Annotated in this window: 49 protein-coding genes, 1 other RNA gene and 1 pseudogene (1 of these 51 only partly in view); 25 read left to right on the forward strand and 26 right to left on the reverse strand. The window is 65.6% G+C overall.

Annotated elements, in window-relative coordinates; all coding sequences use genetic code 11:
- Nucleotides 1–125 precede the first annotated feature (125 nt).
- The 5 genes and pseudogenes from HNS03_RS10780 (at nt 126) to HNS03_RS10800 (ending at nt 7,855) form a co-directional block, all read left to right on the forward strand.
- Nucleotides 126–1,805 carry a formate--tetrahydrofolate ligase gene (locus HNS03_RS10780; RefSeq protein ID WP_367195317.1) on the forward strand — a complete coding sequence of 560 codons (1,680 nt, stop codon included), beginning with the start codon at nt 126–128 and terminating at the stop codon, nt 1,803–1,805.
- A 419-nt stretch (nt 1,806–2,224) separates the two neighbouring features.
- Complete coding sequence (locus tag HNS03_RS10785) at nt 2,225–3,475, forward strand: sarcosine oxidase subunit beta family protein (protein WP_367195228.1); 1,251 nt, start codon at nt 2,225–2,227, stop codon at nt 3,473–3,475.
- A 258-nt stretch (nt 3,476–3,733) separates the two neighbouring features.
- Nucleotides 3,734–4,009 (forward strand): annotated as a pseudogene (locus tag HNS03_RS10790) (sarcosine oxidase subunit delta); the annotation flags it as partial.
- Between the two features lie 95 nt (nt 4,010–4,104).
- Complete coding sequence (locus tag HNS03_RS10795) at nt 4,105–7,221, forward strand: sarcosine oxidase subunit alpha family protein (protein WP_367195229.1); 3,117 nt, start codon at nt 4,105–4,107, stop codon at nt 7,219–7,221.
- Nucleotides 7,214–7,855, forward strand: a complete 642-nt coding sequence (locus tag HNS03_RS10800) for a sarcosine oxidase subunit gamma (protein ID WP_367195231.1) — start codon at nt 7,214–7,216, stop codon at nt 7,853–7,855. Before HNS03_RS10795 ends, HNS03_RS10800 begins: the two co-directional genes overlap by 8 nt.
- Before the next feature lie 81 nt (nt 7,856–7,936).
- On the opposite strand, the gene HNS03_RS10805 is transcribed toward HNS03_RS10800, so the two are convergent.
- The 3 genes from HNS03_RS10805 to HNS03_RS10815 form a co-directional block, all read right to left on the reverse strand.
- Nucleotides 7,937–8,836, reverse strand: coding sequence for a methylenetetrahydrofolate reductase (locus HNS03_RS10805; protein ID WP_367195233.1), 900 nt, complete (start codon nt 8,834–8,836; stop codon nt 7,937–7,939).
- A 250-nt stretch (nt 8,837–9,086) separates the two neighbouring features.
- Nucleotides 9,087–9,707, reverse strand: coding sequence for a DUF930 domain-containing protein (locus HNS03_RS10810; protein ID WP_367195234.1), 621 nt, complete (start codon nt 9,705–9,707; stop codon nt 9,087–9,089).
- A gap of 271 nt (nt 9,708–9,978) precedes the next feature.
- Nucleotides 9,979–11,031: a MaoC family dehydratase gene (locus HNS03_RS10815; protein WP_367195236.1), complete on the reverse strand. Its 1,053-nt coding sequence runs from the start codon at nt 11,029–11,031 to the stop codon at nt 9,979–9,981.
- 102 nt (nt 11,032–11,133) lie between these two features.
- Here HNS03_RS10815 and HNS03_RS10820 point away from each other — a divergent pair, with 102 nt between their 5' ends.
- The 3 genes from HNS03_RS10820 (at nt 11,134) to HNS03_RS10830 (ending at nt 12,925) form a co-directional block, all read left to right on the forward strand.
- Entirely contained in the window at nt 11,134–11,535 is a 402-nt protein-coding gene (locus HNS03_RS10820; protein WP_367195237.1) for a RidA family protein, read from the forward strand.
- 106 nt (nt 11,536–11,641) lie between these two features.
- Nucleotides 11,642–12,223, forward strand: a complete 582-nt coding sequence (locus HNS03_RS10825) for a YqaA family protein (RefSeq protein WP_367195238.1) — start codon at nt 11,642–11,644, stop codon at nt 12,221–12,223.
- Between the two features lie 222 nt (nt 12,224–12,445).
- The gene (locus tag HNS03_RS10830; RefSeq protein WP_367195319.1) at nt 12,446–12,925 is read left to right on the forward strand and encodes a disulfide bond formation protein B; all 480 of its coding nucleotides are present in this window, start codon (nt 12,446–12,448) and stop codon (nt 12,923–12,925) included.
- Nucleotides 12,926–13,168: 243 nt separating this feature from the next.
- Here HNS03_RS10830 and HNS03_RS10835 read toward each other — a convergent pair whose 3' ends face one another.
- The 5 genes from HNS03_RS10835 to HNS03_RS10855 all read right to left on the reverse strand — a co-directional run bounded on the left by HNS03_RS10835 (nt 13,169) and on the right by HNS03_RS10855 (nt 19,570).
- Nucleotides 13,169–13,894 (reverse strand): autoinducer binding domain-containing protein, encoded by a 726-nt coding sequence (locus tag HNS03_RS10835; protein ID WP_367195240.1) that lies wholly within the window; start codon nt 13,892–13,894, stop codon nt 13,169–13,171.
- 529 nt (nt 13,895–14,423) lie between these two features.
- Entirely contained in the window at nt 14,424–15,104 is a 681-nt protein-coding gene (locus HNS03_RS10840) for an outer membrane protein (protein WP_367195241.1), read from the reverse strand.
- 281 nt (nt 15,105–15,385) lie between these two features.
- Nucleotides 15,386–16,054: an outer membrane protein gene (locus HNS03_RS10845; protein ID WP_367195243.1), complete on the reverse strand. Its 669-nt coding sequence runs from the start codon at nt 16,052–16,054 to the stop codon at nt 15,386–15,388.
- Nucleotides 16,055–16,263: 209 nt separating this feature from the next.
- The gene (locus HNS03_RS10850; protein ID WP_367195245.1) at nt 16,264–18,588 is read right to left on the reverse strand and encodes a putative bifunctional diguanylate cyclase/phosphodiesterase; all 2,325 of its coding nucleotides are present in this window, start codon (nt 18,586–18,588) and stop codon (nt 16,264–16,266) included.
- 604 nt (nt 18,589–19,192) lie between these two features.
- Complete coding sequence (locus tag HNS03_RS10855; RefSeq protein ID WP_367195246.1) at nt 19,193–19,570, reverse strand: rhodanese-like domain-containing protein; 378 nt, start codon at nt 19,568–19,570, stop codon at nt 19,193–19,195.
- A gap of 564 nt (nt 19,571–20,134) precedes the next feature.
- Here HNS03_RS10855 and HNS03_RS10860 point away from each other — a divergent pair.
- From HNS03_RS10860 to HNS03_RS10880, 5 genes are all read left to right on the forward strand, one after another.
- Nucleotides 20,135–20,908, forward strand: coding sequence for an ABC transporter ATP-binding protein (locus tag HNS03_RS10860; RefSeq protein WP_367195248.1), 774 nt, complete (start codon nt 20,135–20,137; stop codon nt 20,906–20,908).
- 13 nt (nt 20,909–20,921) lie between these two features.
- Nucleotides 20,922–21,626 (forward strand): ABC transporter ATP-binding protein, encoded by a 705-nt coding sequence (locus HNS03_RS10865; protein WP_367195250.1) that lies wholly within the window; start codon nt 20,922–20,924, stop codon nt 21,624–21,626.
- Between the two features lie 57 nt (nt 21,627–21,683).
- A complete protein-coding gene (locus HNS03_RS10870; protein WP_367195251.1) occupies nt 21,684–22,550 on the forward strand; it encodes a branched-chain amino acid ABC transporter permease in 867 nt (288 codons plus the stop codon).
- A 55-nt stretch (nt 22,551–22,605) separates the two neighbouring features.
- On the forward strand, nt 22,606–23,550 hold the full coding sequence (locus tag HNS03_RS10875) for a branched-chain amino acid ABC transporter permease (RefSeq protein WP_367195252.1): 945 nt from the start codon (nt 22,606–22,608) through the stop codon (nt 23,548–23,550).
- A 102-nt stretch (nt 23,551–23,652) separates the two neighbouring features.
- Nucleotides 23,653–24,072 (forward strand): hypothetical protein, encoded by a 420-nt coding sequence (locus HNS03_RS10880; protein ID WP_367195253.1) that lies wholly within the window; start codon nt 23,653–23,655, stop codon nt 24,070–24,072.
- A 142-nt stretch (nt 24,073–24,214) separates the two neighbouring features.
- Here the strand turns inward: HNS03_RS10880 and HNS03_RS10885 are convergent, their stop codons facing one another.
- From HNS03_RS10885 to glpD, 4 genes are all read right to left on the reverse strand, one after another.
- Nucleotides 24,215–24,877 carry a DUF4136 domain-containing protein gene (locus HNS03_RS10885; protein ID WP_367195255.1) on the reverse strand — a complete coding sequence of 221 codons (663 nt, stop codon included), beginning with the start codon at nt 24,875–24,877 and terminating at the stop codon, nt 24,215–24,217.
- Between the two features lie 123 nt (nt 24,878–25,000).
- Nucleotides 25,001–26,206 (reverse strand): ABC transporter substrate-binding protein, encoded by a 1,206-nt coding sequence (locus tag HNS03_RS10890; RefSeq protein ID WP_367195256.1) that lies wholly within the window; start codon nt 26,204–26,206, stop codon nt 25,001–25,003.
- A 168-nt stretch (nt 26,207–26,374) separates the two neighbouring features.
- Nucleotides 26,375–27,865, reverse strand: coding sequence for a glycerol kinase GlpK (gene glpK / locus HNS03_RS10895; protein WP_367195257.1), 1,491 nt, complete (start codon nt 27,863–27,865; stop codon nt 26,375–26,377).
- A gap of 89 nt (nt 27,866–27,954) precedes the next feature.
- Nucleotides 27,955–29,466, reverse strand: coding sequence for a glycerol-3-phosphate dehydrogenase (gene glpD, locus HNS03_RS10900; RefSeq protein ID WP_367195258.1), 1,512 nt, complete (start codon nt 29,464–29,466; stop codon nt 27,955–27,957).
- Nucleotides 29,467–29,779: 313 nt separating this feature from the next.
- Here glpD and HNS03_RS10905 point away from each other — a divergent pair, with 313 nt between their 5' ends.
- The 4 genes from HNS03_RS10905 to HNS03_RS10920 all read left to right on the forward strand — a co-directional run bounded on the left by HNS03_RS10905 (nt 29,780) and on the right by HNS03_RS10920 (nt 35,686).
- A complete protein-coding gene (locus HNS03_RS10905; protein ID WP_367195260.1) occupies nt 29,780–31,984 on the forward strand; it encodes an anthranilate synthase component I in 2,205 nt (734 codons plus the stop codon).
- A gap of 148 nt (nt 31,985–32,132) precedes the next feature.
- On the forward strand, nt 32,133–33,107 hold the full coding sequence (locus HNS03_RS10910) for a hypothetical protein (RefSeq protein WP_367195261.1): 975 nt from the start codon (nt 32,133–32,135) through the stop codon (nt 33,105–33,107).
- A 312-nt stretch (nt 33,108–33,419) separates the two neighbouring features.
- A complete protein-coding gene (locus HNS03_RS10915; protein WP_367195262.1) occupies nt 33,420–34,511 on the forward strand; it encodes a tryptophan 2,3-dioxygenase family protein in 1,092 nt (363 codons plus the stop codon).
- On the forward strand, nt 34,508–35,686 hold the full coding sequence (locus HNS03_RS10920) for an aminotransferase class V-fold PLP-dependent enzyme (RefSeq protein WP_367195264.1): 1,179 nt from the start codon (nt 34,508–34,510) through the stop codon (nt 35,684–35,686). The genes HNS03_RS10915 and HNS03_RS10920 overlap by 4 nt, the downstream gene beginning before the upstream one ends.
- Nucleotides 35,687–36,229: 543 nt before the next feature.
- On the opposite strand, the gene rpmE is transcribed toward HNS03_RS10920, so the two are convergent.
- Entirely contained in the window at nt 36,230–36,454 is a 225-nt protein-coding gene (gene rpmE / locus HNS03_RS10925; RefSeq protein ID WP_367195266.1) for a 50S ribosomal protein L31, read from the reverse strand.
- A gap of 355 nt (nt 36,455–36,809) precedes the next feature.
- On the opposite strand from rpmE, the gene HNS03_RS10930 reads away from it, so the two are divergent.
- Nucleotides 36,810–38,663, forward strand: coding sequence for an ABC transporter transmembrane domain-containing protein (locus HNS03_RS10930; RefSeq protein WP_367195267.1), 1,854 nt, complete (start codon nt 36,810–36,812; stop codon nt 38,661–38,663).
- Nucleotides 38,664–38,846: 183 nt separating this feature from the next.
- Here HNS03_RS10930 and HNS03_RS10935 read toward each other — a convergent pair whose 3' ends face one another.
- The 10 genes from HNS03_RS10935 to tkt form a co-directional block, all read right to left on the reverse strand.
- A complete protein-coding gene (locus HNS03_RS10935; protein WP_367195269.1) occupies nt 38,847–39,869 on the reverse strand; it encodes a peptidoglycan -binding protein in 1,023 nt (340 codons plus the stop codon).
- A 132-nt stretch (nt 39,870–40,001) separates the two neighbouring features.
- Nucleotides 40,002–40,994 (reverse strand): flagellar motor protein MotA, encoded by a 993-nt coding sequence (locus HNS03_RS10940; protein WP_367195270.1) that lies wholly within the window; start codon nt 40,992–40,994, stop codon nt 40,002–40,004.
- A gap of 86 nt (nt 40,995–41,080) precedes the next feature.
- Nucleotides 41,081–41,887, reverse strand: coding sequence for an inositol monophosphatase family protein (locus HNS03_RS10945; protein ID WP_367195272.1), 807 nt, complete (start codon nt 41,885–41,887; stop codon nt 41,081–41,083).
- A gap of 175 nt (nt 41,888–42,062) precedes the next feature.
- On the reverse strand, nt 42,063–42,626 hold the full coding sequence (efp, locus tag HNS03_RS10950; protein WP_367195273.1) for an elongation factor P: 564 nt from the start codon (nt 42,624–42,626) through the stop codon (nt 42,063–42,065).
- Nucleotides 42,627–42,758: 132 nt separating this feature from the next.
- On the reverse strand, nt 42,759–44,069 hold the full coding sequence (locus HNS03_RS10955) for a tetratricopeptide repeat protein (protein WP_367195274.1): 1,311 nt from the start codon (nt 44,067–44,069) through the stop codon (nt 42,759–42,761).
- Nucleotides 44,066–44,701: a thiamine phosphate synthase gene (locus tag HNS03_RS10960; RefSeq protein ID WP_367195276.1), complete on the reverse strand. Its 636-nt coding sequence runs from the start codon at nt 44,699–44,701 to the stop codon at nt 44,066–44,068. Before HNS03_RS10960 ends, HNS03_RS10955 begins: the two co-directional genes overlap by 4 nt.
- Nucleotides 44,702–44,841: 140 nt before the next feature.
- Nucleotides 44,842–45,873, reverse strand: a complete 1,032-nt coding sequence (locus HNS03_RS10965; RefSeq protein ID WP_367195278.1) for a class I fructose-bisphosphate aldolase — start codon at nt 45,871–45,873, stop codon at nt 44,842–44,844.
- Nucleotides 45,874–46,053: 180 nt separating this feature from the next.
- The gene (gene pgk / locus HNS03_RS10970; RefSeq protein ID WP_367195279.1) at nt 46,054–47,250 is read right to left on the reverse strand and encodes a phosphoglycerate kinase; all 1,197 of its coding nucleotides are present in this window, start codon (nt 47,248–47,250) and stop codon (nt 46,054–46,056) included.
- 229 nt (nt 47,251–47,479) lie between these two features.
- A complete protein-coding gene (gap, locus tag HNS03_RS10975) occupies nt 47,480–48,487 on the reverse strand; it encodes a type I glyceraldehyde-3-phosphate dehydrogenase (protein WP_367195281.1) in 1,008 nt (335 codons plus the stop codon).
- 105 nt (nt 48,488–48,592) lie between these two features.
- Nucleotides 48,593–50,587, reverse strand: a complete 1,995-nt coding sequence (tkt, locus tag HNS03_RS10980; RefSeq protein ID WP_367195283.1) for a transketolase — start codon at nt 50,585–50,587, stop codon at nt 48,593–48,595.
- A gap of 487 nt (nt 50,588–51,074) precedes the next feature.
- Here tkt and HNS03_RS10985 point away from each other — a divergent pair, with 487 nt between their 5' ends.
- The 6 genes from HNS03_RS10985 (at nt 51,075) to HNS03_RS11010 (ending at nt 55,033) form a co-directional block, all read left to right on the forward strand.
- The gene (locus HNS03_RS10985; RefSeq protein WP_367195285.1) at nt 51,075–51,356 is read left to right on the forward strand and encodes a DUF4164 domain-containing protein; all 282 of its coding nucleotides are present in this window, start codon (nt 51,075–51,077) and stop codon (nt 51,354–51,356) included.
- A gap of 335 nt (nt 51,357–51,691) precedes the next feature.
- Nucleotides 51,692–52,072 carry a cell division protein ZapA gene (locus HNS03_RS10990; protein ID WP_367195287.1) on the forward strand — a complete coding sequence of 127 codons (381 nt, stop codon included), beginning with the start codon at nt 51,692–51,694 and terminating at the stop codon, nt 52,070–52,072.
- A gap of 123 nt (nt 52,073–52,195) precedes the next feature.
- The gene (locus tag HNS03_RS10995; RefSeq protein WP_367195288.1) at nt 52,196–53,128 is read left to right on the forward strand and encodes an HD domain-containing protein; all 933 of its coding nucleotides are present in this window, start codon (nt 52,196–52,198) and stop codon (nt 53,126–53,128) included.
- 107 nt (nt 53,129–53,235) lie between these two features.
- Nucleotides 53,236–53,394, forward strand: a non-coding RNA gene (gene ssrS / locus HNS03_RS11000) — 6S RNA.
- A 222-nt stretch (nt 53,395–53,616) separates the two neighbouring features.
- Entirely contained in the window at nt 53,617–54,204 is a 588-nt protein-coding gene (locus tag HNS03_RS11005) for a 5-formyltetrahydrofolate cyclo-ligase (RefSeq protein ID WP_367195290.1), read from the forward strand.
- Nucleotides 54,182–55,033 carry a TIGR00282 family metallophosphoesterase gene (locus HNS03_RS11010; RefSeq protein WP_367195292.1) on the forward strand — a complete coding sequence of 284 codons (852 nt, stop codon included), beginning with the start codon at nt 54,182–54,184 and terminating at the stop codon, nt 55,031–55,033. Before HNS03_RS11005 ends, HNS03_RS11010 begins: the two co-directional genes overlap by 23 nt.
- On the opposite strand, the gene HNS03_RS11015 is transcribed toward HNS03_RS11010, so the two are convergent.
- Nucleotides 55,030–55,695 carry a uracil-DNA glycosylase family protein gene (locus HNS03_RS11015; protein ID WP_367195293.1) on the reverse strand — a complete coding sequence of 222 codons (666 nt, stop codon included), beginning with the start codon at nt 55,693–55,695 and terminating at the stop codon, nt 55,030–55,032. The genes HNS03_RS11010 and HNS03_RS11015 overlap by 4 nt on opposite strands.
- Before the next feature lie 38 nt (nt 55,696–55,733).
- On the reverse strand, nt 55,734–56,345 hold the full coding sequence (locus tag HNS03_RS11020; RefSeq protein ID WP_367195295.1) for a glutathione S-transferase family protein: 612 nt from the start codon (nt 56,343–56,345) through the stop codon (nt 55,734–55,736).
- Nucleotides 56,346–56,518: 173 nt separating this feature from the next.
- On the opposite strand from HNS03_RS11020, the gene HNS03_RS11025 reads away from it, so the two are divergent.
- Nucleotides 56,519–56,650, forward strand: a complete 132-nt coding sequence (locus tag HNS03_RS11025) for a hypothetical protein (protein ID WP_367195296.1) — start codon at nt 56,519–56,521, stop codon at nt 56,648–56,650.
- A 297-nt stretch (nt 56,651–56,947) separates the two neighbouring features.
- Here the strand turns inward: HNS03_RS11025 and cobT are convergent, their stop codons facing one another.
- Nucleotides 56,948–57,671, reverse strand: partial view of a nicotinate-nucleotide--dimethylbenzimidazole phosphoribosyltransferase gene (cobT, locus tag HNS03_RS11030; RefSeq protein WP_367195298.1) — the 3' portion only. It continues 305 nt past the right edge of the window; 724 of the gene's 1,029 nt are visible here — the last part of the coding sequence; the start codon falls outside the window, past its right edge; it ends in the stop codon at nt 56,948–56,950.

Here is a 57,671-nt window from a genome sequence, read left to right on the forward strand (position 1 = left end):
CGCTCCACCCACCGTTCGTTGCAAAGACGCCCGCGTGACCGCCACCCGCGATGGCGGGACTTGAGACCCCACGCCTGCTCGTTCACAACTGACAAATGAAAGACGGCACCAAAAAGGCTGGGGGAATCATGACGCCGAAATCCGACCTCGAGATCGCGCGCGCCGCTGTCCGCCGCCCGATCGCGGAGATCGCGGCCAAGCTGGACGTGCCGTTCGACAGCCTGGTGCCCTTCGGACACGACAAGGCCAAGATCGATCTCGACTACGCCGCGTCCCTTGGCGAGCGGCCAAGCGGCAAGCTTATCCTGGTCACCGCGATCAACCCGACGCCGGCCGGGGAAGGCAAGACCACGACGACGGTGGGGCTCGGCGACGGGCTGAATCGGATCGGCAAGCGCGCGGCAATTTGTCTGCGTGAACCCTCGCTGGGTCCCTGCTTCGGCATGAAGGGAGGCGCCGCCGGCGGCGGCTATGCCCAGGTGGTCCCGATGGAGGACATCAATCTCCATTTCACCGGCGACTTTCACGCCATCACCACCGCCCACAACCTGCTGGCGGCGATGGTCGACAACCATCTGCACTGGGGCAACGCACTCGGGATCGATCCCCGGCGGGTGACTTGGCGCCGCGTCATGGACATGAACGACCGGGCGCTGCGCGACATCGCCGTCGGTCTCGGCGGGCCGGCGAACGGCGTCGTGCGGGAGACCGGCTTCGACATCACCGTTGCCTCCGAGATCATGGCGATCTTCTGCCTGGCGGAGGATCTCGCCGACCTGGAACGTCGGCTCGCGGAAATCGTCGTCGGCTACCGCTTCGACGGGCGACCGGTCACCGCCGGCGATCTCAAGGCCGACGGCGCCATGACGGTGCTCCTGCGCCAGGCGTTCGCGCCGAACCTGGTGCAAACGGTGGAGAACAACCCGGCCTTCGTGCATGGCGGCCCGTTCGCCAACATCGCCCATGGCTGCAATTCCATGATCGCCACCAAGACGGCGCTGAAGCTGGCCGACTATGTGGTGACCGAGGCCGGCTTCGGTGCGGATCTGGGCGCGGAGAAATTCTTCGACATCAAGTGCCGCAAGGGCGGGCTGAAGCCCGATGCCGCCGTGGTGGTCGCGACCATCCGCGCCTTGAAGATGCACGGCGGCGCCGACAAGGCCGAGCTTGGCAAAGAGAATGTCGAGGCGGTCGCCCGCGGGGCGGCCAATCTTCAGCGCCACGTGGAAAACGTCCAGTCCTACGGCGTGCCCGTGGTGGTGGCGATCAACCGTTTCCTCGCCGACAGTGCGGAAGAGATCGAGGCCGTGAAGGCCGCATGCGCCGCCTTCGGCGCCGAAGCTGTCCTGTGCGAGCATTGGGCCAAGGGTTCGGCCGGCACCGAAGACCTCGCCAACGCCGTGGTCGGCCTGGTGGAAGGCGGCACGGCGGACTTTCACCCGATCTATCCAGACGACATGCCGCTTTTCGACAAGATCCGCATCGTCGCCCAGCGGATCTACCGCGCCGACGACGCGATCGCCGACAAGCATGTCCACGATCAGCTCGCCGCCTTCGAGGCTGCCGGCTACGGCAATCTGCCGGTCTGCATGGCCAAGACCCAATATTCCTTCTCCACCGATCCGAGCGCCCGCGGCGCGCCGACCGGCTTCACCATCCCCGTGCGCGAGGTCCGGCTGTCGGCGGGGGCCGGCTTCGTGGTCGCGCTCACCGGCGAGATCATGACGATGCCGGGCCTCCCGCGCCATCCGGCGGCGGAGGTCATCGGCATCGGCGAGGAAGGCTGGATCGAGGGGCTGTTTTAGAGCCGATTAGCTTTTCCCGGACGGCCAACCGATTTCCACTTGGCCTTAGGTCATGAACTCATAAATCCGGACGGTCCGGGCGGAGGCGATTTGGTCGAATGCCAGGAGCAAGAGCGCAGGAAACCCGGCCGGTTTTCAAGATTTTGCGACGCAGCAGTCGGGCAAATCGACTCGCTCCTTCGGACGCCGAAACATTCGCATTTATGAGTCCATGACCTAGCGCCGCGGACTTCGCTCCGACCGCCGGCTTTCTTCGCGACCGATACAGCTTCTCGAAACGACCCTTTGCGACATTGCGCGACGCGGATGGAAGGCCGCAGGGATCGTGACTTGTCGATAGTGGCGCTTCATGTTGCTGTAGTGGGCGCGCCGAGCAATGCCGACGCGTCCGATCATCCAATTCGAAGGATAGGCGGGCGATGCAGCGCTACTCCCTTCTCCGTCTGGTCCGCGAAGGCTTGAGAGGCCACACCGGCTGGGAGCCGGCCTGGCGCAAGGCCACGCTCAAGGATGCCTACGACGTCGTCATCATCGGCGGTGGCGGACATGGGCTCGCAACCGCCTATTATCTCGCCAAGGTCCACGGCATCACCAACGTCGCGGTGATCGAAAAGGGCTGGATCGGCGGCGGCAACTCCGGCCGCAACACCACGATCATCCGCTCCAACTATCTCTACGACGAATCCGCGGCGATCTACGATCACGCGCTCACGCTGTGGAAGACACTCGGCCGCGAGCTCAACTTCAACATCATGATGAGCCATCGCGGCGTGCTCAATCTCGCCCACGACGAGAACGAGGCGCGCCAGATCAAACGCCGCGTGGAGGCCAACCGGCTGAACGGCGTGGAAGGCGAATGGCTCGACGCCAAGGGCGTCCAGGAGTTCTGCCCAATCCTGAACATGGCGCCCTCCGCGCGCTACCCGATCGTGGGCGGCAGTTTGCAGCGCACCGGTGGCACCAACCGTCACGACGCGGTCGTCTGGGGTCTGGCCCGTGCCGCGAGCGCGCTCGGCGTCGACATCGTGGAGAAGACCGAAGTCACCGACATTCGCGTCGAAGCCGGCCGGATCACCGCCGTGGAGACCAACCGCGGCACCGTGAAGACGCCCAAGGTCGCCTCCGTGGTCGCCGGTCACACCAGCGTGATGGCCGACCTGATCGGCATCCGCCTGCCGATCCAGAGCCATCCGCTGCAGGCGCTGGTCTCCGAGCCGATCAAGCCGGTGATCGACTGCGTGGTCATGTCCAACGCCGTGCACGCCTATTGCAGCCAGTCCGACAAGGGCGAGCTGGTCATCGGCGCCGGCATCGACCACCACAACTCCTATACCCAACGTGGTCAGATCGCCCTGATCGAGCACCAGATCGCGGCGATCAAGGAGGTTTTTCCGATCTTCTCCCGGCTGCGGATGATGCGCCAATGGGGCGGCATCGTCGACGTCTGCCCGGATGCTAGCCCGATCCTGTCGAAGACGCCGGTGAAGGGCTTCTACATCAACGCCGGCTGGGGCACCGGCGGTTGGAAGGCAACGCCGGGTTCCGGCCACGTCTTCGCCGATCTGGTCGCCAACGACGAGCCAAACCGGATCGCCGCACCCTTCTCCATCGACCGGTTCGTGACCGGCGCGCTGGTCGCCGAACACGGCGCCGCCGCCGTCGCGCACTAAAATCGGGAGACGCGTTGCCGTGACACGGTCGATCCTCTCTCCGCTCATTCCCGCGAAAGCGGGAATCCATTCGGCCGAGCGTCGCGCCGAGACGATCGCAAGCCGTATCGTCGGTTCGAATCCGGGCCATGTTCCCCGACGACGGCGATGGCCCGAGATTGATTGCCGGCTCCCTATAGACTCCCGCTTTCGCGGGAGTGAGCGGAGCAAATGGCCATTGCTCAACGCTCCATTCGGCCTGCGCTAGGACCCGTCGCCATGTTCATCATCCCCTGCCCCTATTGCGGCGACCGCGACCAGTCTGAGTACGCCTATGGCGGACAAGCCCACGTGGCCCGGCCAGCCAATCCGGAAAATCTGAGCGATGCGGAATGGGCCGAGTTCGTGTTCTTCCGCGACAACCCGAAGGGCCCGTTTGCCGAACGCTGGAACCATGCGAGCGGATGCCGGCGCTGGTTCAACGTGATCCGCTCCACCGCGACCGACCGCATTCTCGCCGTCTACAAGATGGGGGCGCCGCGGCCCGAGTTGGATCTCGACCGGCCCGCCACCCCGTGCGGCGAAGTCGCCGGATCCGGTAACGACGCCGTGAAACTCGTTTCGGCAGACGCCGGCACAGGAGCCGCCCGATGAGCTCGTCCGAAGGCACCGCCCCCGGCACCTCGCTTGACTTCCGCACTGACGGAACTGCCGCCGCGCCGGCGGACCGCCAGCAGATGCGCGCCGCCGCCCGCCAGCCCTATCGTCGCGAAGCCGGCGGCCGGGTCGATCGCTCCAAGCCGGTCAACTTCACCTTCGACGGCAAGCCGGTTTCCGGCTACGCCGGCGACACGATCGCGTCCGCGCTGCTGGCCAACGGCATCCACATGATCGCTCGCGGCTTCAAATATCATCGTCCCCGCGGCGTGGCTTCGGCCGGCTCCGACGATCCGGCCGGCTTGGTCCAGATCGGCAGCGATGCCGCCGTCACCGACCCCAACACGCGGGCGAGCGAGCAGGAGATCTATGCCGGGCTGGAGGTGAAGAGCCAGAACGCCTGGCCGTCGCTCGGCTTCGACGTGGGCGCGATCAACGACGTGCTCCATCAGTTCCTGCCGTCCGGCTTCTACTACAAGACCTTCATGGGTCCGCCCGGCTCCTGGATGGGCTTTGAGAAGATCATCCGCGCCGCCGCAGGTCTCGGCGTTGCGCCGAAGGCGCCGGACCCGGATCACTACGACCACATCAACCATCACTGCGAAGTTCTGGTCGTCGGCGGTGGCCCGGCCGGCCTCTCCGCCGCGCGCGCGGCTGCCCGCTCCGGCGCCCGCGTCGTCCTGTGCGAGGAAACGGCGGAGCTTGGCGGCTGGCTGCTTTCCGCCGATCCCGACACCCGCATCGAGGGCCTGTCGCCTGTCGACTGGATCGCCTCGGTGGAGGCCGAGCTGCGCGATCACCCCGAGGTGCGCGTCCTCACGCGCACGTGCGCCTACGGCTACTACGCGGAAAACCAGGTCAATCTCTGGGAAAAGGTCGTCGACCATCAAATGCCGGCGGACCGGGATCCGCGGCTGCCGCGCCAGCGCAACTGGCGCATCCGCGCCCGCGAAGTCGTGCTCGCCACCGGCGCCACCGAGCGGCCACTGCTGTTTCCCGGCAACGACCGGCCGGGCATTCTGCTGGCCTCCGCCGCGCTGACCTTTGCAGAGCGCTATGGTGTCCTGATCGGCCGCAAGATTGCGGTCGTGACCAACAACGATACCGGCTACGACGCCGCTTGCCGGCTGAAGTCCGCCGGGGCCGGCGTGGTGGCCGTGATCGACCAGCGTGCCACCGCAGGGCCGGGCGTGGCCGAGCGGGCCAGCTCGCTCGGCATCCAGGTCCGCCGTGAGGCCGGCATCGTCGCCACCAAGGGCCGCAAGCGCATCTCCGCTCTCGAAGTGCGCCGCCTCGGCCTGGACGGTACCCCGAGCGGCCCGAGCGAAACCATCGCCTGCGATGCGCTCGCCGTTGCCGGAGGGTTCTCGCCAAACGTCGCCCTATTCTCTCAGTCTCGCGGCCAGCTCCGCTACGAGGAGGCGATCGGCGCCTTCGTTCCGGGCCGGTCGGTCCAGCGCGAACGCTCGGCCGGTGCGGCCAACGGTACCTTCGATCTTGCCGGCTGCCTTGCCGCCGGCGAAGTGGCGGGCGCGGAAGCCACCACCGCGGCCGGCTTTGCCGCAGCTGCCCAGGCCACTCCCGACGTAGTCGACCCGAGCGTGTCGCCCGGCGTTCTCGACCCGCGCACGGTGCTGCCAACGGCGCGGGCCGGCCGAACTTTCGTCGACACACAGAACGATGTGACCGTGAAGGATCTGCGGCTTGCCGTGCAGGAAGGCTACCACTCGGTGGAGCACGCCAAACGCTACACCACCACCGGCATGGGCACCGACCAGGGCAAGACCGTCAACGTCAACGCCTTCGCGGTGCTGGCCGACAAGCAGACCGCGTCGCTCCCGCAGATCGGCACCACCACGTTCCGCCAGCCCTACAAGCCCGTGACGTTCGGCGCCGTGGCAGGTGCCCACACGAAGGGCCATTTCCACCCTCGGCGCACCACGGCGATGCACGACTGGCACGTGCAGAACGGCGCCGTTTTCGAAACCGTGGGCGACTGGCTGCGCCCCTGGGTCTATCCCCAGGTCGGCGAAAGCCCGGAGGCCGCGCTGCAGCGGGAGGTTCGCGCCGCCCGCACCGAGATCGGCGTTCTCGACGCTTCCACGCTCGGTAAGATCGACATCCGCGGCAAGGATGCGCGCACCTTCTTGAACCGGGTCTATACCAACGCCTGGTCGAAGCTCGCCCCCGGCCGTTGCCGCTACGGTCTGATGCTGAACGAAGACGGCATGGTGTTCGACGACGGCGTCACCACCTGCCTGGCCGACGATCATTTCCACATGACGACGACCACCGGCGGGGCGGCGCGCGTGCTGGCTTGGCTGGAGGACTACCTGCAGACGGAGTGGCCGGATCTCGACGTTCGGCTGACCAGCGTCACCGAGCAGTGGGCCGTGGTTTCGCTCACCGGGCCGCGCACGCCCGAACTGATGGCGGATCTGGTGGAAGACATCGATCCGAGCCCGGACGCCTTCCCGTTCATGTCCTGGCAGACAGCCAGCATCGACGGGCTGCCAGCGCGGGTGTTCCGGATCTCCTTCACCGGCGGGCTCTCCTACGAAATCAACGTGCCGGCAAGCTACGGTCTTTGGCTGTGGCAAAAGGTGATGGACAAGGGCGCCGCCTACGGCATCACGCCCTATGGCACCGAGGCGATGCACCTCCTGCGCGCGGAGGCGGGCTTCATCATCGTCGGGCAGGACACCGACGGGACGATGACCCCGATCGACCTGCGCATGGACAAGCTGGTTTCGGAGACGAAGGGCGACTTCATCGGCAAGCGCTCGCTCAGCCGCTCCGACACCGTCCGGACCGATCGGCGCCAACTCGTCGGCCTTCTGACGGAGGATCCCTCGACGGTCCTGACGGAGGGCGCGCACGTGATCGAGACCGCTCACGAGCCGGCCCCGCCGGTCCCGATGCTCGGTCATGTCACCTCCAGCTACTATTCGCCGACCCTGGCGCGCTCGATCGCGTTCGCCGCCGTCAAAAGCGGCGGCGCGCGCCTCGGAGAAACGGTCTACGTCACCCGTCACGACGGCGGTGCGCCGATCAAGGCGACCATCACCGAGCTCGACTTTCTCGCCCAGAAGGAGGCTGGCCGTGTTTGATCCCCGCCGCCGTTCGCCGCTCGCCCACCGCGCCCCGATCCGCGCGGAAAACGGCGCCGTCAGCCTGGCCGAATGGCCGTTCCTGACCAAGGTCATCATTCGCTGCCTCGCCGAGCGCGACGTGGACGTGATCCTGCGCACCACGGGCATGACGCTGCCGACCGAGCCGTGCTCCAGCTTCACGCTGCAGAACCGCTCGCTTTTGTGGCTGGGGCCGGACGAGTGGATGCTGATTGCGCCCGATGGCGAGGCGGAATGCGCCAAGGGCGCGCTCGCCGACGAGCTGATCGAGGCCTACTCCCAGGCCGTGGACGTCACCGACAACTACACCATGATCACGCTGACGGGCCTGCGCGCCCGCGACGTGCTCGCCAAGCTCGTGACGATCGATCTGCACCCGCGCCATTTCGCCAAAGGCCGCGTCGTCGGCACGCTGGTCGCTGCCGCCAACATCGTCTTGTGGCTGCGCGACGAAAGCGATGCGGCCGGCCCGGTGTTCGACATTCTCGTGCGCTCCTCGATGGCCGACTATATGTGGTGCCTGCTTGCCGAATCCGGACGCGAGTTCGGGTGCCCGGCCCAGGAGCCGCGGGCCGGCGAACCCATGCGCGGCGGCCTTCCCGCCGCCGCCTGAGCGCCAGCCTCTCTCAAAACGACCGAGCCCGCGCGAGAGGACCGCGCGGGCTCGTTTGCGTTCAAGAAGGAGAAAAGAGGGTCAGATCCCGCCGTCGCTCGCCGCTGCGGGCGCTTCGACTGGCAGCGGCCAGGTCCCGCGCGACACCAGCCAATCGGCGGTTCGGCGCAAGCCCCCGAACGGATAGATGTGCGCCATGGCGATGGAGCTGACCGGCTCCGAGCGGATATAGGCATCGATCGGCCCCAGCACCGCCTCAGCGCTGTAACTCGTCGCCAGGACCGCATAGGCATCGGCATTCTGTCGCAACACCGACATCGACGCGCCGACGCCGCACAGCCCGGCATATTTCAAAAGCGTCCCGATCTTGGCCGGACCCGCAAGGCCGACATGGATCGGAAGCCGGTTGCCGGAGCGCTCCAGGCGGCGCGTCCAGGCGACCACCCGGCGTGGATCGAACCCGAACTGGGTAACGATCCGCATATTGGTCCCGGTGCGCGCGGCAAACTCGTTCTTCCAGGAAAGCGCGCTCAGGAGCCCCTCCTCGTCGGCATGGGCAAAGCCGGTGGGATGCCCGGCGACCGCCAGCGTGGAAAAGCCCTGGTCGGCGAAGATGCCGGTCGCAAGCGCCTCCATCGACGAGGAAAACGGGCCAGCAGGCTGGTCGACATCGCCCGCAATCACGAGCGCTTCCGAGGCCCCGCCATCGCGTGCGAGCCGGGCCAGCCGCTGGGCGAGCGCCCCCCGACTTTCCACCCGGCGCACCGCGACATGGGGAACCGGGATTAGTCCGGCGCGCGACAGTCGGCGCGCGGCTTCGACCTGCACCGTCATCGGCACATTGCGGATTTCCGGCAGATAGACCCGGGTTCCCGCCGGGAACAGCCGCTCGAGATCGGCGATCTCGAGGATCTGACGCGGTGCCGCTTCGATGGAAGCGGACAGCTTGGCCGACGCGGCGGCAGAAGAGAATTCGACCATGACCAATCCCCGAGCAAGTTCCAGGCGCACCTGCGCGATGCCAAATCGCGGCAGTCTAACGATCATCATGGCCTGTCAGGCCGGTGCGAGGCTGGCGTGCCTGCGACGTCGACAACCGAGTTTTCGACGCATTTGCGACACTCGGCCCACAGGCTGGGGGAGCAAATCCCACACACCCCTTTGTCAATGCCTCGAATCGGTGGGCAGTTCCCCAAGAGGGGGATGAGGAAAGGCACCATCCGCGTTGCGCCTACTCCGTGGTGTCGCCCGCAGTGAGATAGTGCTCCGCCCACTCCTCCCGCGGGATCGCATCGCCGACATGGAAGCTGAAGGCCGTCACCTCGGTTAGCTCAGGAGCGACATCGCAGGTGTAGCGGATTTCGTACCAAAGATGCCGGGAACGGATCGCGCCGCCTTCGGCGCGCAGGCGCAACTTGTCGAAGTTCAGCTCCGCCATGGCGTAGGCCACGAGATAGTCGGGATCGAACTCCGCGTTCCAGGCCCGCACCTGCTCCAGCGCTTCGGCGTTGCAGAGCTGGATCATCCGCTCGTCGGCGGAAAGGCCGAACAAGGTCCGGCGCGTCTCGGCGTTGCGCGGATCGTCCAGCACCGCCGACGACAAGATCCGCTCGGCCTGGATCAACCCGTCGTCCGACGGCGGAGGACTGAGAGCGTCAACTTCCTCCGGCGGAGGCGGGCTCGGCTCGGCGGCAGGCTCCTGCGGCGGCGCGGCCGGACGCCTCAGCGCCTCGAACTGCGTCTGGCTCAGAATCTCCACGGAAACCGGGCGCTCGGGACGCCGGACCGCAGGCGCGCGAAAGGCCAGAAGCCCCAAGCCGCCGATCACGACCACATGGCCAAGAATCGACACGGCCAACAGCCAGGGCGGCAGCCGGTCCAGCTGCCTGCGTGCGAGACTCGGTCCGCTTTTGTCGGACTCGCGGAGCGAATCTAAGTTAGTGTTTCGACGCGTTTCCAGGCCAACCGGCTTCCACTTGGCCTGGAAACGCTCTGGCGTCCGTTCGCCGCCCATTGCCGTATCGCCCACTTCGGCCAGGCCCGGAATGGGACCGCTTCGACAAAGCGGACAAAGGCGACCTTTGTGGTGGTTTTTCGGCGACCTTTCGTTTCGGGTGACGGCCTTACAATGGAAGCAGCGCCCAATAGTCGAGATCGAGCACGACCGCCGGATCGTAACGTCCTTCGGCGTCGAGATCCGGGAAATCCGTGCACGGCCGGTCCTTGGTCGCGATCGTCCTCAGCCGAAGCGCCCCGACATCGCGGCGGCCGGGGATCTCGCCCTTGTCGATCACTTCCGACCACGCATAGATCGTGTCGCCCGCAAAGGCAGGCGCGACATGGCGCCCCCCGTTGATAGCGGCAACGTGGAAGGCCGAAGCGATCCCGTTGAAGGACAGCCCGCGGGCGAGCGAAATGATGTGGCCGCCATAGATCAATCGCCGGCCGAATCGCCCCTCGCCCTCAGTGTGCTGGTTGAAGTGAACCTTGGCGGTGTTCTGGTAGAGCCGGGTGGCAATCTGATGCTCGGCTTCCTCGATCGTCATGCCGTCGACATGGTCGATCCGCTCGCCGATCTCATAGTGCTCATGGCGGAAGGGCGACCCGGCAAAAGCCTCCTCCCACTCGTCCATATCCAGAAGCGGCACCGCGTCGCCGAGCATGTCGGCGTCCAGGGCCGCGGGAAGCTCCGGCACATGCGGTTCTGGCGGCGGCGTGGCGGGATCGCGCTTGCGCACCATCACCCAGCGCACATAGTCGAGCACCTCGGTGCCGTCCGATTTGTAGCCGGTGGAGCGGACATAGACGACGCCGGTCTTGCCGTTGGAATTCTCTTTCAGGCCAATCACTTCGGAGACCGCATAGAGTGTATCGCCGGGATAGACAGGGGCCAGGAAACGGCAGCCGGCATAGCCGAGATTGGCGACGGCATTGAGAGAGATATCGGGAACCGTCTTGCCGAACACGACATGGAAGACGAGGAGATCGTCCACCGGGGCGTGCGGATAACCGAGCGCGTGGGCAAAGGCATCGGAGGACTGAACCGCGAAGCGGGTCCCGTAGAGCCCGGTATAGAGTGCCACGTCGCCGGCGGTCACCGTGCGCGGTGTCGCGTGCCGGATCACCATGCCGATGGTGAAATCCTCGAAATAATTGCCGTAAAAGGTCTTCGACACGGACGGCACCTCTGGCCAGATTGCGGTAAAACCGAGTTGCAGCGCGCCGCCGCGATCGTGTCAAGGCGAACGTCCGCTATCGCTCACATGGAGAAACTGCCGATGACCAGACGACTGATCTCGACCGGGTCGCCCTTCGAGGCCAAGGCCGGCTATTCCCGGGCCGTCGTGGACGGTCGCTGGGTATTCGTCTCCGGCACGACCGGCTACGACTACGCCAAAATGGAGATGCCGGAGGACGTGGCCGACCAGGCGCGCAACGCGCTTTCGACCATCGAGAGCGCCCTTCACGATGCGGAGTCTGAATTCGCGGACGTCGTGCGGGTGCACTACTACATCACCGATCCGGAGTACGCGGACACCGTGTTCGAGGTTGTAGGCGCGGTGTTCGGCGAGATCCGACCGGCGGCGACCATGATCGTTTGCGACCTGATCCGCCCGGAAATGAAGGTCGAGATCGAGGTCACGGCCCGGCGCAAGGAGTCCCGCCCCGGCGACGGGTGATCCGCCGCGCCGTCTCGTCAACGACGACGTTTTCCTCTATGCACGCGCGCGGACATGGGCGCTGCGCGCTCGCCTGCCATTTCCCCGCCATGCGAAGGTCCGAGCGATGCTGCGTCGCCTTTACGACAAGACTCTGTCCCTGGCCGCCGGTCGCCATGCCCCGGCAGCGCTCGCGGGCGTTTCGTTCGCCGAAAGCTCGGTCTTTCCGATCCCACCGGATGCGCTCCTGATCCCGATGGTGATCGCCAATCGCAGCCGGGCGTTCTGGTTCGCGACCATTTGCACCATCGCCTCGGTGATCGGCGGCGCGCTGGGCTACCTGATCGGCTATGCGGCCTTCGAAGCGATCGCTCAGCCGATCCTCGCCTTTTACGGTTACGCCGACAAATTCGAATCGTTCGCCGCGCGCTACAACGACTACGGGGCCTGGATCGTCTTCATCGCAGGCCTGACGCCCTTTCCCTACAAGGTGATCACGATCGCATCCGGCGCCACCGGGCTCGATTTCGTGGTCTTCATGATCGCGAGCGTGCTGTCGCGCGGCATTCGCTTCTTTGCGGTGTCCGGGCTGCTCTACCTGTTCGGCCCGCCCATCAAGGCGTTCATCGAGAAGCGCCTCGGCCTGGTGTTCACCGTCGCCGTCGTGCTGCTGATCGGCGGCTTCGTGGTCGCCAAATATCTGCTGTGACCGGCCGGCCGCGTTCGAGGCCCGCCGGCCACAGTTCTGCCATGCCCCCGTGGAACCCGATTGACGGGGCCACATCCCGCATCTGATGAAAATGTAGCTGCGTTCGCGGATTTCGGCGGGCGCGACGACGGTTCAGCACCGCGAATCGACGGTACGATCGCGCTCGCTGAGCCCTTTGCCCGATTGGAGCCGATCTTGACCCCTGTCTCCCGTCAACGCCTCATGCTCGTTGCGGGCCTGGCGCTCGTCCTCGCCCTCGCGACCATCCTGGCCGCCTGGGGTTTCGAACTGATCGGCGGCTACGTCCCCTGCCCGCTCTGCCTAAAGCAGCGCATTCCCTACTATGTCGGAATACCGCTCGCCGCGCTCGCCCTCTGGGTTGCAGCCGTCGGGCGCGTCACGACCGGCCGCCTGCTGCTGTTCGCGTTCGCCCTGGTGATGGCCTATGGCTGTTATCTTGGCGTCTATCAGGCCGGCGCGGAATGGGGCTTTTGGACCGGCCCGACCGACTGCGCTCCGGCCGATACGATGATCCGCAACGCGGGCAGCCTGCTCGACACGCTGAAAACCACCCAGATCGCGAGCTGTACAGATCCGGCCCTGCGGATCCTGTCGCTGTCCTTCGCCGGCTGGAACGCGGTCGTCTCCTTCGTCCTCGCCCTCGTGAGCCTGCTCGGCGCGCTCTGCATCAAGAGCCGGTGACGGACGATGCCGGACCGCGATCCCGACGATTGGGCGGAGATCTGGGGCCGGCGACTTGGCCGCGGTCTTGGAACGATCGCAGTCCTTGCCCTCATCGTCTACCTGGTCGCCACCTACCTGTGACGGCCTTCCAGCAGCGTACTTCCAGACCCGTTCCGCTTTTCTCCGAATCGCGGAGCGGGTCTAAGTTCTCGTTTCGACGCGCTTCCGGGCCAACCGTTTTCCGCTTGGCCCGGAAGCGCTCTAGCTAATCAGCCCGCGCCGCAGCGCTTCGGCGACCGCATGCAGCCGATTGGAGGCGGCGAGCTTGCGCGACGCGGATGCCAGATACCAATCCGCCGTGTGCTGCGAAATCGACAGGATCTGGCTGATCTCCCAGCTCGTCTTGCCCTCCGCGCACCATTGCAGACATTCGCGCTCGCGGCGCGTCAGCACGCCCCTCTCCGACGAGTCGGGTACGGAATGGACGACAGCGCCGGTCAGGCGCACGTGGGCATTTGCGGCCACCAGCTGCAAGAAAGCCATCTCATCCGGCCCGAGATCGGCCGTTGAACCGCCGAACACGGCAACGCCGGGTGAGAACGCCACGCTGCGCACGGGAACACCGACCCCGTCGACAAGCCCGTGATCGGCGGCGGAATCCAACACTTCTTGTTCCGCGTCGGACAACGCGCCGGCCTTGCGAACCGTGCTCCACCGATAAGGATCGATGCACGCTTCCGCGAATCCGACGATCGGATCGTGGTCGAGATAATTGCCGTCCTGATAGGTCCGGCTCCAGGCCTTGTCCCACCCGTCTAGCAGGAGGACACGCGATCCCGGCCGGTCGCGCAATCCCGATTTGTAAAATCCAAAACCGGACAACCCCACCGTCAGGACCACCTGATCGACACACTTAGTCACGTCACGTAGAGAAGTCGCCCGCCGCAACCGGTCCAGCGTCCCCAACGCTTGTGTCAGTAGTTCCATTGTAAATCTTCGCCCGATGGTCGACCCATCGCCCCCTACCCGGCGCCTATCACATGGAACCGCAAAGATCGCACGCATAACCTGGGACCCCCGCCTGTCATAATTACGAGATGCCGAGCTCTGTCGCACCTCATCAATAGGCGACTAGGGCATTCGCTCTATGCATTTTGCGTCGGTTCATGCGTTTTTGCGGGACGACCCGGATATGGACCACGAGTGGCGCGCAAAATGCACCCCCGGTTTTTCGTAGCGACCGGCGAGGTTGGGGAAAGAAGAAAGCCATGCGGGCGAAGCGCATATCCAGCCCGAACGCGTTTCCAGGCGATGCCGGACGGTTTCGCCGTGCGCAAACGCCTAAAACGAAGCAATCCGAGCGCCCGACCAACGGGCGCGTTGCTGGGCGCTTGGCATCCCGCCGACCGGAATTGATCGATCCGATCGGCACGGACGCATTTTTTTGCGCGGATCGAATCGATCCGACCAGAGGAGAATGGCTCAAGCCGAGCGGGCTCGAGCCATTTCTAAATCATCAGAAATAGTAGCTGATGCCGCCGCGCACGACGTTGGTCCGGGCGTCCATTTCGACGGTCCCGACCGACGGCCCGAGCGCATAGAGCTCGTTGGAATACTCCGTGAAGAGATATTCGACGCGGGCGCTGACATTCTTCGTGATCGCGGCTTCGACGCCACCGCCGACTGTGTAGCCGGTATGGTTGGCCGCGTCGGTATAGCCCGGCGTCTGGGCCCGGATTCGGGCGAACGCGACACCGGCCGTGGCGTAGGCCTGGATGTTGTCCGCGATCCAGAATTGGCCGAAAGCGGCGCCGACACGACCGCGGGCCGAGCCAGTCCAGTCGATCCGACCATTGACCGGATTGCCGCCATAGTCGCGGGTCTGGTCATAGTTGGACATGTCGATATCGCCTTCCAGGCCGATCACGAACATCGGCGTAAGCATCGCCGACACGCCGACATGGGCACCGCCGACGAAGGCGTTCTCGTAAATCGGCTTGCCCGGCAGCGCGGGATCGACGGAACCGGCCATAACGCCGGCGTGGCCACCGAAATAGAAGCCACTCCAATCGAACCGGCTCGGCTCGGGCAGCGGCACCGGCTCCTCGAACACGATGTCGGGAAGGTCTGCGGCGACAGCAGATCCGGTCATGGCTGCGGCAAGAACGGCCGCCGAAACTAGGCGAGAAGCAATCATACTCGTTACACCCCTGATCGTCTCGAACAAAGCCCACGATCAGCGTCCGAATCCGTCCCCAAGAAGAGATCGATTACTGATTCGAAGCGACTCAACTGAACGCGTGGTCAGAGATGTTTTCGCCTAAAATTTTAAATAATACGTTTAACGCGTGTTTACCTTAACGCAATTAACCTTAACAGCCGTAAACCATAATTGTGGCAAAGAAAAAAGGCGCCCGAAGGCGCCTCTCAAGCGTCACCAGGCGAAGCGGTGCCCGCTTCGCCTGAAAACGTTCCGGCTCAGAACTTGTAGGACACGCCCGCCCGCACGACGTTGGACGTCACGTCGACATCGGTGGTGGTGCCGCCGAAGGTGTAGTCCTGGCTGCCGTAGTCGGCATAGAGATACTCGACCCGGGCCGTGATGTTCGGCGTGATCATGCCCTCCAGGCCCGCGCCGACGGTCCAGCCGGTGTGGGTGTTGGACTCCTTCACGCCCGCGCTCGACACGTCCACGTCGGCGAACGCGACACCGCCGGTGCCGTAGGCAAGGAAGCGATCGAAGGCGAAGCCGGCACGACCGCGGATGCTCGACGTCCAGTTGATGTTGGCATTGCCCGTCACGCCGGGTTGGAACTGCCCATCTTCATCGAAGCTGGTGCCATCGACATCGCCTTCGATACCGACGAGGAACTGGGGCGTGACCATATAGTTGGCGCCGGCGTGGAAGCCGCCGGTGAAGGCGCTGCCGTCCGCACCGCCGGCACCGGAAAAGTCGGGATCGACGTCGCCGCCGAGCCAGCCGGCGTGAAGACCGAGATAGATGCCGGTCCAGTCATAGACCTGGGCCGGAGCAGTCTGAACCGGCGGCGCGCTATAGGTCTCTTCGGGGAGATCGGCTGCGAGCGCCGGGGCGGCTGCGAAGCACATCCCGGCTCCGGCAAGTGCAAATCGACGCAGTACCATCATGTTCGTCACCTTACTGAGAATACGTATCGGGCGCGCATAGGCGCCCTTCGCCGGGTCGGTCTGCCGAGACCGGCTTGAGCGTCAGATCAACGCTCCAATCCGGCATTCGTTTCGCGATCTGGTGACGATTGTGGGGCGAAGCCAGCCGATCCGCGCGCTAGCGTGAACAAACCCCTAACGGAAACGCAGATTGATGCAAAAAAGTCGCATCAGGACCGAGGCGGTCCGTGCTCCGCGAGCGCAAGCGCGCATTCCAGCGACCAGTCGTTCAGGAGCGCGCACAACGCATCTTCCGACATCGGGCGCGCATAGAGGTACCCCTGCGCGAGCGAGCATCCGAGCTGCTTCAGAAGGTCGGCCTGGGTATCGGTCTCCACCCCTTCCGCAATCACCACGCACCCGATTTCTTCGGCGAGTTCCAGGCACATCTGAACGATCTTGGCGCTGTAGCGATCGAACTCCAGCTTCTGGACGAAGCCCTTGTCGATCTTGAGCTCCTGGATCGGATAGTTCTGCAGGTAGCTGAGCGAGGAATAGCCGGTGCCGAAATCGTCGATGGCGATCTTGAAGCCAGCCTCATGGATCTCGGTCAACTGTCCAACCACCCGCGCCTCGTCGGCGAGCACGGACTCCGTCAGCTCCACCACCAGGCGGTTCGGTTCGATCTCGTAGTGTGCAACCGCCGCGAGAAGCTGGTCCAGCACCGGCGTGGTGCCGAACTGGGCGCCGGAGACGTTGACGGAGACCGGGATCGGATCGGAAAAGGTCCGCGCCAGCCTGGCGGCGAACCGAGCGGCCCTGTCGATGCCCCACTCTCCAAGCGCACCGATAAGCCCGGATTCCTCCGCCAGCGGAATGAAACTCGCCGGCGATTGCGGACCGTACGTTGGATGATGCCAGCGCATCAGCGCCTCCACCTGCACGATCCGGCCGGAGGTGAGGTCGACGATCGGCTGGTAGAAGAAGGTCAGTTCGTCGCGCGCAATCGCCTCGCGCATGCCTGCGACCATTTGCGCACGCTGGTGCGACGCCAGGGCCATTGCCGGCTCGAAGCGGCGCGTCACCGCCACCGACGACGACCTGCGGGCTTCCAGCAGCGCGATCTCCGCATTGCGCAGCAAGATAACGGCTTCCGGACCGTGCACCGTTGTCGCCCAGCCCACCGACAGCAACACCGTCGTCCGCCCGCCGGACACAGTGAAGGGCTCCGCGAGCACCGCCTTCAATTCTTCAACGGCACGCTCGCAATCGGAGTGGGTGGCGGCGGCGAAGGCGAAGGCGAACTCGTTGCCCCCGGTGCGCGCCGCCAGCCGTCCGGGAAGCTGATTGGAGCGCAGCCGCCGCGCGATCGCCGACAAGAGCCGGTCGCCGGTGTCCATCCCGTAGCTTTCGTTGAAGGCGCTCATGCCGCGCACATTGACCAGCACGACCACCGCGATGCGCGGTCCGCGCTCGGAGACCAGCACCTCCAAGTCGCGCTCGAAACCGAGACGATTGCGGATGCCCGTCAAGCCGTCCTGGTAGGCGGCCTCGCGCATCTTGTTCAGTCCCTCGACCGCCTCGGTGACGTCGTGGACCACGCCGGCATAGTGCGTGATCACGCCGCCTTCCTGATAAATCGGGGCCAGCGAGAGCTCGTTCCAGAACATGGTGCCGTTCTTGCGGTAGTTGCGCAGCGTCACCCGCAGCGCGCGGCCGTCGCGAAGCCCTTCCCGCAACAGCTTGATACCCGGCTGGCTCCGATCGCCGGCCTGGAGAAACCGGCAATTTTGGCCGAGCACCTCATCCTCGCTGTAACCGGTCAGCCGTAGGAAGCCGTCGTTGGCGTAGATGATCGGCTGCTCCTCCAACAGCATATCGACCAGCAACACTCCCTCGCGAACCGAATTCAGCGCCTGTTCGCGTAGGCTGAGCGCAATCCCATAGGTGTCATGGGGATCGGTGCCGACCACCGGACGGCCGGAGATGTCGACGTGGACGCCTCGCACATGGATCGGCGTGCCGCTTGCGTCGCGCACGATCGCGCCGCGCGCCTCAACCAACCGGTGTTGTCCGTCGGCGCTGTTGATCCGGTAGATGTTGCGGCATTCCTGGGCGCCGGCATCAAAGGCACGCGACAGCGTGCGTTTCACGCGCTCCACATCGTCGGGATGGATTAAGTCGAAAGCCGGATACCAACCCGGCGCATGCGAGCGATCCCCCATCAGCGCCAGCTCCGGCTTGCCCAGAAAAGCTTCCTGCGTTGCCGGATCGTAGGTCCAGGTGCCGATCCGCCCCGCCCTGGTGGCGCGGACGAGCTCCTCCTCGGTGGCGGCCAGCCGGCCAAGGCCGGGAAGGAAAAAAAGAACGAAAACCGTCAGCGGCAAAACCGCAAACATGACGAGCTTTGCAATCAGGTCGGCCGCCGGGAAGCGCGAGAACGCAACGTCGAGGCTGTCGAGCAAGACGAGCGCACCGATGCCGAGAAGGAGATACACGACGCCCACGATCGTTGCGACGAGCAGAACCGATCGGGTTCGTGTAAAAGCGATCATTTAGGATCCTCGCGGCCGACCGCCGGGAATCTGCCTCGGATGGCATCGCCTGTCCGCGCCGGCACCCTCATGGCGACCGATCGCTGGCCGAAACGCCACGGTCGCGTCCGACGCTTGCGGGAGCGGGAAGACCGAGCCCTGCGAGTCTCATTCCAGGTCGACAAAAGCGGTCACGATGCCAGGCCGATCCGGCAGCCGGCCACCACCCTGGCGCCTGCGCTTTCGGATGGTCGTCGCGCCCGAACTCAAGCTCTGCCGGTCCAACGGCGATCTCCAAGATCGACAGCCCCCTGTCAGTTTCCTGCCCGCTATCGATATCCCCAAACCGCCTGCGGCCGGTATTGGAACGCGCATATCCGGTGCGCGGCGACCCCGTCTCGTCCTGCAAGACCGCGTTTTTATTGGAGACACACTTTATCTGAAATTTTTACGAACAGAGACACCCTTCGCATATTTCGAAAAGGCGGTGCGGCGATTGGCCGTGCACGCCGCCCCTCGTGAGTGCAACGCCCCGAGGCAAAAGCCGGACGGCCCGGCAGAAGCCGTCCGGCCCGGAAAATCCGCCCGTTCGGGGCGCCCCGGGGACGTCTTAAAGCCGCAGCTTCTAAGGCTTCGAGACCATCGAACCGGTCGCCGGATCGACTGCCAGGTAGGGCAGGCCTGCGCTCTTCCACGCGCCGAAGCCACCCTCCATGTGCGCAAGCTTCGTCATTCCGACAGATGCGCACGCCTGGGCGACCCGTTTGGAGCGAATGCCGGAACCGCAGTGAAAGACGATCGCTTTTTCCGTCTGGCCGGGAAGCTTGGCCGGGTCGAACGACGACATCGGATACAACATCGCGCCAGCGATGTGCTCGAAGGCGAACTCCGCCGGAGTCCGCACGTCGATAATCACGATCTCGTTGCGATCGAAACGGTCCTTCACCTCCTGCGGCGTCAGGGTTTCAAGAGTGGCTCCGCCGATCGTTTCGCTTTGGGCCATCATCAATCCTCGTGGTGAAAAGCGCCACTTTGACGCTGGGGCGGGAATGCAGTCGTATCCGCCGAAAGCGGACGAGAGATCTTCTCCGGATCACAACCGAAGCGCTCGGATGAGACGAAACCATGACAGACCAAGGGCCGGCCCTGCATCATCCGATGCCTCCTCCATGTATATTAGCATGGACGAATATCACCCCCGCAAACGACCGCGCATCCACCCGTCTCCACAACATATCGGAGTTTCATTCCTCTCTTTCGGAAAAATTAGGAAAAAATTGTTCAAATTCGAGCGCTAGAAATTCGGATCATCTCAATCCACGCCTGTCTGTTGTCAGCGTTACCCGATGTGCTTGTATTTCTCGGTGAGATTGCGTAACCACCCGCCGAACGCACCCTTTGCGCGCGTCTCCGCCGCCTGCGGCCACACAACTGGAGATTCCCGGCGGTTGGTATGGCTGGACTCCTGGCGCGGAACGCGACACCGTGACGAAGGGGCTGTCGAGGGTCGGCGCGTATGATGATCCTCGTCAAACCCTAGCCCGCCGACGATCCAAGGAGCTCCCGCTTGATCCGTATCGAGGACGTCTCGCTGTCGTTCGGCGGCATTCGCGCGGTCGACGGCTGTTCCTTCGACGTCGAGGAAGGCTCCATCACGGGGCTGATCGGCCCAAACGGGGCGGGAAAATCGACCCTGTTCAACATCGTCGCGGGCGTGCTCAAGCCCGACAGCGGACGCATCCTGTTCGAGGGCGAGGACATCACCGGCCAGCCCCCGCATCGGCTGTTCCATCGCGGGTTGGTGCGGACCTTCCAGATCCCGCACGAATTCTATCGCATGACGGTGCGCGAAAATCTTATGCTGGTGCCGCCGCATCAGCGCGGCGAGAATCTGTTCGCCTCCTGGTTTCAATGGGGCCAGGTGCGCCGCCAGGACGCCGAGGTTCTGGACAAGGTCGACGAAGTTCTGGACTTTTTGAACCTGAGCCACGTGGCCGACAATCTGGCCGGCGCCTTGTCCGGCGGCCAGAAGAAGCTGCTGGATCTCGGCCGGACCATGATGACCGATGCCCGTATGGTGCTCCTCGACGAGCCCGGCGCCGGCGTCAACCGCACCCTTCTCGGCGCCATTACCACCGCGATCCGCCGGCTCAACGAAGAACGCGGCTACACGTTCTGTCTGATCGAACACGACATGGACGTGATCGCCGATCTTTGCGATCCGATCGTCGTCATGGCGCAAGGAAGCGTGCTCACAAAGGGCACGATGGCCGAGATCCGGGCCAATGAAGCCGTTCGCGAAGCCTATCTCGGCCACGCCGACACGGCCGACGCGAGCTGAGGGAGCGCAAGCCATGGCCCTTCTCGAAGCGACCGGAGTGACCGGCGGGTACGGCGGCGCCGACATCCTGTCCGACCTGAACCTGACGCTCTCGGCGGAGGAGATCGTTGTCATCGTCGGCCCGAACGGCGCGGGCAAGTCGACCTTCATGAAGGCGGTGTTCGGACTGGTGACCATCCGCCAGGGCTCGATCGCGTTCGACGGCCGGGACATCACCAACATGAAGCCGGAGACCGTGGTGACCCGGGGCGTCTGCTACGTGCCCCAGGAGCGCAACGTGTTTCCCTCCATGTCGGTGGAGGAAAACCTGGAAATGGGCGCCTTCATCCGAAAGGACGACTGGCGCCCGCAAATGCAGCGGATCTACGATCTGTTTCCCCGACTTGCCGAACGCAAGCGTCAGCCTGTGGGACAGATGTCCGGTGGCGAGCGGCAGATGGTGGCGATGGGGCGCGCGCTGATGCTGGAGCCGAAGCTTCTGCTTCTCGACGAGCCGACCGCCGGGCTGTCTCCGAAATTCATCGACGAGACCTTCCGCCAGGTGAAGCGCGTCAACGAGTTCGGCGTCGGCATCTTGATGGTGGAGCAGAACGCCAAGCAGGCGCTGGCGATCGCCGACCGCGGCTACGTCTTCGCCAACGGGCAGAACCGGTTCGACGACACCGGCGCGGGGCTGCTCGCCAACAAGGAAATCGCCGAGATGTTCCTCGGCGGATAAGACGCGGCGATCGGCTTCAAAGGACCAGCGGATGAGCAAGTTCAAGGATTCCCGCCCGTGACCGATCTCCTGCAGCTCGTCATCTACGGCATCGTCACCGGCTCGATCCTGGCGCTCGGCGCGATCGGCGTCTCGCTGGTGTTTTCGATCCTCCGCTTCGCCCATTTCGCCCATGGCGATCTGATGACGATCGGGGCCTATGGCGGCCTGATCGGCGTTTCTCTGGCGGGCCTGTCGCCGCTGGCCTCGATCCCGATCGCGGTCGCGTTGGCGGTGGTCGTGGCGCTGGCGGCGGAATATCTGCTCTACCGCCCGCTTCGGACCGGCAGCCACACGGTGATCTTATTGATCTCCTCGTTCGGGCTTGCGCTGATCCTGCGTTCCGCCGTGCAGCTCATCGCCGGACCCGCGCCGATGGTCTATCGCAGCGGCATCCAGCTTCCCATGCGCTTCGGCGACATCATCATCCGGCCGGACCATTTCTGGATCATCGGCGGCACCATCGCCATCATCATCGCGCTGCATCTGTTCCTGACCTACACCAAGTTCGGCAAGGCGATGCGCGCCATGGCCGACAACATGGATCTCGCCCGCATTTCAGGCATCCCGGCCTACCGGATGATCATGCTCACCTGGGTGATCGCCGCGGCCCTTGCCGCCGTCGCCGGCGTGTTCCTGGGCATGGACACCCGCCTGCATCCCGTGATGGGCTGGCGCCTGCTTCTGCCGGTGTTCGCGGCCGCCATCCTGGGCGGCATCGGCCGGCCCTACGGCGCCATCGTCGGCGGCTTCGTCATCGGCATCTCTATGGAGGTGTCGACCATGTTCATCGACCCCGGCTACAAGCACGCGGTCGCCTTCGCCCTCCTGGTCCTGATGCTGATCGTTCGGCCGACCGGCCTGTTCAAAGGGGCCTCGATATGACGCGGTTCGTGACGCCCCTGGTCCGCTCGAACGCCCTTGCCGCTGGAGGCCTCCCATGGAACTGAGCGGCCTCGCCGGCTATCTCGTCTTCTTCCTGTCCACGGTCTCCATCTATGCCATCCTGGCGCTCGGCCTGAACGTCCAATGGGGCATGACCGGGCAGATCAATATCGGCATCGCCGGCTTTTTCGCCGTCGGCGCCTATACCTCGGCGATCCTGACCAGCGCGCCCAATATCGAGCATGTGGGCGGCTATGCGCTGCCCTTCCTGATCGGTGTGGTCGCGGCCATCATCGTCTCCAGCCTGATCGCGCTGCTGATCGGGGCGATCACCGTCAATCTCAGATCGGACTATCTGGCGATCGCCACCATCGGCATCGCCGAAATCATCCGCTTCGTGTTCCAGAACGAGGACTGGCTGTCCCACGGCGTGCGCGGCATCGCCGACATTCCCCGCCCCTTCTATGACGGCCACGGCTCCGGCTACGTCTTCCTGGCGGTTGCCCTCGTCAGCGTCGCGCTGACCTATTTCCTGGTGGAGCGCGCCCGGCAGGCGCCATGGGGCCGCGTGCTTCGGGCGATCCGCGACAACGAGGATGCCACCGAGGCCGCCGGCAAGGACGTGCGCCGCTTCCGCCTGCAGGCCTTCGTGTTCGGCTCGGCGCTGATGGGCTTTGCCGGTGCGCTTTACGCCCACTTCATCGGCTTCATCTCGCCGGACGCGTTCGAGCCGGTGTTCGCGACCTTCATCGTCTGGGCGATGCTGATTGCCGGCGGCAGCGGCAACAACAAGGGTGCCATCCTCGGCGCGATCGTGGTTTGGCTGGTCTGGTCAGGAACGGAGACCCTGGTGGCCCGCCTGCCAGCGGAATTCGCGACCCAGGCGAGCTCGGCCCGCGTTCTCTTGGTCGGCGTTCTGTTGGAGATCGTGCTTCTCACCCGACCCCAGGGCATCCTGCCGGAACAGCAGCCGAAACTGATCGCGCGCAAGAAGAAATAGCCACGGGCTCGGCCAGCCGGATAGATCGATTCCAAGGTGCGCTTGACGCGGCCGGTCGGATTGGAGGAGACGAGGTGACGCGTTGAGCGATCCGAGCGGATCGTGCAGACCTTCGTTTCCGCCGCCGACCAGGAGTTCGACATGTATATGGTCATCAACGAAGCCCACACGGGCCTGGCGCCCCTGGCGCTTCTGTTCACGATCGCCTGGGCCCTCGTGGCGGCGACCGTTCCCGCCGGCTTCTCCGCGCTCGGCGGTTGGCGCAAGTCGGTCTATATCGCGGCCATGGCGGTCACCGGCCTCGTCGGACTGACCGGCCTGATCGTGACCGTGATGGGGTCCTGGTACACCGCCGGTTTCGTTTGGATCGGCCTGATCGCCGTCATCCTGCACGGCATTGCCGGCGTGCGCTCACGCAAGGCCGCCGTGGCCGGCGCCAAAGGCCGGGCGGTCAGCATGGCTGTCGCCCAAATCATCTTTCTGGTGATCGCTTATGGGCTGATGACGGTGCGACCCTTCTGAGGCCTTTCTAGAGAAAACGGACCCCGTTTCGCCGACCGGAAACGCGTCAAAACAAACCCGCTCCGTGATTCCAAAAAAACGGAACGGGTCTCAGGGGCTGATGCGACGCAATTTCGGACGGAAGACCGGCTCCCCCCTTGCTTTAACATCCATCCCCTGCGGGAAGCGTCACTCGGCCCGCCTTGCCGGCGGGGAAATTCGCCAGCACGGCGCGCAACATGGGCTCGGCAACCGGCGCGAACGACGCGCAGGTGCCCCGGCTGACGCCCCGGCCCTGGAACACCTTCTTCCCGCTCCGTGTATCGATCATGTCGATGGAGGCGGAGCGGGTGAAGATCGTTTCCGTCTTCAGTCCCGTCGTGTAGCCGACCACCCCGTAATACGGCCCGACGGCATAGGGCGAGCCCCATCCCCAACCCCAATAGGGGCCCGGTCCGCCATAAAACGGTCCGCCATAGAAGCCGGCACCGGGCCAGACATAACCCCATTGCGGGATCAGATATTGGGTGGTCACCCGCTCGCCTTTGTCGACGCCGAAGCCGAAAAAGGCGACCAGGCGCGCCTGCTTGCGGCTCCCAACGACCGTGAAGCCCTTTTCCGCCAATATCTTCGCCAGGATCTGAGCATTCGCCCGCCACGGCAGAGAGGCGCCGTCCATGCCCTTATAGGGCGCGACATAGACGGTCTTCGGCTCGATATTTGCGGGAATGACGGAATAGGAGTCCACGTCGGTACTGACCTGCACGCAGCCGGCGAGCAAGGCGCACACTACGAGGAAAGCCAGAGATCGCACCCAACGCATCATCACTGATCCACGCATTCGCACTCGATCGACCTTCAAACGGATCCGAGGCCAGGTCCACCCACAAAAAACGCGGGCCCCGCAGGGCCCGCGCCGTCTTATCCGTCCGTCGCGAAAAAGTGCGACCTACTTCAGCTCGATCAGGCCGAGGTCGACGATCTTGCCGTCCTGGAAGGCCCATTCGCCGATCGTGCCCGGAACGTCGCCGTTGTCGTCGAAGTCCTGGGAGCCGGCAGCCCCCTCATAGTTGATGTCGGTGCCGGCCTTGATCAGCTCCACCGCCTTGGCGTAGTCGCCCGGGCCGACCTTCTGGCCGGGAGGAGAGGCCACCTCGCGCAGCGCGTCGCGGATCGCGGCGCGGTCGTTGGAGCCGGCCTTCACCGCGGCGAGCGAGACCAGAATGGTCGCGTCATAGGCGGTGTCGATATAAGGCAGCGGCGGCACCTCGCCGAATTTAGCCTCGTACGCCTTCTGGAAGGTCTTGAGGCCTTCGCTCTCCGGCGACTGCGGCACGGTGCCGTAGGAGCCGTTGACGTAGTCGGCCCCGATCTGCTCGACCACTTCCGGCGCCTTCATGCCGTCGGTGAAGATGAACTTGTCGAAGTGGCCGCCTTCCAGCGCCTGGCGCAGGATCACGATGCCGTTCTCCGGATAGGCGACCAGAAGCAGCGCCTGGGCGTCGTCGGTGTCGGCGCGCTGCAACTCGCCGCGATAGGACGACTGGCCCTGCTCGAACGGGATCGATTCGCTGACGGTGCCGCCCTGCTCGCCGGTGAACGACTTCTCGAACGCCTTGGCCAGCCCCTCGCCGTATGCGTTGTTGACGTAGATGATGGAGACGTTGTCGACGCCCTTTTCCTTCACAAGCTTGGCCAGCGCGATGCCCTGGAAGGCGTCGGACGGCACGGTGCGGAACAGGAAGTCGTTGTCGTTCAAGGTGCTGATCGTCGGCGAGGTGGAGGCGCCGGAGATCTGAACCACGCCTTCGCGGCTGGTCACCGAGGTCGCCACCGGGATCGTCACGCCCGAGGAGAGAGCGCCGATGATGGCGTTCACGCCTTCCACGTTGACGAGCTTCTGGGCGGCGTCGACGCCGGCCTGCGGATTGGTCTGGGTGTCGGCCACGATGACGTCGATCTTGCCGCCGGCCTTGTTGATCTCGTCGGCGGCGAGCTGAATGCCGCTGAGATCGGCCTCACCATAGGCCGAGAGATCGCCCGTCATCGGCATCAACGCGCCGATCTTGAGGTCCTGGGCAAACGCCGGCGCCGCAAAGGCCACCGCGGTCGCGGCGGCGACGGACGCGGCCGTCATCCAACGATTGATTGCCATGAAACACTCCCTCCTGCTGTGGCCGGCCACGCACGAGGCATGTCGCAATCCCCCGTTGCGTTCGCTGGACCGGCCGAGTGTAGCGATAGTTCTAGCCGATCCCAGATTGCTCCGAAAGGGCAACCACATGGGCAGGTCGGATCGGTTCCCGCCTAGGCGCACGCGCAGCTATTTCTGCGTTAACGTCCGGCGCACCGCGTCGCGCCAGCCGGCGATCCGGCGGCGGCGTTCGCCGTCCGCCATCTGCGGTTCGAAGCGGCGCTCGCGCGCCCACATCCGGGCAAACCCCTCCTCGTCCGGCCACACGCCAACTGCCTGACCGGCAAGCCACGCCGCGCCCAGGGCCGTGGTTTCGGAAATCGCCGGCCGGTCGACGGGAGCGGCCAGAAGATCGGCGAGGCGCTGCATGGTCCAGTCGCTCGCCGCCATGCCGCCATCGACGCGCAGCACCGTCGCCTCGCCGCCGGCGGCGTCCTGACGCATGGCGTCGTAGAGATCGGCGGTCTGGAAGCAAACGGCCTCCAGCGCGGCGCGGGCGAGCTCGGCCGGACCCGTGCCGCGCGTCAGCCCGAAGATCGCGCCGCGCGCTTCCGCGTCCCAATGCGGCGCGCCAAGGCCGGTGAAGGCGGGCACCAAATAGACGTCCTGATCGGGATCGGCGCGGTCGGCGAGCGGGCCCGTCTCCGCCGCGTGCCCCACGAGACCCAGCCCGTCGCGTAGCCATTGCACCGCCGCGCCTGCGACGAAGATCGCCCCTTCCAGCGCGTAGCGGGTGCGCCCCGCGCGGCGCACCGCGATCGTCGTCAACAGCCGATTGGCCGAGGCGACCGGGGTGTCGCCGGTGACGAGCAGGGCGAACGCGCCGGTACCGTAGGTCGTCTTCATCATGCCGGGCCGGAAGCAAGCCTGGCCGAGGGTCGCCGCCTGTTGATCGCCCGCAACGCCGCGGATTGGGATCGCCGCCCCGAAGAGCGCCGGATCCGTGGCACCGAAATCGCCGTCGCTGTCATAGACCTCCGGCAGAAGCGCACGCGGGACGCCGAACAGGGCGCAGAGGTCCTCGTCCCAACGATTTTCGCGGATATCGTAGAGCAGCGTCCGCGACGCGTTCGTTGCATCGGTGGCGTGCACGCGCCCGCCGGTCAGATGCCAGATCAGCCAGCTATCCACCGTGCCGAAGGCGAGTTTGCCGGCCTCCGCCGCCCTGCGCGCACCATCGACCTGGTCCAGCAGCCAGGCGATCTTGGTTGCGGAAAAGTAGGGGTCCAGCACCAGGCCGGTGCGCTCGGAAACCAGCGCCTCCGCCCCCTCCGCCTTCAGGCGTTCGCAAACGCCATGGGTGCGCCGGTCCTGCCAGACGATCGCCGGCGCGATCGGCTGCCCGGTCTCCCGCTCCCACACCAGCGTGGTCTCGCGCTGGTTGGTGATGCCAAGGGCAGCGATGTCTCCCGCCTCGGTGCCATTTTTGGCCAAGACGTCGCGAACGGTGCGGACCGTGGTCTCCAGGATCGTGCCGGGATCGTGCTCGACCCACCCGGAACGTGGATAGGATTGGGCGAACTCCTCCTGGGCGACGGCCGCAACCTTGGTCGGGGCGGGAAACAGCATCGCCCGGCTCGAAGTGGTTCCCTGATCGATCGCGAGGATCGTATCCGCCATGGCGCTCTCCCGGTCGTGTTGGCTTTGGAGCGAGACCCTATCAGGGGCGACGCCGGCCGGCACGACCTCTTGCCACGATCAGGGAGCGGTCACCGCTCCGGGCTGGCGGCACGGCGCTCGCCCAGGAAAGTATCGAGCGCCACCGCCTCGTCGAGGCTCGCCCACAGGCCGAGCTTGGAGCGCCGCCAGAGAATATCCTCCGCCGTCATGGCGAACTCGCGTTCCACCAGATATCCGACCTCGCGTTCGCTCAGATCCCCGCAAAAGCACCGGCCGAGATCGTCCGCACTTCTGGCCTCGCCCAAAAGGTCATAGGCAAGCGTGCCATAGCTGCGCACCAGGCGGGTCGCAGTCTTGGGCGCGAGGAAGGGATAGCGCGCCTTCAGATCGGTGCGCAGCCTGTCGACATTCTCCTTGGAAAAGTCGCCGCCCGGCAGCGGCGCGCTCGCCGTCCAGGGGCCGCGATGGGCCGGCAGATGCGGTTTCAGCCGCTCCAGGGCATGCTCGGCCAACCGGCGGAACGTGGTGATCTTGCCGCCATAGATGTTGAGCTGCGCCGGGGCGCCGTCCTCGGCGGCAAGCGCCAGCACATAGTCGCGGGTGGCGCTTTGCGCGGCCTTGGCGCCATCATCGTAAAGCGGGCGGACGCCGCCATAGCTCCAGTGCACGTCCGAGCGCGTGATCGGCTTGGTAAAATGCCGGTTCACCGCGTCCAGCAGATAGGCGATTTCCTCCTCGCTCGGCGCCGCGACGGCCGCCGGATCGCCGGTGACGTCCACATCCGTGGTGCCGATCAGCGTGAACTCGCCTTCGTAGGGGATCGCGAACACAATGCGGCGGTCGACGTTCTGAAGGATGTAGGCCCGTCCCGCCGGCAACGCACGACGCACCACGATATGGCTGCCGCGCACCAGACGGATATGGCCCGGGCTGGCATCGCCCACCACGGAGGCCTCGACCCGATCGACCCACGGCCCCGCGGCATTCACCAGCGCGCTTGCGGTGATCTCATACGGCCTGCCGTGTTCCGGCTCCAATCGCAAGCGCCAGCGCCCGTCGCTGATCTTCGCCGACACGCATGGCGTCCGGGTCGCGATGCGGGCGCCGAGATCGGCCGCGTCGCGGGCAAGCAACACCACCAACCGCGCGTCATCCACCCAACAGTCGGAATATTCCAGCGCCTTGGACGGGTCGGACAGCGGCGCACCGGCCACGTCGTCGCGCAGATCGAGTACCTTGGTGCCGGCAAGCGAGGTCTCACCGCCCAGGCGATCGTAAATCGCAAGACCGAGACGGAGCATCCAGAACGGCCGCCCGCCGCGCGAGACCGGCAACACGAACCGCAAGGGCCAGATGATGTGCGGCGCGCTTTTCAGAAGAACATCGCGCTCGTGCAGCGCTTCGCGCACCAAACGGAAAGCGCCCTGTTCCAGATAACGCAGACCACCATGAATGAGCTTGGTCGAAGCCGACGAGGTTGCGCCGGCAAGGTCGGCGCGTTCGGCCAGGAACACCGTCAAGCCGCGGCCGGCGGCATCGCGCGCGATCGCCACGCCGTTGACCCCGCCCCCGATAACGGCGAGATCGTAGCTCTCCACCATGGCCCCTCCCCTTTGCGGGTGTGTGGACGATCATCCTGCCCTCTGGACGACGGCAACAAGGTGGCACCGGCGCCTCCCCATAGAAATCATAGGGCAAAATCCGTGGGCGACACGTCCCACTTGCGCAAACCGGCAAGCTCGCGTAACGATCGCCGCATGATGATCGTAGCACCCCTTAGCGCCCGTTGGTGGCGCGCCGCACCTTCGGCGGCGCGGTAGGAGGGGTATTCTCCGATCAAACGTGCCGCCCGGGACGACCGGCGGCACCATGGCACTTGTCCCCGCTCGTCCTCCCAGCCAGGAGCTCTCGACGATGCGGACCATTGCCGAAACCACTTACCAGACCGATGGCGGCGTCACCGTGCGCCGAACCAGTAGCAACGTTGCCTATGCCGGCGCGGCAGACCGCTTCGTCGAGCGGCTCGACGGCGAACGCGGCGCGGTGTTCTCCTCCACCTACGAATATCCCGGCCGGTACTCCCGCTGGGATTTCGCGCTCGTCAATCCGCCGATTTCGGTCGAGGCGAAAGGATATGCCGTCACGCTCACCGCGTTGAACGCGCGCGGGCGGGTGTTGCTGCCGGCGCTCGTCGCGGCCGTGAATACCCTCGATTTCGTGGCGGTCACGGCTACGACCGCCGACAGCGTCGCGCTGGACGTGATCCCCGGCACCGAGGTCTTCGCCGAAGAAGAGCGCAGCCGCCAGCCATCGGTGTTCGGGGTGGTCAGGGCGATCACCGCGTATTTCGCCAGCCACGAGGACGACAAGCTCGGGCTTGCCGGTGCCTTCGGCTACGATCTCGCGCTGCAGTTCGACCCAATCGAACACCAGATTCCACGCCCGATCGATCAGCGCGACCTCGTGCTCTACCTCCCCGATGAAATCCTGGTGGTCGATCACGATGCCCGGGCGGCAACCGTCTACACCTACGAGTTCGAGGTCGAAGGCGCGACGACCGCGGGACTGGCGCGCGACGGCACGCACGAACCCTACACCGTCTCTCCGGCCGCCGTCGTCGAGGGCGATCACCAGCCCGGCGAGTATGCCGATACGGTCCGCACCGCCTTCGGGCCGTTTTCCCGAGGCGAGCTGTTCGAGGTGGTGCCGAGCCAGGTGTTCCGCGAGCCCTGCAGCGCGCCGCCTTCCGCCGTCAGCCGCCGGCTGACCGCCATCAACCCCAGCCCCTACGGCTTCTTCATCAATCTCGGCGACGGCGAATATCTGGTCGGCGCCTCGCCGGAAATGTTCGTCCGGGTGACCGGCAAGCGCGTGGAGACCTGCCCGATCTCCGGCACCATCGCGCGTGGCCGCGACGCCATCGAGGACGAGGCCCAGATCCGCAAGCTTCTGAACTCCGCCAAGGACGAGACCGAGCTCACCATGTGCTCCGACGTCGACCGCAACGACAAGAGCCGGGTATGCGTGCCGGGCAGCGTGCGGGTGCTGGGGCGGCGCCAGATCGAAATGTACTCCCGCCTGATCCACACCGTCGACCATATCGAGGGCACCCTGACGGACGATCGCGATGCCCTCGACGCCTTCCTGTCGCACGCCTGGGCGGTGACGGTCACCGGCGCGCCCAAGCGCTGGGCGATGCGCTTCATCGAAGCCAACGAGCGGACGTCGCGGGGCTGGTATGGCGGCGCGGTCGGGATGATCCTGTTTAACGGAGACATGAACACCGGCCTGACGCTGCGCACCGTGCGCATCAAGGACGGCATCGCCGAAGTGCGGGCCGGCGCGACCGTGCTTGCCGACTCCGATCCGGAGGCGGAGGAAAAGGAGACCGAGCTCAAGGCCTCCGCCATGCTGGCCGCCATCCGCAGCGCCGGAATGCCGATCGCCGCCAACACCGCCGAGACACCGGCGCCGGCGGGACCGAAGCGCCGCGTCCTTCTGGTCGATCACGAGGACTCTTTCGTGCACACGCTGGCGAACTATCTCCGCCAGGCGGGCGCCGACGTCACCACCCTTCGCGGCCCGATCGCAGATGCGACCCTCGACCGGATTGCGCCGGATCTTGTCGTGCTTTCGCCCGGTCCCGGCCGGCCGGACGATTTCCGCTGCCGGGAAACCATCGCCGCCGCCCGCGCCCATAACCTGCCGATCTTCGGGGTCTGCCTAGGGCTTCAGGCGCTGGTGGAGGCGTTCGGCGGCCAATTGCGGCAGCTTCCCGTTCCCGTTCACGGCAAGAGCTCCAAGGTGACGATTCATTCCGACGCCCGGCTGTTCGACGGGCTCGATCCGCGTCTGTCGGTCGGCCGCTACCATTCGCTGGTCGCCGATCCGGAGCATCTGCCGGCCTCATTCGAAGTCACGGCGACAACCGAGGACGGGGCGATCATGGCGATCGAGCATCGGGAGGAGCCGATCGCCGCCGTTCAGTTCCATCCGGAATCGATCATGACGCTCGCCGACGGAGCCGGCCTGCGCATCGTGCGCAACGCGCTTGCCACCCTCCACGGCGACGTTGCGCACCCATCTGCACAGACCGCGCAAACGGCTTTGCGCGCGTAAATGCGCAAAGTCTTGCTGGAAGAAGAAAGAGAGATTTGGCGCCGCCGCAACAGTTGCACGCCGCACTCGTCCGTTAATCTTTGCGGGAACCGACTGCGGATCTCCGCATTATCCTCCCACACGACTTCTGGGTGTGAGGAGGAACATCATGCAGGCTTTCGTCAAAGTCCCGAACGCAAGTTGCGCCACGCTGGCTCTGCTCGCTTTCATCGCGCTACCGGGATCGGCATTGGCTCAGGACAATGGCGGCATCGGAGCGGGTGCCGGCGTGGGCATCGGCGGTGACAACGGGGTCGGCGTGGGCATTGGTGCCTCCGTTGGCGGCGGCAACGGCATCGGGGTTGGGGTCGACGCATCGGTTGGGGGCAATAACGGCGTCGATGCCGACGCCGGCGCCTCGGCCGGAGGTGGCGACGGCGTGGATGCCGGTGCCGACGCCTCCGTTGGCGGAAGCGACGGTGTGGATGCAAACGCGGGCGCCTCCGTGGGAGACGGTGACGGCGTGGATGCAGGAGCCAGCGCCTCGGTCGGCGGAAGCGGCGGGGTCGATGCGGGCGCCGGCGCTTCGGTTGGTGGAGGTGACGGCGTCGATGCAGGTGTCGGCGCGTCCGTCGGTGGCAGCGACGGTGTGAACGCCGGCGTCGGCGCCTCCGCGGGGGGCGGCAACGGCGTGGATGCCGGCGCAAGTGCCTCCGTTGGCGGCGGTAGCGGCGTGGACGCCGGGGTCGGCGCTTCCATCGGCGGTGGCGATGGCATCGACACCGGTGTCGACGTCGGAATCGGCGGCGGCGGATCCGGACCTGGCACCGGGACTCCGGGCACACCCGGCGGCGGAACGGACAGCGACACGGCGGGTGGTGGCGGCTCCACCGGTGGTGGCAATGCCACGGTCGGGTCCGGCGGCTCCGGCGCGACCGGCGGTGCCGGCTCCAGCACGAGTGCCTCGGCCGGGACCGCAGGCCCCGACACCGGCATGAGCCAACAGGTCGCCGGTCGTCTAAACTCCATGTCGGCGGCCGAACGTCAGGCCCTCCTGAGCCAGTGCGAGGAAGTCCTGGCTCACCCGGCGCGCTTCCAGGACTCGCTGGAAGATCTCTGCGTGTTGGCCAACGAGGTTCAGTAACACGCAGTCCCGAAAGCTTGACCCGTTCCGCGTTTCCCGGAACCACGGAGCGGGTCTAAGTTATTGTTTCGACGCGCTTTCGAACAGCCAGACGGTTTCCACTTGGCCTGGAAGCGCTCCAGGGTTCCCTCCCACTGCCCCGCCTCGCGCGGGGCATTTTTTTCGAGACACCTGTCTTGCGGAAAGCTCGGCAGGGAACGGTCTTCGCGACAAGATTCCGTCGATTTATTTTAAACTTAAAACTAATTGCTTGATCGGATAGGCTCGGGGTCGACCGGCCTTGCCCGGGCAATGCAGTTGAAGGTGACCGCGATGGCCTCCCCTCATCCCACAGAGATCGGCTACGCCGACTATCTTCGTCTCGACCAGGTCCTGAACGCGCAGGATCTCCAGAGTGCCAAGGTCGGGCGCGAGGCGCACGACGAGATGTTGTTCATCATCATCCACCAGACCTACGAACTCTGGTTCAAGCAGATCCTGCACGAGATCGACCGGATTCAGGCCAATTTCGCTCACGAGACCATCGACGATTGGCGGATGGGCCAAATCCTGCACTCCGCATTGCGGGTCAACGAGATCCTGAAGCTGCTGGTACGCCAGATCGACGTGCTGGAAACCATGACGCCCCAGGACTTCCTGGAGTTTCGCGACCTGCTCACCTCCGGTTCCGGCTTCCAGTCGCTGCAATTCCGGCTGGTGGAAACCCGTCTCGGGCTCAGCCCGGAGCATCGGCTGCTTTACGACGGCACCGGCGTGCACAGCCGTCTGAAAGCGGAAGAAAGCGCGCTGCTAACCGAGGCGGAAAACCGTCCGTCGCTGGTCGAACAGCTCGATACCTGGCTCTCGCGCACGCCGTTCGTGAAGGCCGGAAGCTTCGCCTTCTCCGAGGCCTATCGCAAGGCGGTGCTGGATTTCCTCACCAAGGACATCCAGACGCTGCGCTCCAACCAGGGACTCAACGCCGATCAGCGCGAGGCGGAGGCTCTGGCGCTGGAAAAGGCGAAGACCTCGTTCAAGGCGCTGTTCGATCCCGAAGCCCATTCCGATGCCTGGCGCATGTCGCCCCAGGCGGTGCAGGCCGCCCTGTTCATCACGGTCTATTCCGACCGGCCGGTTCTGCACGTTCCCAGCCGCATTTTCCAGACGCTGATGGACATCGACGAGACCATGACGCTCTGGCGCTACCGCCATGCGCTCATGGTCCAGCGAATGATCGGCGTGAAGATCGGCACCGGCGGCTCGTCCGGCCATGATTATCTGCGCCAGACGGCGGAGAAGCACCGGATCTTCTCCGACCTCTTCCACCTGTCGACCTATCTGATCCCGCGCTCCGCGCTTCCCGCGCTGCCGGCCGACGTGGAACGCATGATGGGCTACGTCTACGCCGAGGAGCCGGCGGAGTGAGCCTCGACCTGACCGCACATTTCAGCCGCTTCCTGGGGGCCGCTCCCGGGCGCATTCACCTGGCGGCCCACAGCCATCACTACTGGCCCGACGCGAGCGCATCGGGTCAGGAGCGCGCCTGGGCCGATGCCGCCCGCCTTGCCGACCAGAAATGGTCGACGGTGTTCGAAGAGGTGGTTCCGGCGGTGCAACAGGCGATCGCCGCCCGGCTCTCCCTGCCCGACCCCACGACAATCACGTTTGCGCCCAACACCCACGAGTTCCTGAAGCGGCTGTTGTCCTGCTTTCCGGCGGACCGGCCGGTCCGGATCCTGTCGAGCGACGCGGAGTTCCATTCCTTCTCCCGCCAGACCGCCCGGCTGGAAGAGGATGGACTCATCGTGGTGGACCGGGTGACGGCGGAACCGTTCGACACGCTGGCCGACCGGCTGTGCGAGAAGGCCGCCGCCGGCGGCCACGACATGGTGTTCGTGAGCCAGGTCTTCTTCTCCTCCGGCGCCATCGGGCCGGACATCGCCGCGCTGGCCGCCGCCGTACCGGACCCGGAGACGTTCGTGGTGGTGGATGGCTATCACGGCTTCATGGCGGTACCGACCGACCTGTCCGCCGTCTCGCAGCGGATTTTCTATGTTGCCGGCGGCTACAAATACGCCATGAGCGGCGAAGGCGCCTGCTTCCTGCACTGTCCACCCGGCTACGGCCCCAGGCCGCGCGATACCGGCTGGTACGCCGCCTTCGCCGCCCTTGAGGAGGCCGGCGGCGGGGTCGGCTACTCCCGCGACGGTATGCGCTTCTTCGGCTCCACGTTCGATCCGAGCGGGCTCTATCGCATGCAGGCGGTGTTTGCCTGGATGGACGAGATCGGGCTCACGGTCCCCGCCATCCACGCCCACGTGCTGGGGCTGCAGGACCGTTTCCTGGCCGGCACCGAGAAGGAGAAGATCGTGCCGCTCACCTCCGCCCGACTGGTGACGCCGGTGGGAGCGAACGTAAATCGCGGCCATTTCCTGACCTTCGAAACGCCGGATGCGGGCTCGCTGCATCGACGCCTGCTGGCGGAGAACATCGTCACCGACGTGCGGGGCGACCGGCTGCGCTTCGGGTTCGCCTGCTACCATACCGAGGCGAGCATCGACCGGGCGATCAAGCGAATCGCATCGGTGCTCCGGACCTGAACCGCGAAGAAGGATGAGGCCGAGACCCGCGCCGCACCGCAGAAATCGGAGCGTTAACCATTCATTAAGGTTTCCAACCTATCAACACACTCATCCAGCCCGCTGGATCCGAGTGGTTCATCCACTCCGTTTGACGCCTCCTTACTGATACTTTCAGAGCCGCCTGCGAAAAGGCGGCTCTTTTTTTGTCCGCTCGCTGCCGACGGGCGACCGGAAAAGCGCTCCGCACTTGTCCCGGGATTTCGCGAAGCCAGGGCGCGACCGCGCGCCGGCCGGAGGCTGCCCCCGCGGAGACATCGCGCAAAGCGCGACAGTCGTGAGCGAAAAGAACCCTCCCGGAAAAGCGCTCCCCACTTGTCCCGGGATTTCGCGAAGCCAGGGCGCGACCGCGCGCCGGCCGGAGGCCGCGCCCGCGCAGCCGTGGGCGGAGCGAACTGGCGTGAGCGAAAAAACGCAAAAAGGGCGCGACCGGTCTCCCGATCGCACCCCAGCGTGATGTCAGGCCAATGCAGCGTCCGCGCGTGCCGCGCGAAACCCGCCGGATCAGTTCCCGAGCAGGCCCTTGTACTTGTTCTTGAAGCGCGACACGCGACCGCCGCGGTCCATCAGGCGGGTCTCGCCGCCGGTCCAGGCCGGATGGGTGGTCGGGTCGATGTCGAGGCGAATGGTGTCGCCTTCCTCGCCGAAGGTCGAACGGGTCCAGAACTCGGTGCCGTCGGTCATCACGACCTTGACCCGGTGATAGTCGGGGTGAATGTCTTTTTTCATCGTTCGCTTCGCCTGATCGCGTGTGTTCGAATTCTTCTGCTCGCGGGCCCGGCCCGCCTTCGGCGTGCGCACGTCCGAAAAAACCGGGGCGCACGGCCTTGGAGCGGTCGTTGGATCGGCAAAGATCCCTTCCCGCGCCGGATCGTTCATTTTAGGGCAAAACGATAGGTTCCGCCACGAAAACACGATAAGGGCGCCGATATAGCCCGCGATCCCGGCCGGCGCAAGTGCCGGAAACGATGCGCGCGCGCCTGCGGTGAATGGCCACCCCCGCGTTGACAAGCGCGAAGCCTCGGGGGCAACACCAATCAGGGCGATTTGGCGCGCAACGCGCAAACGACAAGAAGAGGTCGACGTGGGACGAACGCAACGAGCCAGCGATGCCGAAAGTCCCGACCCGACTTCCGGTAAGCGCGGCAGACCGAAGCTCGGCCCCCTGAAGCTGCTGAAGCCCTATGTTCTGCGCTATCGCTGGCCCATGGCGGCCGCGCTGGTGGCGCTGATCGCCGCCTCCGGGGCGACGCTGGCCCTGCCGCTCGCCGTGCGGCGCATGATCGATCACGGTTTCAACCAGGCCGATTCCAGCTTCATCGACAAATATTTCATGATGCTGATCGTGGTGGTGACGGTGCTCGCGGTGGCGAGCGGCCTGCGCTACTACTTCGTCACCTGGATCGGGGAACGGGTAATGGCGGACGTCCGGGCCGACGTGTTCGCCCACGTCGCGCGGCTCTCCCCCGCCTTCTTCGATCGCACGCTGTCCGGCGAGATCGTCTCCCGGCTGACCGCCGACACCACCCAGATCAAGGCCGCCGTCGGGGCAAGCGCCTCGATCGCGCTGCGCAACCTGTTCCTGTTCGTCGGTGCGGTCTCCTTGATGGTGATCACGAGCCCGTGGCTTTCGGCGCTGGTGCTGGTCGCGATCCCGTTCATCGTGCTGCCGCTGGTGGCGTTTGGGCGGTCAGTCCGCCGCCGCTCGCGCCTGGCCCAGGACACGCTCGCCAATGCCTCCGCGTTCGCCACCGAGGCGATCGGCGCGGTCCGGACGCTGCAGGCCTTCACCGCGGAAGAGGCGGCCGCACGGCGCTACCAGGCCGACGTGGAGCTCGCCTTTCAAAATGCCCGCTCCGCGACGGCCGCGCGCGCGGTTCTGACGACGGTTGCCATGTTCATGGTCACCGCCAGCGTCGTCGTGGTACTGTGGGTCGGCGCCCAGGATGTGTTGGCCGGCAACCTCACCCCCGGCACGCTTGGCCAGTTCGTGCTCTATGCCGTGCTTGCCTCCAGCTCGCTCGGCCAGTTGAGCCAGGTCTGGGGCGAAGTCGCCCAGGCCGCCGGGGCGGCCGAACGGCTGGCCGACCTCCTGGACGAGCGGACCGAGATCGCCGCGCCTCAGCCTGCCGAGGCGTTACCCGTTCCGGCCCAGGGCCGCGTTCAGTTCGACCATGTCGGCTTCGCCTATCCGAGCGGAACCGACATGCCGGTTCTGCGCGAGGTCAATTTCGACGTGTCGCCGGGAACCACGGTCGCGATCGTGGGACCGTCCGGGGCCGGCAAGTCCACGCTGTTCCACCTGCTCCTGCGCTTCTACGATCCCGTCTCCGGCACGATCCGGATCGACGGCGTCGATGTGCGCGCCGCCGACCCGGCCGCCGTACGCGAGCGGATCGCGATCGTGCCGCAGGAATCGACGATCTTCGCAACCTCGATCCTGGAGAATATCCGCTTCGGTCGCCCCGACGCGACGGATGCCGAAGTCAAAGCCGCCGCGGAGGCCGCGCGGGTCGCCTCCTTCGTGGACGATCTCCCCGAGGGCTACGGCACAGCGGTGGGCGAGCGCGGCATCACCCTCTCCGGCGGCCAGCGCCAGCGGATCGCGATCGCCCGCGCGATCTTGAAGGACGCCCCTATCCTGCTCCTCGACGAAGCCACCAGCGCCCTTGATGCGGAAAGCGAAACGCTGGTCCAGGCGGCCCTGGAGCAACTGATGGTCGGGCGAACCACGCTGGTGATCGCGCACCGGCTCGCCACCGTACTCGCGGCCGACCGCATTCTGGTGCTCGACGGCGGCGAGCTGGTGGAGGAAGGCGACCACCACAGCCTGGTGGCGCAGAACGGCCTTTATGCGCGGCTCGCCCGGCTGCAATTCGACACCGCCCGCGGCGCCGACGTCACCAGCCGCCCGGCGCTGGATCCGGCTGCGGAATGAACCTTGCTCGCCAGCGTCTTTGACGCTCGTGCCGAGCTTTGCGCGCGGCGCGGCGGCCGACCAGGTGAACCTGGTGATCTGGCGCTGGAACATCGCCTGTGGCGACCGGCTGGAGCCGATCGACGACGAGGGCCGGTTGTCGCTTTGACGTCGAACGGGCGCACCGGAGTGCGCCGCGACGCTCTAACGCTGCGTCAGCTTCAGCTCGATGCGCCGATTCTGGGCGTAGGCTTCCGGGGTGTCGCCCTCGGCGATGGGCTGATACTCGCCGAAGCCGGCCGCGACCAGCCTGTCCGGCGGCACGCCATTGGAAATCAGATATTTGACCACCGAGATCGCCCGGGCGGCCGAGAGCTCCCAGTTGGACGCGAAACGGCCACCGCTGATCGGGCGAGCGTCGGTGTGGCCATCGACGCGCAGCACCCAATCGATGTCGGGAGGGATCTCGTTGCCGAGCTGGATCAGCTCGTTCGCCAGCGTGTCCAGCTCTTCCTGGCCGCCCGGATTGAGCTCATCGGAGCCGGAGGGAAACAGCACCTCGGACGGAAACACGAACCGATCGCCCACCACCTTGATGTTGGAGCGATCCGACAGGAGCTGGCGCAGCCGGCCGAAGAAGTCGGAGCGGTAGCGCGAGAGCTCCTGGACGCGCTGGGCAAGCGCCACGTTGAGGCGCCGGCCGAGATCGGCAATTTTCGCTTGGCTTTCCTGATCGCGATTCTCTGAGGCCGCAAGCGCCGATTCCAGCGCCGCGATCTGGCGGCGAAGCGCGGTGAGCTGCTGGTTCAGAAGCTCCACCCGCGACAGGGCCTGCTGGCTGAGCTGCTGCTCCTCGGCGAGCTGGTCGGCAAGAATACCGGCGTTGTCGTCGTCGCCTTCCGCCTGAAGGGCGGCAATCCGGTTCTGCAGCGTCGCCTTTTCGCCTTCCGTTTCGGAAAGCGAGGCCTGCAGCACGGCGAGCTGATCCTCCAGGCTGCCGGAATTGGCGCGTTCGAGCGCAAGCAGCTCGGTCAGCTCCGCGATCTGGGCATTCAGACGATTGAGCGCATTGTCCTTGCCGGTGATCTCCTGGCTCAGGAAGAACTGTGCCAGCATGAAGACCGACAACAGGAAGATGATCACCAACAGAAGCGTCGCCATCGCATCGACGAAGCCCGGCCAGTAGTCCGGGCGCGGCTGACGGCGGCGGGTGGCGCTCAACGGCATCGGTCAACCTCGTTGCGGGCGGATGCGCTCTCGCTGTTCATTCCATCCGGACGAAAAACCGGCCCCCACTTTTCATCGTCCGGCTCCAGATCAATCCTCGACCCGACGGCCGGCGCCGGCGTGAGCGCCGATCTATCTCTCGTCCTGCTCCAGGGCGGCGTTGAGGCGCTCCAAAAGGCGCTCGATGCGCGCATTCTGCTGCGCTTGGCCCTCCGCCCAATCGCGCATCAGCTTCTGCTCGCTGCGCAGATGATTCACCAGCCCCTGGATACCTTCGGCCAGATTGGCGAGCGCCTGGGTCGCCGGTGGCGTGGCCGAGGCGCCGGTCTCCTTCATGGTCCGGTTCAGGCGATCGATCGCCTGCTGCAATCCGGCGGCCGAAATCGGCGCCCCCTCGCCCGGTCCCTGCTCGGTTCCGATTTCCGTCAGGGTCGACAGCCAGTCTTCCAGATCCGTGTAGAACCGGTTCTGGGCCTGACCCGCCTGCAGATCGAGAAAGCCGAGAATCAACGAGCCCGTCAGGCCGAACAGCGACGACGAGAAGGCCGTGCCCATACCCGTCAGCGGTGCCTCCAGGCCGGCCTTGAGATCCTGGAACACCACCGCCGCATCGCCGGCGCCGACATCGAGATTCTGGATCGTAGCCCCGACCGAGCTCACCGTCTGCAACAGACCCCAGAAGGTGCCGAGCAGGCCCAGGAAGACCAGAAGGCCGGTCAGGTAACGGCTGATGTCGCGCGCCTCGTCGAGGCGGGTCCCTATCGTGTCGAGAATGGAGCGCATCACAGGGGCGCTCAGCATGGTCTCTTCCGAGCGCCCGCCGAGCAGGCTTGCCATCGGGCCGAGCAGCACTGGCGCGCGCCGGTCCGTCGCCTGACCCTCACGGTAGCGGTTGACCCACCCGATCTCCGGATAGAGACGCACCACCTGGCGGAAGGCGAGCGCGATGCCAATCAGCCCGACGCAGACGATCAGGCCGTTGAGGCCGGGATTGCTCATGAACGCGGTGGCGATCGGCCGATACAAAATCAGGCCGACAAACAGCGCGATCACCAGAAAGATGACCATACGCACGAGATAGACGTGCGGGCTGGACAGGCGATACGGGTCTCGATCTCGGGCCATGGATCAGCTGCCTTGCAATGCAGCGGCCACAGATAGCCGGTTTGGTGGAGAAAACGAACCTGTGATTTTATCGCTAGCGTTAATTCTTATGCCGCGCCGGCCGGTTGCGCCCTTTTCAGAAGGGCCAGCAGATCGCGATGGATCAATTCCGTGCCGACCGCGATCTCCCCGGTCTCGAAGATCCGATCGCGCCCGGCAAGGTCGCTGACGAAGCCGCCGGCCTCGCGCACCATCAGCATGCCGGCCGCCATGTCCCAGGGTTTCAGGCCGTGCTCCCAGAAGGCGTCGTAGCGCCCCGCCGCAACCCAGGCGAGGTCGAGCGCCGCCGCTCCGGCACGGCGAATGCCCGACACCTCGTTCATGATCACCCGAAGCTCGCCCAGGAACCGGGCGTGATCGCCACGGCCCAGATGCGGAATGCCGGTCGCGATCACCGCGTCGGCGAGATCGCGCCGGGCGGAGACGCGGAGCCGCCGGTCGTTCAGAAACGCGCCGCGACCGCGCTCTGCCACGTAGAGCTCGTCGCTGACCGGGTTGAGGATCACGCCCGCCATGATCTGGCCCTGGCGCTCCAGCGCGATGGAAACCGCAAAAATCGGGATGCCGTGCAGGAAGTTGGTCGTGCCGTCGAGCGGATCGACAATCCAGCGATGCTGGGGATCGCTGCCTTCGGTGACGCCGGATTCCTCCATCAGGAAGCCGTAGCCCGGCCGCGCCTTCTGCAATTCGGCGCGGATGATATCCTCCGCCTTGCGGTCGGCCGCGGAGACGAAGTCGCCCGGCCCCTTGCGCGAAACCTGGAGGTTCTCCACCTCGCCGAAATCGCGCGCGAGCGCGCGGCCGGCCTTCATCGCCGCCTGCACCATGACGTTCAGGATCGCCGAACGCGCCATCGCATCCTCACTTGCGTGTCCATCAAGAAGAGACCGGAGCCGACGCTCCGATGATGGGAGTTAGGGCATGCCCGTTCGGATTGAACCGATCCGAACCGAAAGGAATTGCCCAACCTATTGAAACCGAGCCCATTTCTTGTCGCTCAGATGTTTCCATCCGAGCGAAAAAAGCTCTCTAGTCCGCCCGCCGCACGTAGGTGATGTCGGAGGTATCGACCACCACCTTCTCGCCGGCCGCGATGAACGGCGGCACCATCACCTTGACGCCATTCTCCAAGACCGCCGGCTTGTAGGACGACGAGGCGGTCTGGCCCTTCACCACGGCATCGGCCTCGGCGATCTCCAGCGTCACATGCTGAGGCAGCGTGATGCCGATGGGCCGTTCCTCGTAGAGCTCGACCGTGACGGTCATGCCGTCCTGCAGGAAGGCGCTGCGCTCGCCGACGAAGTCCTGCGACAGCATGATCTGATCGTAGGTGTTGGTGTCCATGAAGACGAGATTGTCGCCTTCCGGATAGAGATACTGGAAGTCCTTCTGCTCAAGCCGGACGCGCTCGATCGTATCGGCGGAGCGGAAGCGCTCGTTGAGCTTGCGCCCATCGATCAGATTTTTCAGCTCGACCTGGGCGAACGCGCCACCCTTGCCCGGCTTCACGTGCTGGACCTTTACCGCCGCCCAGAGCGTGCCCTGGTGCTCAATCACATTGCCCGGTCGGATTTCGTTACCGTTGATCTTCATCGTTGCCGCCTTGCCGGATGGAAGAATGCGCCACGCGCCCGGGCGGCCATCGCCGTCCGCCGTTTGCGAAGCAAAAAGGAATTGACGGCCTCTGGACCACAAAGACCGGCAGGTTTCAAGAGGGAGCCGCGCTCAGCCGTGCCACCACGCCTTGGCCCGACGCTCGGCGGCGTCGCGGACGGACTGGGACAAACTCTCCACATAGGCATCGAGCCAGACGTCGGAAATGCCCCGCGCCTTGGCAATCGTGTGCCACATGGTGGCCTCCACCGGATCGGGGTCCACCCCCCGACCAGTCGCCAGCAGCCGCGCCAGCCGGTTCATGGCGACCGGGTTGCCCGCCCGCGCCGCCCGGTCGAACCAGACCGCCGCCGCGGCCTCGTCCGCCTCCGTGCCCACACCCTTGAACAGGCGAATGGCATATTCGACCTGGGCACCTTCGTTGCCGGCGATCGCGGCGCGCAGCATCAGCTCCGTCGCGCGCTGATCGTCCGGCACGACGCCGGTGCCGTTGGCGTAGAGCAGACCGAGCGCATAGGCCGCTTCCGCGTTGCCGCTGTCCGCCGCCTTGGTCAGCAAGCGTGCGGCTTCTTCGGCATCACGGGTGCGGCCACCGCGCCCTTCCAGCTCCAAAAGGGCGAGGTTATAGGCCGCCTCGGCATTGCCGTCGTTCGCCGCCTGCTCGAACAGCGAGGCCGCCTTGGAGAGATCCTTCTCCACGCCGGTGCCGTTCAAATAGAGCAGCGCCAGCCGGTATTGCGCGTTGGTCTCCCCCTCGGCAGCGGCAAGCGCGTACCAGTCGGCGGCGGCGGCGAGATCCTTCTCCACCGCATTCCCGTCCTGATAGAGCACGCCGAGCAGCGTCTGCGAGACCGGATCTCCCGCCTGGGCCTTGGCCAGTGCCACTTTGAAGGCGGTCAGGAAATAGCCGCGCTGGTAGGCGCCATAGGCAATATCGGCGTCGGAAGCCGCACTGCCCGCCTCCGCGGATGCCTGATCGGGGGAAACCGCCGCATCGTTCGCAGGCGCATTCTCCGAGCCTTCGCCGTCGGAGGCAGTCACAGTGCCGGAGCTCGCCTGCCCCTCCGCCTGGGTGTCGGCAGCGGCCGCGCCATCGGCCGGCGCAGTCTCGTCCGCTTCCCGCCTCAGCAGCGTCGAGGGGTCGACCCGGACCACGCCCGGACGATCGAACACCGGCGTATGCGGCGGAACGGCGATCGACATGGTGAGCGTGCGGCCCCGCCTTGAGGGATCCTGCTCAAGCGTCAGATCGCGCCCTTCGATCGCGCTCGACGGCTGATCGATGGGACCGACCGGCTCTTCGAGGAGGTCCTGTGCCCGCGCATCACCCGGCACAGCCGCCAGCGGAGCGTCGTCTTGAGCCCAGACGGGCCCAACCAACACCGCCGCCGCAAGCACGATCAGGGGCGCCCACCGGATCATGCCGGGATCGTCCCCTCATCGATCGCCGCATTGAGAGCGGCGACCGCCGCGGCCGGCCCATCGGGATATTTCCACACCGCATCGCGTGCGGCGACGAACTCCACGCCTGACGCCGCAAGCTCCTCGGCCTCGCCCAGATCGCGCCCGATCAGCGCAATCGCCGGCACTTCGAAAAGCTCCGCCCACCAGGTCGCGAGTTCAACGGCCGCCGGTTCGGCGGCATCGGTGTCCGGCCGGTCCAAACGCCCGAAGAAGACGTAGTCGGGATCGAGCTCGCCCAGCACCATGGCCTGATGGCGCCCGGTCGCGCCGCCCGCGCCCACCACACCGTTCGGCCGGAAGCGTTCCAGCGCGGCGGAAAGATCCTCCACCCCGCTATCGACATGAACCCCGTCGGCCCGGACCCGACCGGCCACGCGGCTGTCGCCACGCAAAAGCGCGGCCGCGCCCGCGGCCTGAGCGGCGGCGACCATCGGCGCGGCAAGTGTCTGAATCGTCTCGGGTCCGCCGTCACCGGCATCGATGATCACAGCGGCGACGTCCCCTCCGGCAAGCGCCGATTCCAGACGTGCGGGATCGATCGGCTCAGGGCCGGTAATGGGAGCGACAAGAACGAGGCGGGTGCGGTCCATGGCGCGATCCTTCCCCGACCATCATGGCAAGCTGGTGGCGGCGGACGATGGAGAAGGGCTTCTTCCGACCGCCGCGACATCCGAACTGAAAAGGAGGGGGGGAACCAGCCCCCTCCTCATGCGACTCGACTTTTTCGCCGTTACGCCGCGGCGCGTTCGGCGGCGTCCGACCAAGTCCCGAGCGCGGCAAGCGAGTTCATCTTGGCGCGATGCGTGAAGGCGCGCTGGGCCGCCGCGACATTCTCCGTCTTGCCGCCCCAAACCTTCAGTGCCGCCTGCTGCAGCGCTCGGCCGTAGGAGAAGGTCAGCTTCCAGGGCAGACCGCCCTGCGCGTTCATCAGCGAGAGGTGCTTGGTGGCGTCCTCGTCCGACTGCCCGCCGGAGAGGAAGGCGATGCCCGGTACCGCCGAAGGCACGCACTGCTTCAGGCACGTCAGCGTCATCTCGGCAACCTGTTCGGCCGGTGCCTGGGTCGGGCACTTCTGGCCGGCGATCACCATGTTCGGCTTCAAGATCATGCCTTCCAGCGACACGTTGGCATAATAGAGCTCGTCGAACACCGAATTCAGCGTCCACTTGGTGACGTCGAAGCAACGCTCGATGGTGTGGCTCGCCTCCGGGCCGTCCATCAGCACTTCCGGCTCCACGATCGGCACGATGCCGGCTTCCTGGCAGAGGGCTGCGTAGCGGGCGAGCGCGTGGGCGTTGGCGTGGATGGCGTTGTGGCTCGGCGTCGACGCGGAGATCTCGATCACCGCCCGCCACTTCGCGAAGCGCGCGCCGAGCTTGTAATATTCGTTCAGCCGTTCGCGCAGACCATCCAGGCCTTCCGTGACCTTCTCGCCCGACTGCAGCGCCAGAGGCTTGGCGCCCATATCGACCTTGATGCCCGGAACCGCGTCGGCCGCCTTCAGGAGGTCCACCAGCGGGGTGCCGTCCGCGGCCTTCTGGCGGATGGTCTCATCATAGAGGATGACGCCGGAGATGTAGTTCTTCATCGCCTCGTCGGCACGGAACATCATCTCGCGATAGTCGCGCCGCGCGTCCTCGGTCGATTCCAGTCCGATCTGGTCGAACCGCTTCTTGATCGTGCCGGAGCTTTCGTCCGCGGCCAGAATGCCCTGCCCGTCGCGGACCATGGCGGCTGCAATATCTTCCAGGCGTTCGCTCATCGTTCCACCCTCCATCATCTGAAATACCGGTCGGGCCTTTGCGATCGGGCCCGTCTTGATCGAGAACCCGCAGGTTCGAGTTTCTTCTCGAAGCAGACGCTCAACGCTAGAGCGAACGTCCGAAGTCATGACACCGCAATTTCGAATGGAAAACCGGTTCCCGCTTTTCCAGAAATTGCTCTAGCTCTTCTTGAGCGCCTGGACGCCCGGCAGCGACTTGCCCTCAAGCCACTCCAGGAAGGCGCCGCCGGCCATGGAGACATAGCTCATCTGGTCGGCCACGCCCGCGCGGTGCAAGGCCGCCACCGTGTCGCCGCCCCCGGCGACGGAGGTCAGCTTGCCGGCCGCCGTCCGCTTGGCGACATGCTCGGCGACCGCCAGCGTGGCGCGGTCGAACGGGGACACCTCGAAGGCGCCGAGCGGACCGTTCCACAGAAGCGTCTTGGCGGTCGAGATCTCTGCGTTCACGATCTCCGTGGAGGCCGGCCCGATGTCGAGAATCATAGCGTCCTCGGGCATGGCGTCGAGGCCGACATTCCAGGCTTCGGCCCCCTCCTCCAGCGCCTGAGCGACGGTGGCGTCCTTGGGCAGCACGATGGTGCAGCCGGTCTCCTCGCCGCGCAGCACGATGCGCCGCGCAAGATCCGCCTGCTCCGGCTCGTAGAGCGACTTGCCGACATCGCCGCCATGAGCCGCGACGAACGTGTTCGCCATCGCGCCGCCGATCACGATCGCATCCATCTTCTCGCAGAGATTTTCCAAAAGCGCGATCTTGGTGGACACCTTGGCGCCGCCGACGATCGCCACCACCGGACGCTCGGGCTTTTCGCAGGCCTTGGTGAGGGCGGCGATCTCCGCTTCCATGGCGCGGCCGGCATAGGCCGGCAGCTTGTGGGCAAGGCCCTCGGTGGAGGCGTGTGCGCGATGGGCGGCGGAGAAGGCGTCGTTCACGTAGACGTCGCCGTTGGCGGCCAGCGCCTCGACGAAGGCCGGCTCGTTGGCCTCTTCGCCGGCGTGGAAACGGGTGTTCTCCAGGAGGAGGATCTCGCCCGGCACCATGTTGTCGATCGCGGCCTTCGCCGCCTCGCCGATGCAATCGTCGGCAAAGCCGACCGGCTTGCCGAGCACGCGGGCGATGGTGTCCACGATCGGCTTCAGCGATTCCGCGTCGACCCGCTTGCCTTTCGGACGGCCGAAATGCGCCAAAAGGATCACCTTGGCGCCCTTGTCGGCGAGTTCCTTGATGGTCGCCGCCGCGCCTTCGATGCGGCTGGCATCGCTGACGGTCCCGTTCTTGACGGGAACGTTGAAATCGACGCGGGTCAGAACCCGTTTGCCGTCTACCGTGGCGTCATCGAGGGTTCGGATCTCGGTCATGGTCCTGGCCTGATTGTTCTTCTTGACGATCGGTGGCGCACGAACCGCGCCACCGGCACATCCTAGAGCGAGTAAGGGCGGCACAATAGCGAACGCCCCTGCTCTAAGTATTTGTTCTGCCGCAATTTCGAGCGGGAAACCGGTTCCCGCTCTTGCCGACATGGCTTCAGCTTCAATCGGTCGAGCCAATCCTTTCGTTCAGACCGCTTCGGTCCGAACGGGAAACGCTCTAGATCAGCTTGGCCATCGCGACGGCGGTGTCGCTCATCCGATTGGAGAAGCCCCACTCGTTGTCGTACCAGGACAGCACCCGGCAGAAATTGCCGTCCATGACCTTCGTCTCCGGCGTGGCGAACACCGAGGAATGCGGGTCGTGGTTGAAGTCCATCGACACGAGCTTGTCGTCGGTGAAGCCGAGAATGCCCTTCAGCTCGCCCTGGGCGGCCGTCCGGATGGCATCGTTGATCTCGTCGGGGGTGACGTCGCGCCCGGCTTCGAAGGTGAGGTCCACCACCGAGACGTTCGGGGTCGGCACCCGGATCGACACGCCGTCGAGCTTGCCGTTCAGCTCAGGCAGCACCAGGCCCACGGCCTTCGCCGCCCCGGTCGAGGTCGGGATCTGGTTCATCGCCGCCGCACGGGCCCGGTAGAGATCCTTGTGCAGGGTATCCAGCGTCGGCTGGTCGCCGGTGTAGGAGTGGATCGTCGTCATGAAGCCGCGCTTGATGCCGAACGCCTTGTTGATGACGTAGGCGACCGGCGCCAGGCAGTTGGTCGTGCACGAGGCGTTGGAGACGACGAGGTCGTCCTTGGTCAGCGCGCTGTCGTTGACGCCGAAGACGATCGTCTTGTCGGCCCCGGAGGCCGGCGCGGAGACCAGCACGCGCTTGGAGCCATTTTCCAGGTGGAGCGCGGCCTTGTCGCGGGCGGTGAAGATACCGGTGCATTCCAGCGCCACGTCGACGCCGAGATCTCCCCAGGGCAGCGCCTTCGGATCGCGCTCCGCCGTCACCTTGATCGGGCCGGTCCCGACATCGATCGTATCACCGTCGACCTTGACGGTGCCCGGAAAGCGGCCGTGGACCGAATCGTAGCGCACAAGATGCGCATTGGTCTCGACCGGGCCGAGATCGTTCACGGCGACGACCTGGACGTCGCTGCGTCCGGACTCGACGATCGCACGGAGCACATTGCGGCCGATCCGGCCGAACCCGTTGATGGCGACGCGTACGGTCATGGCGTCCTCTCACCTCTTCTTTTCGAGCGTTTACCCAGCAAATTCATGCGCATCTGATGCATCGGATTGCGCGAAAGGAAAAGCGCAAACTTCCGGGATCAGACGCTACTCGGCCGCAAATCGTTCCTTCACAAGCGCCACAACCGCGTCCGGCGTGATGCCGAAGTGCTCGTAGAGGACCTCCGCCGGCGCGCTTGCACCAAATCCGGTCATGCCCACGAAGACGCCATCCGTTCCGATCAGGCGATCCCACCCCATCCGAACCGCCGCCTCGATGCCGACATTGACGGCCGACTGACCGATCACCTCGGCCCTGTAGTCGGCCGATTGACGCTCGAACAGCTCGAAAGACGGCACCGAGACCACGCGGGTCGAGATCGCTTCCATCTCCAACAGCCCCTTCGCCTTAATGGCGAGCGAAACTTCCGAGCCGGTGGCGAACAGGGTCACGGCTGCGTGATCGCTGCCCGCGGCGGCGATTTCGTAAGCGCCGCGGCGGCAGCGGTTGCCCTCGTTGTCCTCGGCGCGCAGCGGCTCGCAGTTCTGCCTTGTCAGCGCAAGCAGCGTCGGCCCTTCGGTGCGCGACAGCGCGATTTCCCAGGCTTCGGCGGTTTCCACCGCGTCCGCCGGACGCAGCACCACCAGGTTCGGGATCGCTCGCAGCGCGGCCAGATGCTCCACCGGCTGATGGGTCGGCCCGTCCTCGCCCAGCCCGATGGAATCATGGGTCATCACATAGACGACCCGCACGCCCATCAGCGCCGCAAGCCGGATCGAGGGCCGGCAATAGTCGGAAAAAACCAGGAAGGTTCCGCCGTACGGGATCAGGCCGCCATGCAGCGCCATGCCGTTCATGGCCGCCGCCATGCCATGTTCGCGCACGCCCCAGTGGACGTAGCGACCACCATAATTCTCCGCCGAGGCGATCGTCTGCGCCTTGGTGCGGGTGTTGTTGGAGCCGGTGAGATCTGCAGAACCGCCGACCGTCTCCGGCACTTCCGCGTTGATCGTTTCCAGCACCAGCTCGGAGGCCTTGCGGGTGGCGAGCGTCGGCCGCTCGCGCGCAATGCGGGTGCGCAGCTCGGCCATGACGTCAGCGAAGTTCGGCGGCAGATCGCCGCGGATCCGGCGATCGAACTCCGCGCGCCGATCCGGCTCCAGCGCCTGATAGCGCTTTTCCCATTCCTTGCGGGCGTGGCCGGAGCGCAGCCCGGCGATGCGCCAAGAATCGCGGATGTCGGCCGGAATCTCGAATGGCTCGTGGCGCCAGCCGAGCGCATCGCGGGTGGCGGCGGCTTCCGCGGCACCGAGCGGAGATCCGTGGGAAGCGGAGGTTCCCGCCTTGTTCGGCGAGCCGTAGCCGATGATCGTGCGGCAGGCGATCAGAGTCGGACGGTCGCTGGTCTGGGCCGCCTGGAGCGCGGCCAGAATATCCGCCGGGCTGTGGCCGTCGACCCGGGTGGCGGCCCACCCCACCGCCTCGAACCGCTTCACCGCGTCGCCCGATTCGGCGAGATCGAGCGGCCCGTCGATGGAGATCTTGTTGTCGTCGTAGAGCACGATCAGCCGGTTGAGCCGCATGTGGCCGGCGATCGAGATCGCCTCGTGGCTGATGCCTTCCATCAGGTCGCCGTCGGAGGCAAGCACGTATGTGCGATGGTCCACCAGATCGTCGCCGAACTCGGCGTTCATCATGCGCTCCGCCAACGCCATGCCGACGGCGGTCGCGATCCCCTGGCCGAGCGGCCCGGTGGTCGTCTCCACGCCCGCGCCGTGGCCATATTCCGGATGGCCCGCCGCGCGCGAGCCGAGCTGGCGGAACCGCTTCAACTCGTCGGTCGGAAAGTCGTCGTAGCCGAGCAGGTGCAGGATCGAGTAGAGCAGCATCGAGCCATGGCCCGCAGACAGGACGAACCGGTCGCGGTCGGGCCAGTGCGGCAGGCTCGGATCAAGCTTGATGATCGACGAAAACAGAACCGTGGCGACGTCCGCCGCGCCCATCGGCATGCCGGGATGGCCGGCCTTGGCAGTTTCGACGGCGTCGATCGCAAGCGCCCGGATCGCGTTCGCCATCGAATTGTGTTTGTCGAGATCGATCATCATGAACTCCGCCGATGTCCCGGCCGTCGTCGTGGCGTGGGGCGGCTCTAGAGGCTGTTATAAACTTGGAATAGAGGCTGCGTTGGCGAGAGAGGGGCGAGCGACAAGAGAAAGACAATCCGAATACTCGACGTATTGGCGAGCCTCTCGACGCATTGGCCGCTTCTCTCTCCACCCCTTCGGGCCGGCGGCGCAGCCCCATTCGAAGGTCATAACAGCCTCTAATTTACGGTCTGTGGGAACTCTGGTCGCGCATGGCTGGTCCGGCTTTCGAGGTTTCCGACCTTTTGGCGACGGCGCCGTTCAATACCAAGTCGCCGACCCGAGTCAACGCAAGCCGGTCCCCAGCCGATCCACAACCGCACCTGGGCGGGCCTACCCACAACGCGTGCTGCCAACGATGCCTGCTTCACGCAGAACTGGATGCACGAACGCAAACCGGCTGATATGGCTATGGAATCGGGAGTTCTGAGGAAAAGCTGCCGCCATGGCGGACCGTTCGGCCATCGACGACGCATTCGAAAAGCTGACCAATGCCCTGGACCGGCTTGAGGCGGCCATCAATCGGCGTGTGGACGCCGATCACCGCCGCGCGAGCCTGGAAGACGAGGTCCAGAGATTGACGGAGGACCGTTCCGAATTGGCCGGTTCGCTGGACCGCTCCGAAGCGCGCGCCAATCGCCTGGAAGAGACCAATCGGGACGTTTCCCGCCGGCTGGTGACGGCCATGGAAACCATTCGCACGGTCCTCGACAAGCACGGCGGATAGCGCGCGCACAGCGAAAAGGGCCTCGCCCGCCACTGCGCGCCGACAACTTAAATCGTTGACCGCACTGGTGTTTCGTGCTTTCGGAGCGAAAAATTCGCGCACGATGCTCAATTGGCGAGTCCGAATCGCAGAGGTGGAGCATTGGACGGCCCCCAGAGAGCGTTTCCAGGCCAAGCGGAAATCGGGTGCCCGTCCGGAAACGCGTCGAAACAAGAACTTAGATCCGCGCCGGTTTTCTGCCGGGATTTCGCGCTTATCTACTAAAAGAATCAAACACCTCTGCCAGGTCGACGGGGTTACCGCCGGCACGGCGCCAAGACCATAAGGGCACATGCATGTCCCACATCACCGTCCCCATCAACGGTCGTTCCTACCGCATGGCCTGCGATGACGGGGAGGAAGAGCGCCTGACCGCGCTGGCGGAGCGATTCGACGGGGCCATTTCGGAGCTGCGCGCCGCATTCGGCGAGATCGGCGATCAACGCCTCACCGTCATGGCCGGGATCAAGGTGACCGATTCGCTGGTGGAGGCGGAACGCCGGATCGCGGCGCTGACGGCCGAGGTGCAAACCTTGAAGGAGTCCCGCGACGCGGTGCTCCAGAGCCAGCACGAGCGCGAGGTGGACATCGCCCACCGCGTGACGTCCGCAGCCGAGACCATCGACGGCTTCGCCAAAAGCCTCAACACCAGCGTGCGCACGGACCGCGACGGCTGATCGCAGCTCGGCCGCTCGGATCCGCGTCGAGCCAAGGCCCCAATTCGGGGGTTGCCTCGCGCTTCGCATTGCCGCAGCGCTACGTCAGCCGAATGTGGCCGCTACCCCCATGCGGAGTGCCCGATGAGCGACGTGATGCCCCCTCTGGCCCAAGCGGGCGATATCCCGCGCCTGTTCGATGCGCTGCAGTTTGCCGCCCGCGCCCATGCCAATCAGCGCCGCAAAGGGGCCGCGCAGGAGCCTTATATCAACCATCTGATCGAGGTCGCGAAGCTGGTCGCCGACGCCACCGGCGGCAGCGACACCGATCTCGTCATCGCCGCGCTCCTGCATGACGCGATCGAGGATACCGGCACCACCTATGGCGCGCTTGCCGCGCATTTCGGCCCACGCGTCGCCGAACTGGTCCGGGAAAATTCCGACGACATGGCGCTGCCGAAGCCGGAGCGCCGCCGGCGGCGTATCGCGGAAGCGGCGCACAAATCCGACGGCGCCAAGATCATCAAGATCGCCGACCTGATCTCCAATGCCCGGGCGATGATCACCTCGCCGCCGGCCGGATGGGCGGTCGCCTGGAAACTCGACTATCTGGAAGCGACCCAAGCGCTCCACAACGAGTTGCAGGGCGTCAACGAGGATCTCGACCGGATTTTTTCCTCCGTGTTCGAGGAGGTACGGGAAGTCCTGACCGGCGATGGCCTTGCCGCCGACTCCGACGTACCAAGCGGCCCCGCCGCGCTGCTCGATTCCGCCCTCGGCCAAGCCGTTCACTTCGTCTATTTCGCCAACACCTCCGCGCATCCTCTGACCGAAGAGGATCGGACGCATTTCTATGCCCAGGTCGGCGAGCATTTTCCGTCTGTCACCTATATCGACGCCGAAGCCGTGTTCGACGGCGTGCGCCGGCCGGTGATCCTGGCGCGGATCCGCTCCGATTCGACCGAGGCCGTGGTCGCCCTCGCCCAACGCCTCTGCGTCGCTATGCATGAGCGCTTCATCGGGGTCGAGGTCGATGGCCGCTACATTCGGATCTATGCCGACGACACCGGCCAATAGCGCGCCGAGCACGGCACGGGAAGCGATCGAACGGGAACGAGATTTCCCTCAGTTTGTCGTCGGATCCCTCTTCGCTCCGGCGCGGGAAGCTCCTATATTGCGCTCAGGCGATACTGCGCGGTTCGACCGGAGACACGCATCCCCGGGGCCTTATCGATCTCCAAGGGAGCTGTCCCTGTCTCGACCCGTGGGTTGAGGCAAAACGGCGCCCACCTACACTGTAGGTTTCCCGGGATCGATTCCTCCGACGGCCGAGGCGGTTCGCCCACCGATTTTCAAGAGCGCCCCGCTAGGGCCTTGTCGCGAACGCCTTCGCGAGGGGGCTGGTGCGACGCGGGATCGCCTCTCACAGGGTGGCGCGGAACGCGAGCTGGCGCAGGATTGCGCGTGACGATCAGCTCTTCCTTTCCGGTTCCGCGCATGACCGGCAAGGGATCGTTTTGACCGATATCTCTCCCCCGACGGACATCGCGGCGAAGAAAGCCGCGATGCGCGCCATGGTCTTGGCGCGCCGTGCGACGCTGTCGCCGGCGGAGCGCGAGGCGGCGGCGCAGACGCTGGTGGATCAGCTTCCCGCCCTTCTTCTGCCGACCGAGCCGAGCTTGGTGGCCGGCTTCTGGCCGATCCGCGACGAGATCGACGTGCGGCCGCTAATGGCCGAGATCGCCGCCACCGGCCATCGTCTCGCCCTGCCCGCGATCGGCGCGGACGACCGGCTGGTGTTTCGCGAATGGGCCGACGGCGTGCCGCTCGACCCGGCGCGCTTCGGCACGTCGGAACCCGGCCAGGACAGCCCCGAATGCCATCCGACGCTGCTTTTGGTTCCGCTCGTCGCGTTCGACCGGGAAGGGATTCGCCTCGGCTACGGCAAGGGCTACTATGACGGCGCGATCGCGCGGCTTTCCGCCCTCGGCCCCGTGCGCACCATCGGCGTGGCCTTTTCGACCCAGGAGGTCGACGCCGTTCCGGCAGAACCCCACGACCGGCGGCTTGACGCGGTGCTGACCGAAGCGGGACTGTTGCGCTTTACTCTCAAGAAAACCGGAGATCCTGATGCGCCTTCTGTTCCTGGGTGACGTGGTCGGCCGCGCCGGCAGAACCGTCGTGACCGATCATTTGCCCGGGATCGTCGCAAACAGCCGGGTGGATTTCGTCGTCATCAACGGCGAGAACGCAGCCGGCGGGTTCGGCATTACCGAGGCGATCTGCCAGGAGCTCCTGGACGCCGGGGCCGACGTCATCACGCTCGGCAACCACGCCTGGGACCAGCGCGAGGCTCTCGTCTTCATCGAGCGCCAGCCGCGACTGGTGCGGCCGGCGAATTTTCCGCTCGGCACGCCGGGGCGCGGCGCCGATATCTTCACCGCCACCAACGGCGCGCGGGTGCTGGTCGCCAATCTGATGGGCCGGATCTTCATGGATCCGCTCGACGATCCGTTCGCGGCCATCGACCGGGTTCTGGACGGACTCACCCTCGGCCGCGACGTCGACGCCGTGGTGGTCGACGTTCATGCCGAAGCGACCTCGGAGAAGCAGGGCCTCGGCTATCATCTCGACGGCCGGGCGAGCCTGGTGGTGGGAACCCATACCCATGTGCCCACCGCCGATCACCGCATTCTGTCCGGCGGCACCGGTTATATGAGCGATGTCGGCATGTGCGGCGACTATGATTCCGTCATCGGCATGGAGAAGGACGAGCCGCTCGCCCGCTTCACCCGCAAGATCCCGCAGGCGCGGTATGCGCCGGCCAACGGCGCGGCGAGCCTTTCCGGCGTGGCCGTGGAGATCGACGACGTCAGCGGGCTTGCCACCAAGATCCAGCCGCTGCGGCTGGGCGGCGAACTCGCCGAAACCTGGCCGGAGCTGCTTGGCGACGCCCCGTCCGATCTCCTTGCGGCGATTTAATCTTTTAGAGCATCCGCAACGGCTTTCCGGAGCACCGGAAGCAGTTCCGCGTCGAACCACGGGTTCTTTCGGATCCAGCCATTGTTGCGCCAGGACGGGTGCGGCAACGGAATCACGGTGGGCTCGGAGGCGGCCATAATCTCACGAAACGCCCGCACCCGGTTGCTCAGCGACTGCTTGCGCCAGGCCGGCAGATGGTAGGCGTGGGAATAAAGGCCGACGGCGAGGATCAGCCGCAGACCGGACATCTCCGCGAAGACTTTGTCGTGCCACGTCAGAACACATTCGCGCCGCGGCGGCAGATCGCCGCCTTTCGCGTCCTGCCCGGGAAAGCAGAAGCCCATCGGCACGACGGAGACCCGCGACACGTCGTAGAAGGTCGCGACGTCGACCCCCATCCACTCCCGCAAACGATCGCCTGAGGCGTCCGTAAAGGGCTGGCCGCTGGCGTGCACCTTCGTTCCCGGCGCCTGTCCGCATACGGCGATCCGGGCCTTCGAGGCCGCGCGGATGACCGGACGCGGCGGGTGCGGCAACGGCCGCCCGAGCGGCGCCTCGGCGCAGATCCGGCACGCCCGGATCTCGCCCACCAAGCCGCCAAGCTCCGTGTCCGGCGGATTGGCAAGTTTGGACCAGTAGGGCATGTCTTTGACGTCAGGCATGGACCTCGGGGACAAATGATCCGGCGGCGATCAGAGGCTCACAGCACCGCGCTCGGCCGGCTGGCGATCCGATCGTGCCATTTTTTCAGACGGGCGAAGTCGTCGGGTATCCGAATCTTGGACAATTTCAGCGTATCGATCGCGACCAAAAGGGTGATGTCGGCGATCGAAAACGCGTCGCCGACGACGTAGCCGTTGCCGTCCACCTCGCCCTCAAGAAAGGCGAGGAAGGAGAAAATCTTGGCCTTGTTCGCCTCGCCCCATTCCGGGACCTGCGGAACCTCCAGTTCCCGCATGGCGGGGTGGATGTGCCGGAAGGCATATTGCGCGGGAAACAGCAGGCCGAACTCGATCCGGCGCTGCCACATCTCCACCAGCGCCTTTTCCTTAGGGTCCCGCCCGAACAAGGGCGGTTCGGGATGCGTCTCCTCGAAATAGCGGCAGATCGCCACCGATTCGGAGATCGCCGTGCCGTCATCGAGGACCAGAACCGGCAGCCGGCGCATCGGATTGATGCGAGCGAAGGGTTGGTCGAGATGCTCCTTCGCCATGATGTCGACCGGGACCGTCTCGATCACGACGTCCTTTTCGGCCAGAAAGATGCGAACGCGACGCGGATTGGCCGCGCGCGGCGCGTCATAGAGCTTCATCGGTCGCCCCTTCGCCGGTTTCCATATCGCCACAATGCCGGAACCGGCGCCCCTGCGCATCCCCGAACGGCACGCTTTCTGGCCGAACCGAAAAAAGCGCACTCACTGCATTTTGCGCTTGCAGGAGAGGCGTACACGGTGCATCATCCCAAATCGAAAAGGGAGGATGTTCAATGCTCAATGAACTGATTCTGGGCCGAGCCCTCTATTGCCGCACCTCGTCCAAGGAGGAAAGCATCATCGTTTCCAGTTGGAAGGCGATGACGCGCGACTCCTGGGTCTGGATCCGCAAGCGGACTCTTTAGAGATCGTTAACGAATACTCCTTCGCACGGACGCCCTGCAGCTCCGACGGATAGAGGCAGGGCGCGACGACCACCTTAACCGAATATCTGCTCAGGACGAGGCGAGACCCTTACGCCGAATTCTTGAATCGAAGTGCGATGATTTCGGGCTGGTTTCGCCCGAAATCATTGCGATCGTTTCCAGCAAGCTTGCGCGGAATGCGGGCAAATGCCGGCTTCTTTTTCAGCTGGTATTTTGGGGTCTTGTTTTGACGCGTTTCCAGACGGCGAACCGGTTTCCACTTCGCCTGGAAACGCCCTAGGAATCCGGCCCGGCCACGCCGGCATCGGCGAACGTTGCCATGCCGCGATGGACCTGAATGGCGGCGCGCACCAGGCCGGCGGCCAGCGCCGCGCCCGTTCCCTCGCCAAGCCGCATCCCGAGATCCAAGAGTGGAACCCCGTCGAGTTCCGCCAGCGCGGCGCGATGCGCCTTTTCCGCCGACACATGGCCGAACAGGCAGTGGCTGATGGCATCGGGGTCCATGGCGTAGAGCACAGCGGCCGCCGCCGTCGTCACGAAGCCATCGACGATTACCGGAATGCGCTGATGGCGGGCCGCCACGATCGCGCCCACGATGGCGGCGATTTCGCGCCCACCGAGGCGCTGCAAGATCACCAGCGGATCGCGCTCGCCGTCGATCCGACGCACGGCCTGTTCGACCGCCGACACCTTCAGCGCGAAGGCATCGCCATCGACGCCGGTGCCGCCGCCGACCCAATCCTCCGCCTTGCCGCCGAAAAGGGCGTGGAACACCGCCGCGGCGACGGTAGTGTTGGCGATTCCCATCTCACCAACGCACAGAAGATCGACCTGGCCGGCGATCGCTTCCATGCCGTAGGCGATGGTGGCCGCGCATTCGCGCTCGTTCTCGAAGGCATCGGTCGTGACGATGTCGCCGGTCGGGCGTTCAAGGGCCAACTCGAAGACCCGCAGCGCCAGATCGTTGGCCAGGCAGATCTGATTGATGGCGGCCCCGCTG

This window comes from Amorphus sp. 3PC139-8 (assembly GCF_040750475.1).
GTDB lineage: Bacteria > Pseudomonadota > Alphaproteobacteria > Rhizobiales > Amorphaceae > Amorphus.

Coding starts and splice junctions, on each gene's coding strand:
- HNS03_RS10940 (WP_367195270.1), bottom strand. CDS start 40,994: ATGGCCCGAGATCGAGACCCGTATCGCCTGTCCAGCCCGCACGTCTAT.
- rpmE (WP_367195266.1), bottom strand. CDS start 36,454: ATGAAAAAAGACATTCACCCCGACTATCACCGGGTCAAGGTCGTGATG.
- HNS03_RS10985 (WP_367195285.1), top strand. CDS start 51,075: ATGGCGGACCGTTCGGCCATCGACGACGCATTCGAAAAGCTGACCAAT.
- HNS03_RS11015 (WP_367195293.1), bottom strand. CDS start 55,695: ATGCCTGACGTCAAAGACATGCCCTACTGGTCCAAACTTGCCAATCCG.
- HNS03_RS10890 (WP_367195256.1), bottom strand. CDS start 26,206: ATGGCAATCAATCGTTGGATGACGGCCGCGTCCGTCGCCGCCGCGACC.
- HNS03_RS10865 (WP_367195250.1), top strand. CDS start 20,922: ATGGCCCTTCTCGAAGCGACCGGAGTGACCGGCGGGTACGGCGGCGCC.
- HNS03_RS10965 (WP_367195278.1), bottom strand. CDS start 45,873: ATGAGCGAACGCCTGGAAGATATTGCAGCCGCCATGGTCCGCGACGGG.
- HNS03_RS10955 (WP_367195274.1), bottom strand. CDS start 44,069: ATGATCCGGTGGGCGCCCCTGATCGTGCTTGCGGCGGCGGTGTTGGTT.
- HNS03_RS10995 (WP_367195288.1), top strand. CDS start 52,196: ATGAGCGACGTGATGCCCCCTCTGGCCCAAGCGGGCGATATCCCGCGC.
- pgk (WP_367195279.1), bottom strand. CDS start 47,250: ATGACCGAGATCCGAACCCTCGATGACGCCACGGTAGACGGCAAACGG.
- HNS03_RS10795 (WP_367195229.1), top strand. CDS start 4,105: ATGAGCTCGTCCGAAGGCACCGCCCCCGGCACCTCGCTTGACTTCCGC.
- HNS03_RS10850 (WP_367195245.1), bottom strand. CDS start 18,588: ATGATCGCTTTTACACGAACCCGATCGGTTCTGCTCGTCGCAACGATC.
- HNS03_RS10825 (WP_367195238.1), top strand. CDS start 11,642: ATGCTGCGTCGCCTTTACGACAAGACTCTGTCCCTGGCCGCCGGTCGC.
- HNS03_RS10990 (WP_367195287.1), top strand. CDS start 51,692: ATGTCCCACATCACCGTCCCCATCAACGGTCGTTCCTACCGCATGGCC.
- HNS03_RS11005 (WP_367195290.1), top strand. CDS start 53,617: ATGCGCGCCATGGTCTTGGCGCGCCGTGCGACGCTGTCGCCGGCGGAG.
- HNS03_RS11010 (WP_367195292.1), top strand. CDS start 54,182: ATGCGCCTTCTGTTCCTGGGTGACGTGGTCGGCCGCGCCGGCAGAACC.
- HNS03_RS10905 (WP_367195260.1), top strand. CDS start 29,780: ATGCGGACCATTGCCGAAACCACTTACCAGACCGATGGCGGCGTCACC.
- HNS03_RS10885 (WP_367195255.1), bottom strand. CDS start 24,877: ATGATGCGTTGGGTGCGATCTCTGGCTTTCCTCGTAGTGTGCGCCTTG.
- HNS03_RS10805 (WP_367195233.1), bottom strand. CDS start 8,836: ATGGTCGAATTCTCTTCTGCCGCCGCGTCGGCCAAGCTGTCCGCTTCC.
- glpK (WP_367195257.1), bottom strand. CDS start 27,865: ATGGCGGATACGATCCTCGCGATCGATCAGGGAACCACTTCGAGCCGG.
- HNS03_RS11025 (WP_367195296.1), top strand. CDS start 56,519: ATGCTCAATGAACTGATTCTGGGCCGAGCCCTCTATTGCCGCACCTCG.
- HNS03_RS10945 (WP_367195272.1), bottom strand. CDS start 41,887: ATGGCGCGTTCGGCGATCCTGAACGTCATGGTGCAGGCGGCGATGAAG.
- HNS03_RS10960 (WP_367195276.1), bottom strand. CDS start 44,701: ATGGACCGCACCCGCCTCGTTCTTGTCGCTCCCATTACCGGCCCTGAG.
- HNS03_RS10855 (WP_367195246.1), bottom strand. CDS start 19,570: ATGGCCCAAAGCGAAACGATCGGCGGAGCCACTCTTGAAACCCTGACG.
- HNS03_RS10845 (WP_367195243.1), bottom strand. CDS start 16,054: ATGATGGTACTGCGTCGATTTGCACTTGCCGGAGCCGGGATGTGCTTC.
- HNS03_RS10915 (WP_367195262.1), top strand. CDS start 33,420: ATGGCCTCCCCTCATCCCACAGAGATCGGCTACGCCGACTATCTTCGT.
- HNS03_RS11020 (WP_367195295.1), bottom strand. CDS start 56,345: ATGAAGCTCTATGACGCGCCGCGCGCGGCCAATCCGCGTCGCGTTCGC.
- efp (WP_367195273.1), bottom strand. CDS start 42,626: ATGAAGATCAACGGTAACGAAATCCGACCGGGCAATGTGATTGAGCAC.
- gap (WP_367195281.1), bottom strand. CDS start 48,487: ATGACCGTACGCGTCGCCATCAACGGGTTCGGCCGGATCGGCCGCAAT.
- HNS03_RS10830 (WP_367195319.1), top strand. CDS start 12,446: ATGCTCGTTGCGGGCCTGGCGCTCGTCCTCGCCCTCGCGACCATCCTG.
- HNS03_RS10875 (WP_367195252.1), top strand. CDS start 22,606: ATGGAACTGAGCGGCCTCGCCGGCTATCTCGTCTTCTTCCTGTCCACG.
- HNS03_RS10935 (WP_367195269.1), bottom strand. CDS start 39,869: ATGCCGTTGAGCGCCACCCGCCGCCGTCAGCCGCGCCCGGACTACTGG.
- HNS03_RS10820 (WP_367195237.1), top strand. CDS start 11,134: ATGACCAGACGACTGATCTCGACCGGGTCGCCCTTCGAGGCCAAGGCC.
- HNS03_RS10840 (WP_367195241.1), bottom strand. CDS start 15,104: ATGATTGCTTCTCGCCTAGTTTCGGCGGCCGTTCTTGCCGCAGCCATG.
- tkt (WP_367195283.1), bottom strand. CDS start 50,587: ATGATCGATCTCGACAAACACAATTCGATGGCGAACGCGATCCGGGCG.
- HNS03_RS10910 (WP_367195261.1), top strand. CDS start 32,133: ATGCAGGCTTTCGTCAAAGTCCCGAACGCAAGTTGCGCCACGCTGGCT.
- glpD (WP_367195258.1), bottom strand. CDS start 29,466: ATGGTGGAGAGCTACGATCTCGCCGTTATCGGGGGCGGGGTCAACGGC.
- HNS03_RS10835 (WP_367195240.1), bottom strand. CDS start 13,894: ATGGAACTACTGACACAAGCGTTGGGGACGCTGGACCGGTTGCGGCGG.
- HNS03_RS10785 (WP_367195228.1), top strand. CDS start 2,225: ATGCAGCGCTACTCCCTTCTCCGTCTGGTCCGCGAAGGCTTGAGAGGC.